The sequence below is a fragment of the Micromonospora sp. WMMD975 genome, assembly GCF_029581215.1.
Classification (GTDB): Bacteria; Actinomycetota; Actinomycetes; order Mycobacteriales; family Micromonosporaceae; genus Micromonospora.
In genome coordinates, this window is sequence record NZ_CP120739.1 from 6290652 (window position 1) to 6346968 (window position 56317).

At 72.8% G+C, this 56317-nt stretch carries 56 protein-coding genes (1 of these 56 running past the window's edge); 32 read left to right on the forward strand and 24 right to left on the reverse strand.

Features of this window, described 5'->3' with window-relative positions:
* Nucleotides 1-476 precede the first annotated feature (476 nt).
* Nucleotides 477-1487 carry a GNAT family N-acetyltransferase gene (locus O7613_RS28305; RefSeq protein WP_282290942.1) on the forward strand — a complete coding sequence of 337 codons (1011 nt, stop codon included), beginning with the start codon at nucleotides 477-479 and terminating at the stop codon, nucleotides 1485-1487.
* On the opposite strand, the gene O7613_RS28310 is transcribed toward O7613_RS28305, so the two are convergent.
* Nucleotides 1459-2109: a futalosine hydrolase gene (locus O7613_RS28310; RefSeq protein WP_281585292.1), complete on the reverse strand. Its 651-nt coding sequence runs from the start codon at nucleotides 2107-2109 to the stop codon at nucleotides 1459-1461. The genes O7613_RS28305 and O7613_RS28310 overlap by 29 nt on opposite strands.
* On the reverse strand, nucleotides 2106-3839 hold the full coding sequence (locus O7613_RS28315) for an MFS transporter (protein ID WP_282290943.1): 1734 nt from the start codon (nucleotides 3837-3839) through the stop codon (nucleotides 2106-2108). Before O7613_RS28315 ends, O7613_RS28310 begins: the two co-directional genes overlap by 4 nt.
* 65 nt (nucleotides 3840-3904) lie before the next feature.
* Here O7613_RS28315 and O7613_RS28320 point away from each other — a divergent pair, with 65 nt between their 5' ends.
* Nucleotides 3905-4762: a DUF3027 domain-containing protein gene (locus O7613_RS28320; protein WP_282290944.1), complete on the forward strand. Its 858-nt coding sequence runs from the start codon at nucleotides 3905-3907 to the stop codon at nucleotides 4760-4762.
* Nucleotides 4763-4766: 4 nt separating this feature from the next.
* Here the strand turns inward: O7613_RS28320 and O7613_RS28325 are convergent, their stop codons facing one another.
* On the reverse strand, nucleotides 4767-4982 hold the full coding sequence (locus O7613_RS28325; RefSeq protein WP_281590538.1) for a DUF2530 domain-containing protein: 216 nt from the start codon (nucleotides 4980-4982) through the stop codon (nucleotides 4767-4769).
* Nucleotides 4983-5119: 137 nt separating this feature from the next.
* Between O7613_RS28325 and O7613_RS28330 the strand changes: the two genes are divergently transcribed.
* The 5 genes from O7613_RS28330 (at nucleotide 5120) to thpR (ending at nucleotide 9687) form a co-directional block, all read left to right on the forward strand.
* Nucleotides 5120-6601 carry an NCS2 family permease gene (locus tag O7613_RS28330; RefSeq protein ID WP_281585289.1) on the forward strand — a complete coding sequence of 494 codons (1482 nt, stop codon included), beginning with the start codon at nucleotides 5120-5122 and terminating at the stop codon, nucleotides 6599-6601.
* A gap of 61 nt (nucleotides 6602-6662) precedes the next feature.
* Nucleotides 6663-7112, forward strand: a complete 450-nt coding sequence (locus tag O7613_RS28335; protein ID WP_281585288.1) for a MarR family transcriptional regulator — start codon at nucleotides 6663-6665, stop codon at nucleotides 7110-7112.
* A 69-nt stretch (nucleotides 7113-7181) separates the two neighbouring features.
* Entirely contained in the window at nucleotides 7182-8468 is a 1287-nt protein-coding gene (locus tag O7613_RS28340; RefSeq protein ID WP_281585287.1) for an MFS transporter, read from the forward strand.
* A gap of 126 nt (nucleotides 8469-8594) precedes the next feature.
* A complete protein-coding gene (locus O7613_RS28345) occupies nucleotides 8595-9104 on the forward strand; it encodes a hypothetical protein (protein WP_281585286.1) in 510 nt (169 codons plus the stop codon).
* Between the two features lie 4 nt (nucleotides 9105-9108).
* Nucleotides 9109-9687 (forward strand): RNA 2',3'-cyclic phosphodiesterase, encoded by a 579-nt coding sequence (gene thpR / locus O7613_RS28350; RefSeq protein ID WP_282290946.1) that lies wholly within the window; start codon nucleotides 9109-9111, stop codon nucleotides 9685-9687.
* 120 nt (nucleotides 9688-9807) lie between these two features.
* Here thpR and O7613_RS28355 read toward each other — a convergent pair whose 3' ends face one another.
* The 4 genes from O7613_RS28355 to O7613_RS28370 all read right to left on the reverse strand — a co-directional run bounded on the left by O7613_RS28355 (nucleotide 9808) and on the right by O7613_RS28370 (nucleotide 14629).
* Complete coding sequence (locus O7613_RS28355) at nucleotides 9808-10794, reverse strand: aldo/keto reductase (protein WP_281585284.1); 987 nt, start codon at nucleotides 10792-10794, stop codon at nucleotides 9808-9810.
* 66 nt (nucleotides 10795-10860) lie between these two features.
* Entirely contained in the window at nucleotides 10861-11946 is a 1086-nt protein-coding gene (sepH, locus tag O7613_RS28360) for a septation protein SepH (RefSeq protein WP_281585283.1), read from the reverse strand.
* Nucleotides 11947-12136: 190 nt separating this feature from the next.
* On the reverse strand, nucleotides 12137-13264 hold the full coding sequence (serC, locus tag O7613_RS28365) for a phosphoserine transaminase (RefSeq protein ID WP_281585282.1): 1128 nt from the start codon (nucleotides 13262-13264) through the stop codon (nucleotides 12137-12139).
* A 258-nt stretch (nucleotides 13265-13522) separates the two neighbouring features.
* Nucleotides 13523-14629, reverse strand: a complete 1107-nt coding sequence (locus O7613_RS28370; protein ID WP_282286379.1) for a citrate synthase 2 — start codon at nucleotides 14627-14629, stop codon at nucleotides 13523-13525.
* 272 nt (nucleotides 14630-14901) lie between these two features.
* On the opposite strand from O7613_RS28370, the gene pdxH reads away from it, so the two are divergent.
* The 7 genes from pdxH (at nucleotide 14902) to O7613_RS28405 (ending at nucleotide 20760) form a co-directional block, all read left to right on the forward strand.
* A complete protein-coding gene (gene pdxH / locus O7613_RS28375) occupies nucleotides 14902-15531 on the forward strand; it encodes a pyridoxamine 5'-phosphate oxidase (protein WP_282294638.1) in 630 nt (209 codons plus the stop codon).
* Nucleotides 15528-16820: an MFS transporter gene (locus O7613_RS28380; RefSeq protein ID WP_282290947.1), complete on the forward strand. Its 1293-nt coding sequence runs from the start codon at nucleotides 15528-15530 to the stop codon at nucleotides 16818-16820. Before pdxH ends, O7613_RS28380 begins: the two co-directional genes overlap by 4 nt.
* A gap of 15 nt (nucleotides 16821-16835) precedes the next feature.
* Nucleotides 16836-17762: an aldose 1-epimerase family protein gene (locus O7613_RS28385; RefSeq protein WP_281585279.1), complete on the forward strand. Its 927-nt coding sequence runs from the start codon at nucleotides 16836-16838 to the stop codon at nucleotides 17760-17762.
* Nucleotides 17763-17764: 2 nt separating this feature from the next.
* Nucleotides 17765-18367, forward strand: coding sequence for a nitroreductase family protein (locus O7613_RS28390; protein WP_281585278.1), 603 nt, complete (start codon nucleotides 17765-17767; stop codon nucleotides 18365-18367).
* 54 nt (nucleotides 18368-18421) lie between these two features.
* On the forward strand, nucleotides 18422-18727 hold the full coding sequence (locus tag O7613_RS28395) for a type II toxin-antitoxin system VapB family antitoxin (RefSeq protein WP_281585277.1): 306 nt from the start codon (nucleotides 18422-18424) through the stop codon (nucleotides 18725-18727).
* A gap of 4 nt (nucleotides 18728-18731) precedes the next feature.
* Entirely contained in the window at nucleotides 18732-19892 is a 1161-nt protein-coding gene (locus O7613_RS28400; protein ID WP_282290948.1) for an acyl-CoA dehydrogenase family protein, read from the forward strand.
* A gap of 100 nt (nucleotides 19893-19992) precedes the next feature.
* Nucleotides 19993-20760 (forward strand): DUF4230 domain-containing protein, encoded by a 768-nt coding sequence (locus O7613_RS28405; protein ID WP_282290949.1) that lies wholly within the window; start codon nucleotides 19993-19995, stop codon nucleotides 20758-20760.
* Between the two features lie 126 nt (nucleotides 20761-20886).
* On the opposite strand, the gene O7613_RS28410 is transcribed toward O7613_RS28405, so the two are convergent.
* Entirely contained in the window at nucleotides 20887-21090 is a 204-nt protein-coding gene (locus O7613_RS28410) for a PspC domain-containing protein (protein WP_281585274.1), read from the reverse strand.
* Nucleotides 21091-21686: 596 nt separating this feature from the next.
* Here O7613_RS28410 and O7613_RS28415 point away from each other — a divergent pair.
* The 6 genes from O7613_RS28415 (at nucleotide 21687) to O7613_RS28440 (ending at nucleotide 30406) form a co-directional block, all read left to right on the forward strand.
* Entirely contained in the window at nucleotides 21687-23054 is a 1368-nt protein-coding gene (locus tag O7613_RS28415; RefSeq protein ID WP_282290950.1) for an L-serine ammonia-lyase, read from the forward strand.
* A gap of 65 nt (nucleotides 23055-23119) precedes the next feature.
* Nucleotides 23120-23947 (forward strand): ABC transporter permease, encoded by an 828-nt coding sequence (locus tag O7613_RS28420; RefSeq protein WP_281585272.1) that lies wholly within the window; start codon nucleotides 23120-23122, stop codon nucleotides 23945-23947.
* Nucleotides 23948-24691, forward strand: coding sequence for an ABC transporter ATP-binding protein (locus O7613_RS28425; RefSeq protein WP_281585271.1), 744 nt, complete (start codon nucleotides 23948-23950; stop codon nucleotides 24689-24691). It begins immediately after the preceding gene.
* A 44-nt stretch (nucleotides 24692-24735) separates the two neighbouring features.
* Nucleotides 24736-26745 (forward strand): DUF5941 domain-containing protein, encoded by a 2010-nt coding sequence (locus tag O7613_RS28430; RefSeq protein ID WP_282294639.1) that lies wholly within the window; start codon nucleotides 24736-24738, stop codon nucleotides 26743-26745.
* A gap of 16 nt (nucleotides 26746-26761) precedes the next feature.
* A complete protein-coding gene (locus O7613_RS28435; protein ID WP_282290952.1) occupies nucleotides 26762-28933 on the forward strand; it encodes a bifunctional glycosyltransferase family 2 protein/CDP-glycerol:glycerophosphate glycerophosphotransferase in 2172 nt (723 codons plus the stop codon).
* 156 nt (nucleotides 28934-29089) lie between these two features.
* The gene (locus tag O7613_RS28440; RefSeq protein ID WP_281585269.1) at nucleotides 29090-30406 is read left to right on the forward strand and encodes an ABC transporter ATP-binding protein; all 1317 of its coding nucleotides are present in this window, start codon (nucleotides 29090-29092) and stop codon (nucleotides 30404-30406) included.
* 47 nt (nucleotides 30407-30453) lie between these two features.
* Here O7613_RS28440 and O7613_RS28445 read toward each other — a convergent pair whose 3' ends face one another.
* On the reverse strand, nucleotides 30454-30807 hold the full coding sequence (locus tag O7613_RS28445; protein ID WP_282290954.1) for a hypothetical protein: 354 nt from the start codon (nucleotides 30805-30807) through the stop codon (nucleotides 30454-30456).
* Nucleotides 30808-30953: 146 nt separating this feature from the next.
* On the opposite strand from O7613_RS28445, the gene O7613_RS28450 reads away from it, so the two are divergent.
* Both O7613_RS28450 and O7613_RS28455 read left to right on the forward strand, forming a co-directional pair.
* Nucleotides 30954-31754 carry a helix-turn-helix transcriptional regulator gene (locus tag O7613_RS28450; protein WP_281585267.1) on the forward strand — a complete coding sequence of 267 codons (801 nt, stop codon included), beginning with the start codon at nucleotides 30954-30956 and terminating at the stop codon, nucleotides 31752-31754.
* The gene (locus O7613_RS28455) at nucleotides 31745-31933 is read left to right on the forward strand and encodes a DUF397 domain-containing protein (RefSeq protein ID WP_281585266.1); all 189 of its coding nucleotides are present in this window, start codon (nucleotides 31745-31747) and stop codon (nucleotides 31931-31933) included. Before O7613_RS28450 ends, O7613_RS28455 begins: the two co-directional genes overlap by 10 nt.
* A gap of 241 nt (nucleotides 31934-32174) precedes the next feature.
* Here O7613_RS28455 and O7613_RS28460 read toward each other — a convergent pair whose 3' ends face one another.
* Nucleotides 32175-33290 carry an FAD-dependent monooxygenase gene (locus O7613_RS28460; RefSeq protein ID WP_282294640.1) on the reverse strand — a complete coding sequence of 372 codons (1116 nt, stop codon included), beginning with the start codon at nucleotides 33288-33290 and terminating at the stop codon, nucleotides 32175-32177.
* A 102-nt stretch (nucleotides 33291-33392) separates the two neighbouring features.
* Here O7613_RS28460 and O7613_RS28465 point away from each other — a divergent pair, with 102 nt between their 5' ends.
* Nucleotides 33393-34073, forward strand: a complete 681-nt coding sequence (locus O7613_RS28465; protein ID WP_282290955.1) for a TetR/AcrR family transcriptional regulator C-terminal domain-containing protein — start codon at nucleotides 33393-33395, stop codon at nucleotides 34071-34073.
* Between the two features lie 3 nt (nucleotides 34074-34076).
* Here the strand turns inward: O7613_RS28465 and O7613_RS28470 are convergent, their stop codons facing one another.
* On the reverse strand, nucleotides 34077-35255 hold the full coding sequence (locus tag O7613_RS28470; RefSeq protein WP_281585263.1) for a Fic family protein: 1179 nt from the start codon (nucleotides 35253-35255) through the stop codon (nucleotides 34077-34079).
* A gap of 148 nt (nucleotides 35256-35403) precedes the next feature.
* Between O7613_RS28470 and O7613_RS28475 the strand changes: the two genes are divergently transcribed.
* The 3 genes from O7613_RS28475 to O7613_RS28485 are packed head-to-tail and all read left to right on the forward strand — an operon-like array spanning nucleotide 35404 to nucleotide 39041.
* Entirely contained in the window at nucleotides 35404-35871 is a 468-nt protein-coding gene (locus O7613_RS28475) for a DUF4442 domain-containing protein (RefSeq protein ID WP_282290956.1), read from the forward strand.
* A 48-nt stretch (nucleotides 35872-35919) separates the two neighbouring features.
* Entirely contained in the window at nucleotides 35920-36672 is a 753-nt protein-coding gene (locus O7613_RS28480) for a beta-phosphoglucomutase family hydrolase (protein WP_282290957.1), read from the forward strand.
* Entirely contained in the window at nucleotides 36669-39041 is a 2373-nt protein-coding gene (locus tag O7613_RS28485; RefSeq protein WP_282290958.1) for a glycoside hydrolase family 65 protein, read from the forward strand. The genes O7613_RS28480 and O7613_RS28485 overlap by 4 nt, the downstream gene beginning before the upstream one ends.
* Nucleotides 39042-39141: 100 nt before the next feature.
* Here O7613_RS28485 and O7613_RS28490 read toward each other — a convergent pair whose 3' ends face one another.
* The 3 genes from O7613_RS28490 to O7613_RS28500 all read right to left on the reverse strand — a co-directional run bounded on the left by O7613_RS28490 (nucleotide 39142) and on the right by O7613_RS28500 (nucleotide 40092).
* The gene (locus O7613_RS28490) at nucleotides 39142-39321 is read right to left on the reverse strand and encodes a hypothetical protein (RefSeq protein ID WP_281590532.1); all 180 of its coding nucleotides are present in this window, start codon (nucleotides 39319-39321) and stop codon (nucleotides 39142-39144) included.
* Nucleotides 39322-39382: 61 nt separating this feature from the next.
* A complete protein-coding gene (gene trxA / locus O7613_RS28495; RefSeq protein WP_282290961.1) occupies nucleotides 39383-39730 on the reverse strand; it encodes a thioredoxin in 348 nt (115 codons plus the stop codon).
* Complete coding sequence (locus O7613_RS28500; RefSeq protein ID WP_281585258.1) at nucleotides 39700-40092, reverse strand: MerR family transcriptional regulator; 393 nt, start codon at nucleotides 40090-40092, stop codon at nucleotides 39700-39702. The genes trxA and O7613_RS28500 overlap by 31 nt, the downstream gene beginning before the upstream one ends.
* Nucleotides 40093-40375: 283 nt before the next feature.
* Here O7613_RS28500 and O7613_RS28505 point away from each other — a divergent pair, with 283 nt between their 5' ends.
* Complete coding sequence (locus O7613_RS28505; protein WP_281590530.1) at nucleotides 40376-41008, forward strand: dienelactone hydrolase family protein; 633 nt, start codon at nucleotides 40376-40378, stop codon at nucleotides 41006-41008.
* 39 nt (nucleotides 41009-41047) lie between these two features.
* Here O7613_RS28505 and O7613_RS28510 read toward each other — a convergent pair whose 3' ends face one another.
* Nucleotides 41048-42205, reverse strand: a complete 1158-nt coding sequence (locus O7613_RS28510) for an AI-2E family transporter (protein WP_282290963.1) — start codon at nucleotides 42203-42205, stop codon at nucleotides 41048-41050.
* Between the two features lie 141 nt (nucleotides 42206-42346).
* Here O7613_RS28510 and O7613_RS28515 point away from each other — a divergent pair, with 141 nt between their 5' ends.
* Nucleotides 42347-42529, forward strand: coding sequence for an antitoxin (locus O7613_RS28515; protein WP_282290965.1), 183 nt, complete (start codon nucleotides 42347-42349; stop codon nucleotides 42527-42529).
* A 60-nt stretch (nucleotides 42530-42589) separates the two neighbouring features.
* Here O7613_RS28515 and O7613_RS28520 read toward each other — a convergent pair whose 3' ends face one another.
* The 7 genes from O7613_RS28520 to eccB form a co-directional block, all read right to left on the reverse strand.
* Entirely contained in the window at nucleotides 42590-43003 is a 414-nt protein-coding gene (locus O7613_RS28520) for a TIGR03618 family F420-dependent PPOX class oxidoreductase (RefSeq protein ID WP_282290966.1), read from the reverse strand.
* 43 nt (nucleotides 43004-43046) lie between these two features.
* On the reverse strand, nucleotides 43047-43391 hold the full coding sequence (locus tag O7613_RS28525) for a YkvA family protein (protein ID WP_282286415.1): 345 nt from the start codon (nucleotides 43389-43391) through the stop codon (nucleotides 43047-43049).
* A gap of 40 nt (nucleotides 43392-43431) precedes the next feature.
* Nucleotides 43432-44256 carry a hypothetical protein gene (locus O7613_RS28530; protein ID WP_281585253.1) on the reverse strand — a complete coding sequence of 275 codons (825 nt, stop codon included), beginning with the start codon at nucleotides 44254-44256 and terminating at the stop codon, nucleotides 43432-43434.
* Nucleotides 44257-44399: 143 nt separating this feature from the next.
* Entirely contained in the window at nucleotides 44400-44777 is a 378-nt protein-coding gene (locus O7613_RS28535) for a hypothetical protein (protein ID WP_282290967.1), read from the reverse strand.
* 182 nt (nucleotides 44778-44959) lie between these two features.
* The gene (locus O7613_RS28540; protein ID WP_282290968.1) at nucleotides 44960-46213 is read right to left on the reverse strand and encodes a WXG100 family type VII secretion target; all 1254 of its coding nucleotides are present in this window, start codon (nucleotides 46211-46213) and stop codon (nucleotides 44960-44962) included.
* Nucleotides 46206-46577 (reverse strand): hypothetical protein, encoded by a 372-nt coding sequence (locus O7613_RS28545; RefSeq protein ID WP_282290969.1) that lies wholly within the window; start codon nucleotides 46575-46577, stop codon nucleotides 46206-46208. The genes O7613_RS28540 and O7613_RS28545 overlap by 8 nt, the downstream gene beginning before the upstream one ends.
* 114 nt (nucleotides 46578-46691) lie before the next feature.
* Nucleotides 46692-48155, reverse strand: a complete 1464-nt coding sequence (gene eccB, locus O7613_RS28550; RefSeq protein ID WP_282290970.1) for a type VII secretion protein EccB — start codon at nucleotides 48153-48155, stop codon at nucleotides 46692-46694.
* Between the two features lie 160 nt (nucleotides 48156-48315).
* Here eccB and O7613_RS28555 point away from each other — a divergent pair, with 160 nt between their 5' ends.
* A complete protein-coding gene (locus O7613_RS28555) occupies nucleotides 48316-49482 on the forward strand; it encodes a type VII secretion protein EccE (RefSeq protein ID WP_282290971.1) in 1167 nt (388 codons plus the stop codon).
* On the opposite strand, the gene eccD is transcribed toward O7613_RS28555, so the two are convergent.
* Nucleotides 49466-50863 (reverse strand): type VII secretion integral membrane protein EccD, encoded by a 1398-nt coding sequence (eccD, locus tag O7613_RS28560; RefSeq protein WP_282290972.1) that lies wholly within the window; start codon nucleotides 50861-50863, stop codon nucleotides 49466-49468. The genes O7613_RS28555 and eccD overlap by 17 nt on opposite strands.
* 157 nt (nucleotides 50864-51020) lie before the next feature.
* Between eccD and eccCa the strand changes: the two genes are divergently transcribed.
* The 3 genes from eccCa (at nucleotide 51021) to O7613_RS28575 (ending at nucleotide 55806) form a co-directional block, all read left to right on the forward strand.
* The gene (eccCa, locus tag O7613_RS28565; protein WP_282290973.1) at nucleotides 51021-54983 is read left to right on the forward strand and encodes a type VII secretion protein EccCa; all 3963 of its coding nucleotides are present in this window, start codon (nucleotides 51021-51023) and stop codon (nucleotides 54981-54983) included.
* Between the two features lie 204 nt (nucleotides 54984-55187).
* The gene (locus tag O7613_RS28570; protein WP_281585245.1) at nucleotides 55188-55496 is read left to right on the forward strand and encodes a WXG100 family type VII secretion target; all 309 of its coding nucleotides are present in this window, start codon (nucleotides 55188-55190) and stop codon (nucleotides 55494-55496) included.
* 28 nt (nucleotides 55497-55524) lie between these two features.
* On the forward strand, nucleotides 55525-55806 hold the full coding sequence (locus O7613_RS28575; protein WP_091062555.1) for a WXG100 family type VII secretion target: 282 nt from the start codon (nucleotides 55525-55527) through the stop codon (nucleotides 55804-55806).
* A gap of 103 nt (nucleotides 55807-55909) precedes the next feature.
* Here O7613_RS28575 and mycP read toward each other — a convergent pair whose 3' ends face one another.
* Nucleotides 55910-56317 carry the 3' portion of a type VII secretion-associated serine protease mycosin gene (gene mycP, locus O7613_RS28580; RefSeq protein WP_282290974.1) on the reverse strand. It continues 819 nt past the right edge of the window, so 408 of the gene's 1227 nt are visible here — the last part of the coding sequence; its start codon lies off the right edge, out of view; the stop codon is at nucleotides 55910-55912.

Below are 56317 nucleotides of genomic sequence, written 5' to 3' on the forward strand. Positions count from 1 at the left end.
TGCCTAGAAACTTGATGACGTAGATGAATCGGCCCCCGGACGGGCTTCGCCCCGCCGTCGGGGGACTCGACCGAATCCTCGCCAGGGTTGATTCATCCTGTTAGGGGTCGGTTGGGTGGGATCGAGGGTTCGGTCGGGGTCGGTGGTGGGTTGAGGGTTCGGTCGGGGTTGGTTGGGTTGGGTTGGGGGTTCGGTTGGGTGGGGTTGAGGTTCGGTCGGGGTCGGTTGGTGGGTTGAGGGTTCGGCCGGGGTCGGATGGGGCCGGGGTCAATCCGGCCGCGTCGAGCTTCCCTGCCAGGCGGGGGATTCGGCCCTGGCTCGGCGCGCCCGCCCGCCTGCGGCCGATCCACTCACGTCATCAAGTTTCTAGGCGCTGGCGCACCCCTTCGTCCCCAGGGGCTCTGCTTTTCCACAGGGTCGTCCACAGGCGGACGAGTGGGGTGGAGGAACAGCCGGCGACGGTCGAGCATGGCGTGGTGACCGACGTCGAGCGTCCCACCGGGCCGGCCACCCGACCGGCCACCGGAGCGGCCATCAAGCTGGGGGCGACGCTGCGGGCGTTACGCCGGGCGGCCGATCTCAGCCAGCGCGAGCTGGCGGCGAGGTCGGGGGTGCCGCAGGCCACCCTGGCGCGCATCGAGTCCGGAAATCCGAGCCCATCGGTCGGCCGGTCGGCTGGTGGGTCCTCTGGCCGGTCGGCAGGCCCGAGTTTCCGGACCATCGAGCGGCTGGTCATCGGTGCGGGCGGGCAGATCATCGTCGTGCCGCCACCACCGGACGGCGCGCCGGAGCCAGTCACGTCCGGCGCGCCGGAACCAGCCACGGGGCCCGGCGCGCCGGAACCAGCCACGGGGCCCGGCGCGCCGGGCGGAGGGCTGGCGGCGCCGCAGGAGGAACTGCGGGACGCGGCGGGGCGGCACTGCCCGGCGCACCTGGACGCCCGGGAGGTGCGTGAGCCGAAGGACTGGCCGGGGGCCTGGTGGGCGCACTGGCCGAGCCTGTCCGCCGGCTACTGGACCGCCCTGCCGGCGGTGACGTACCGCCTCGACCGGGAGCTGCGTGATCGCGACCGGATTCGCGAAAGGGTGCGGCAAGGCTTCCGGGTCCGTCGGCACCTCGCCCCGGAGCTGCCGACCACCTCTTGGCGGTTCGTCGCCGAGTTGCCCGACGGTGAGCTGGTGGGCGAACTGCGCGCACACGAGCGCAGCGACGAGTTGCTGTTCGGGCATCCGGTGCCCGAGCAGGATCAACTCGTGTTGGACGGGATCCTGGTCGTGCCGGCATACCGGCGACTCGGCATCGGCCGACGGTTGGTGAACGCGCTGACCGCCGAGATGGCCCGGTGCGGGGTGCGGTCGGCGCACGGCTTCGCCGAGGGCGGCAGCACGCGCTTCCTGTGGGTCTGCGGCTTCCGGGTCGAGTCGATGCGAGCGGCGGAGATGCGGCTCGACCTGCCGGTCAACGCAGGACTGATGCGGCGGTGGTGAGCGCGGTGAACGCCTCGCGCATACGCCAGGCGCCGCGGTCACGTGGGCCGATCGGGTTCGAGATCGTGCGCAGCTCGGCGAAGGGGACGTCGGCCAGGGCAGCGGCGACGGCCACGCCGTACCCCTCCATGGCCTCGGCCACAGCGTTTGGGTGCCCGTCGGCGAGGGCCGCCGTGCTCGCGGCGGTGCCGGTCACCGTGCTGACCGTCAGCACCGTGCCGACGGTGGCCGTGGGGAGGGCGGCGCGCAGCGCGCCCAGCAGGGCCGGGTCGGCGGGCACGGTGCGGCCGACGCCCAGCAGCTCGGGGGCCATGCCCAGCTCCTCGACCGGGAGGAACCCGCTCGGCGACTCGGCGCCGAGGTCGGCGACGACGCTGCGGTCGGCCAGTACGGTGGCGCCGACCTCCACCCGGCCGACGAAGCCGCCGGCGATGCCGGCGCTGACCACCGCCCGGTACGGCCGGCCGGCGGCCTCGGCCAGCGCCAGCATCCGGGCCGTGGCGGCGCCGGCGACCGCCGGGCCGACGCCGACCGGTCGCACCGTCACGCTCGGGTCGGTGAGGCCGGCGCGGACCGCCTCGGCCTCGGCGGGCACCGCCGTGACCACCAACAGTCCGGTCACGCCACCGGCCCCCGGGGATCGCGCCGGTTCTCGTCCTCCGCCGTGCCCGGTCCGCCGACCGACGAGGAGGGGCGGTAGATGTGGAAGCCGGGCGGCGCCAGCCCGTCGTCGGGGGCCGGCACGTCGGCTCGCTGCGGCGCCGGGGAGGTGGGCACCGGGTCGTCGAACGAGGTGACAGCGGACTCGTGGAACGCGGTACCGGTCGGTTCGTGTAGCGCCGTGCCGGCGGGCTCGGCCGGCGTGGCGGCCGGCGACATTGCCGCCAGCTTGTCGTCGCCCAAGGGGCGGCCGCCGGTCAGTTCGTCGTCACCCAAGGGGCGGCCGCTGGTCAGTTCGTCGTCGCCCAAGGGGCGGCCGACCAGGCGCTCGCCGCGCAGGCGGCCGGCGACCAGCACACCGCGTACGGCCACCAGCGCGGCCACGCCGGCGGCCACCGCCACCCCGATCAGGCCGGTGAACGGCACCAGCCCGAGCCCGCCGCCGGCCACGAAGGCGAGCATCAGCGCGGTCTCCGAGTGCGCGAAGGAACTGGCCCGCAGCCGCTCCGGGATCCGCTCCTGGATCGACGCGTCCACCGCCAGCTTGGCGATCCCACTCATCAGCGCGGCCACCAGGCAGAGCAGCGCCACCATGGGCAGCGAGAACTTGATCGCGGCGAGCAGCGCGACACCGGCCACGATGATCGTGCCGCTGGACTGGATCGCGGTCGGGCGATGGATGCGCAGCCGGGTGCCGAGCGCGGTGGCCAGGAAGGTGCCCACCGCCAGCGCGCCCCCGACCAGGCCCAGCGCGGCCTGGGCGCTCAGCTCGCGGCCGAAGAAATCGGTGGTCAGGTCGCCGGCCTTGATGGCGAACGCGAGAAAGAGCAGCAGGAAGCCGTAGAGCCCGCGCAGCGCCGCAGCTCCGATCAGCGTGGCGATCACCAGGCGACCGGCGGGACGTCCCCGGCCCAGCGGGCGCTCGCCGTCGCTGCGGCGCATCGCCCGCAGCGGGCGCGGCATCCGCTCCGGCGGCTCCGAGTCGGCCTTCGGCGGCAACCGGAGCGCGATCACCATGCCGATCAGGAAGATCACCGAGGCGACCCGGAGCGGCCACTGCGGCCCGAACCAGAACGCGGCCAAGCCGATCGGGGCGACTAGCGCGCCGGCTACCGTGCCGTAGACGCTGGATCGCGCTCCGACCTGGGACAGTCCCAGCCCGTCGGGGAGCAGCCGGGGCACCGCTGCCGACCGGGCCACCCCGTAGGCGCGAGAGAGGGCGAGCACCCCGAACGCCGCCGGGTAGAGCCCGAGGCCGCCCATGTAGTCGGAGATCAACCAGGCCAGGAAGGCCCGGCCGAGCATGGTGATGGCCAGGGCGTACCGGCGGCCGTGGCGGAAGTGGTCGAGCAGCGGGCCGACCACCGGGGCGAGCATGGCGAACGGGACCATGGTCACCAGCAGGTAGAGCGCGACCTTGTTGCGGGCCTCGCCCAGCGGCACGTCGAAGAAGATCGTCCCGGCCAGGCCGATGGCGATCAGCGTGTCCCCGGCGCAGGAGACCGCGTGCAGGTCGAACAGGCGGACCATGCCCACCTCGTTGCCGGCGCTGCGGGCCCGGGCGGTGCCGGCCCGACGGGTCATCCAGCGTCCGCCGTGCAGCGAGCCCCGCAGCAGCAGCCGGGTGGCGCGGATGCCGGTGCCGACGGTCCGCCCGAGGAAGGAGCGGCCGGAGCGGGAGGACTGCGCCATGTGACCCATCCTCGCCCATCCGCTCCCCGCGCGCCGCCTCACCCGGAGAGAACCCGCCGACGGGCATGGGGAACAATGGAAGAGTGACCAGGCCCGTCTCCGCCCGCGCTCCCCGGCTCGACCAGGTCTGCGCCGCCGCCGTCGAGGTGGCCCGCGACGCCATCACCGAGGTGGAGCCGACCGACGTCGGCGATCACCTCCAGGCCGTCGCCGAAGGCGACCGGGTCGTCACCCACTACTTCGACTGCCGGATGGCCGGCTACCGCGGCTGGCGGTGGGCCGTCACGGTGACCCGGGTGGCGCGCAGCAAGCACGTCACGATCTGCGAGACGGTGCTGCTGCCCGGCCCCGACGCGCTGCTCGCCCCGGGCTGGCTGCCCTGGCAGGAGCGGCTCCAGCCGGGTGACCTGGGCCCGGGTGACCTGATCACCACCTCGGCCGACGACGAGCGGCTCGCCCCCGGCTACCTGCTCTCCGACGACCCGGCGGTGGAGGAGACCTCCTGGGAGCTGGGCCTCGGCCGGGCCCGGGTGCTGTCCCGGGAAGGGCGCGCCGAGACCGCCCAACGCTGGTACGACGGGGACCACGGGCCGGACGCCGCCATCTCCACCGCCGCCCCGGCCGCCGCCCGCTGCGGCACCTGCGGCTTCTACCTGCCGCTGGCCGGCTCGCTGCGGCAGGCGTTCGGGGCGTGCGGCAACTTCTTCGCCCCCGACGACGGCCGGGTGGTCAGCGCCGACCACGGCTGCGGCGCGCACTCGGAGACGCTCGTCGGGGTGGCCGAGACGCCCGTCGACGAGTTGCCCACCGTCTACGACGACAGCGAGGTCGAGGCGATGCCCGTCGGCCAGGCCCCGGGCCCGGCGGAGGCGGTCGAGCCGGCGAAAGCGGTCGAGCCGGTGGAGCCTGCCGGGCAGCCCTGACCGGTCAGCGCTGAGGATCGGCGGTTGCCCGTCGGCGACGCCTGTTGGCGTCGTGCCGCATCATCGTGGCCAGCCCGGGAAAGCCCCACAGAAAACCGGCGAGGCAGGTCCAGAGCCAGTTCTGGTGCCCGTGTGCGGTGAGCCAGCCGCGGAAGAAGATCAGCAACACCAGACCGGCCACCGCCCAGACGATCAGCCCGGCGACGGCGAACGGCACCATCGGCGGGTCGAGCGGCTCCGGCCGCGGCTGCTCCTCGGGCACCGGCCCAGCGTACGTGATCGTCCTTCCCTGTCCGCCGGGTGATCTGGCACGATGCGCGCGACGAGACCGGTTGATCGACAGGATGAGGACCTCCGATGGCCATTGCCCCGCCGGCGGACCACGGCACGCCGCCCGATCCCGCGCACCCGCGTAACGCCTTCGACCGTTACTTCGAGATCTCCGCCCGCCGGTCGACGACCGGACGGGAGATCCGCGGTGGCTTCGCGACGTTCTTCACGATGGCGTACATCGTGGTCTTGAACCCGCTGATCCTCGGCGGCTCGGAGGACGCCGACGGCCGTACCCTGGCCATCCCGGCGCTCGCCGCGGCGACCGCCCTGGTGGCCGGCCTGATGACCATCCTGATGGGGGTGGTGGCCCGGTTCCCGATCGCGCTGGCCGCCGGGCTGGGTGTGAACGCGCTCGTGGCGTTCGAGATCGCGCCGCAGATGACCTGGGCGGACGCGATGGGTCTGGTGGTCATCGAGGGGGTGCTGATCGGCATCCTGGTGCTCACCGGGCTGCGTACCGCCGTGTTCCGCTCGGTGCCGACGCAGCTCAAGACCGCGATCGGCGTCGGCATCGGTCTGTTCCTGACCATCATCGGCCTGGTCGACGCCGGGTTCGTCCGGCGGGTGCCGGACGCGGCGAACAGCACCGTGCCGGTCGGGCTCGGCATCAACGGCAAGATCGTCAGTTGGCCGATGCTGGTGTTCGTGGTGGGCCTGCTGGTCACCGTGGTGCTCGTGGTGCGCCGGGTCCGCGGGGCGATCCTGATCGGCATCCTGTCCTCCACCGTGCTGGCCATCGTGGTCGAGGCGATCGGCAACATCGGCCCGTCCTTCGTCGACGGCAAGCCGAACCCGAAGGGCTGGGCGCTGAACGTGCCCGAGCTGCCGAAGCAGGTGGTGGACCTGCCCGACCTGTCGTTGCTCGGCAACTTCAACGTGCTCGACTCGTGGACCCGGGTGGGCTGGCTGGTCCCGCTGATGTTCGTCTTCACGCTGCTGATCACGGACTTCTTCGACACCATGGGCACGATGGTCGCGATCGGCCAGGAGGGGGACATGCTCGACGAGCAGGGCACCCCGCCCCGGGCCAAGGAAATCCTGCTCGTCGACTCGATCGCCGCCGCCGCCGGTGGCGCGGCGTCGGTGTCGAGCAACACCTCGTACATCGAAAGTGCCGCAGGTGTCGGTGAGGGTGCCCGGACCGGGGTGGCCAACCTGGTCACCGGCGTGCTGTTCCTGCTGGCCATGTTCCTGGCGCCGCTGTCGGCGATCGTGCCGTTCGAGGCCGCGTCGACGGCGCTGGTGGTGGTCGGCTTCCTGATGATGACGGCGGTCCGGACCATCGACTGGACCGACTACGAGATCGCGATCCCGGCGTTCCTCACCATCGTGCTGATGCCGTTCACCTACTCGATCTCGAACGGCATCGGGGCCGGCGTGATCAGCTACGTGCTGGTGAAGCTGGCGAAGGGGAAGGCCCGGGAGGTCCACCCCCTGCTGTACGGGGTGGCCGCGCTCTTCGTCCTCTACTTCCTGCGCGGGCCGATCGAGTCCGTGCTGCTGTGACGCTGGTGAGCCTGGTCATAACGCGTGTCGTTAGCCAGGCTCATTAGTTAAGCTAACGAGTGTGACGGAGCGGACGGTGACGGCGAAACGCGTGCCACCGGCGCAGCTGGCCCCCCAGCTGCGAGATGCGATCACCCGACTCAACCGGCGGGTCCGGCAGGCCCGGCCGGTCGGCGACCTCACGGTCACCCAGCTGTCGGCGCTCACCAGCCTCAACCTGGCAGGCGCCCTCACGCCACGGGAACTGGCCGACGTCGAACGGGTGCAGCCGCCCACGATGACCAGGATCGTCGCGAAGCTGGAGGAGCGCGGCCTCGTGCAGCGCACCCCCCACCCGACCGACGGACGGCAGGTCATCCTGGCGGCGACCGAGGGGGGACGGGCCGTGCTCGACCAGTTCGAGCGCGCCCGCAACGAGTGGCTGGCCGACCGGCTGGCCGCGCTCACCGAGGAGGAACGCGACACGCTACGGCGGGCCGCCGACATCCTCCAGGGGATCGCTCGCGCCTGACACCGCATCGCGCGGTTCGCTTCGTCCGCTGTGGATGAGGCGTACCCGACGCGAGGAGGCGCACCAAGAGTGCAGGCCAAGCTGAGCACGATGTTCCAGTCCCTACGAGTCCGCAACTATCGACTCTTCGCCACCGGACAGCTGATCAAACTGATCGGCGTCTGGATGATGTTCATCGCCCAGGACTGGCTCGTCCTCGACCTCAGCGACAACTCCGCGACCGCACTCGGCGTGGTCACCGCGTTGCAGTTCACCCCCGTACTCCTGCTCACCCTGCTCTCCGGCCGCCTCGCCGACCGGTACGACAAGCGGATGCTGCTCTTCATCGCCAACGCGTTCTGGACCGTGCTGGCGCTCGGCATGAGCCTGCTCGTCGTCACCGGCCTGGTGCAGCTCTGGCACGTCTTCGCGTTCGCCGCCCTGCTCGGTGTCTCCAACGCGGTGGAGACACCGGTACGGCAGGCGTTCGTCTCCGAACTGGTCGGCGTGCCGCTGCTGCCGAACGCCCTCTCGCTCAACGCCGCCGTGTTCAACTCCGCCCGGATCGTCGGCCCCGCCGTCGCCGGCCTCGCCATCGCCGCCTTCGACGTCGGCCCGGTCTTCATGTTCACCGCGCTCAGCTCGATCGCCCCGCTCGTCAACGTGGTCAAGATGCGCCCCGCCGAACTGCACCGCAAGGCCCTGCCGCCGGCCGGTGAGCGGGACCGGGCCCGGGTGGTGGACGGCCTGCGTTACGTCGCCCGCCGCCCCGACCTGCTGCTGCCCATGATGCTCATGTCGGTGATCGGGATGAGCCTGTTCAACTTCCAGCTCACCCTCGCCGCGCTGGCCAAGACCGTGTTCAAGACCGGGGCCGCCTCGTTCGGCCTGTTCAGCACCGCGCTCGCGGTCGGCGCTCTGGTCGGCGCGCTCGCCGGCACCGGCCGGCGCAGCCGCCCCTCGGTCTGGTTGGTGCTCGGCGCCGCGATCGGCTGCGCCAGCTTCGGCACACTGGTCGGGCTCGCCCCGGCGTACTGGATGGTGGTGGCGCTCCTGATGCCCACCGGGTTCTTCATGGTCTTCTTCGCCCAGGCCGCCAACCAGCGGGTGCAACTCGGCGTCGACGCCTCCTTCCGGGGCCGGGTGATGGCGCTGTGGGTGCTGGTGTTCCTGGGCACCAACCCGGTCGGCGCGCCGATCATCGGGTGGACGGCCGAACGGTTCGGCGCCGGCGCGAGCATCTGGATCGGTGGCCTGATCTCGCTGGCCGCCGCGTTGCTGGCGCTGACCTGGCAACTCCGTCGCTCCGGCGCCCGGCTGCGGCTGCGGGTACTCCCGATGCCCCGCTTCTACGTGGTGTCCGCCGGCGCCGAGTGAAAGGCGGGGGCCCTTGTTAACGCTTTCGGTATAGGAAGGGGCCCCGCTTAACACCCCGCACACCTGTAGCAGCCGGGTTTCGGCAATCGGGTGGCGGGTACGTCCGGCAGGGCCTAGCGTCAATGTGTGGGATTGGGGCAGGCGCTGCTGCTGACACTGGCGATCCTTGCCGTCTGCTGCCTGCCCGCCCTGTTCGCGCTGATCTTCTGCGCCGACGAGATCATCGACCGGGTCGCCTGCGGCTGGGCCGAGTGGCGCGAGCAGCGCCGCGAGCGCCGCACCATCGACCGGCTCGACCGGGCCGTCGAGGCCGAGGCGCTGACCCGTGACATCGACCTCACCGAGTTCGAACGGGAGGGCCGCCGCCCCCTGGAGCAGCTCGCGAACGACCTACGCCGGCTGGGCGGGCACCGGCTCGCCGCCGCCGACCGGTCGGTGGTGTGGCACGGCGCGGTCATCGAGGCGTACGACGAGCGGTTGCGCGCCGCCTGCCACGCCCTGGGCATCACCGAGCACCTCACCGAGCTGAACGGCGTCGACCGGGAGATCGAACGGGTACGCGTCGAAGGGCTGCTGCACGCCGCCGGGTTGACCCTGCCGGCCGCCCGCGCGGCGCACCACCAGCGGCACCGCTGACCGGGTGCGGCTCTTCGCGGCGATCTGGCCACCCCAGGCCGCCATCGACGACCTGACCGGAAGGGTCGCCGAGCTGCGGGTCGCTTTCGCCTCCGCGAGCGGCGTCAACGTCCGGCTCGCCGACCCGGCCCATTTCCACCTCACGCTTGCCTTCGTCGGCGAGGTGCCGGACGACCGGCTGGCCGACGTCGAGAGCACGCTCGGGCTGGCCGCAGCGGCGTTCCGGGACCGCCGGGGCAGCTCACCGCGGCTGCGCCTCGGCGGTGGGGGCAGCTTCGGACAGGGCCGGTCCACCGTGCTCTGGGTGGACGTGCGCGGCGACACCGACGCGCTGGAGGCGCTCGCCCGGCTGGTCCGCGACGGGCTGCGTCGGGCCGAACTGCCGCACGACGACAAGCCGTTCCGCGCGCACCTGACCATCGCCCGCCCCGGCGATCGGGTGGACCCCGCCGATGTCCGGGCCGACCGGGATGCGCTGCACGGGTACGCCGGCCCGCCGTGGCCGGCTGCCGAACTGATCCTGGTTCGCAGCCAGCTCGGCTCCCGCGACCGTTACACGCGCCTCGCCGCGTGGCCACTCTGACCGCTGCGCGCCCACCGCCCACCGCCGCCGCGCGCCTGCCGCCGCGCGCTCGCCGCCGGCAGCGGTTAATAGGGGCCCCCGCCTATACCGAATGCGTTAATAGGGGCCCCCTCCTTACACCTACCAGGCCCAGGCTTCGGGGGCGGGGCCGCCGTTGCCGATCGGCGGGAACAGCTCGTCGAGGCGGGTCAGCGTCGGCTCGTCCAGGTGGACGTCGAGCGCGCCGAGGTTGCGGTCGAGCTGGTCCATGGTGCGCGGGCCGACGATCGGGGCGGTCACGCCCGGTCGGGAGAGCAGCCAGGCCAGCGCCACGTCCGCCGGGTCGTGGCCGAGGTCCGCGCAGAGCTTCTCGTACGCCTCGATGGTGTTCCGGTGCTCGGCCAGCGCGTCGGCCGAGCGGCCGGTGGTGCCGCGGGCGGCGCTGCCGTCGGCCATCTTCCGGATGATCCCGGAGAGCAACCCGCCGTGCAGCGGCGACCAGGGGATGATGCCCAGCCCGTAGTGCTGGGCGGCCGGGATGACCTCCAACTCGACGTGCCGGGTGAGCAGGTTGTAGATGGACTGCTCGGAGACGAGGCCGAGGAAGTTGCGTTTGCCGGCCGCGGCCTGCGCCTGCGCCATGTGCCAGCCGGCGAAGTTGGACGAGCCGACGTAGAGCACCTTGCCCTGCGCGACGAGCGTCTCCATCGCCTGCCAGATCTCCTCCCACGGGGTGGTCCGGGAGACGTGGTGCATCTGGTAGAGGTCGATGGTGTCGGTCTGGAGCCGGCGCAGTGAGTCCTCGCAGGCCCGGATGATGTGCCGGGCGCTCAGGCCCTGGTCGTTGGGCCACTCGCCCATCTTGCCGTAGACCTTCGTGGCCAGCACGACCTTGTCGCGCCGCCCGTCGCCCTGGGCGAACCAGCGGCCGACGATCTGTTCGGTGATGCCTTCGCCGAGCTTCCAGCCGTAGACGTTCGCGGTGTCGAAGAAGTTGATCCCGTGTTCGAGCGCCCGGTCCATGATGGCGAAGCTGTCCGGCTCGTCCGTCTGCGGCCCGAAGTTCATGGTGCCGAGGCAGAGTCGGCTCACCGACAGGCCGGTGCGTCCCAGGTTCGTGTACTCCATGGGTCCACCCTGGCACGCGGGCACTTCGAGTGCCTCACTTCGCGCGTCCCAGGGTGGACCTGTGGATCAGGAGGATTCGCGGGCCGCCGGGCCGCTGCCGAAGAGGACGTCGTCCCAGCTCGGCAGCCGCTTACGCGGCTTGCCGCCGGCCTCGCCGGCCTCGCTGCCCGACCCGGATGCCGGCGCGGCGCCGGTGCGCCGGGGCCGCAGCACGGCCAACGAGGGTACGGCGGGGATCTCCTTCGGCGTGTCCGAGTCGTCGTCGAACGCCGAGCCCTGACCGCCGCCGAGCAGCGCGGCGGCGCCCCCGGCGACCGCCCGTTGCCGGGGCGCGTCGGAGCCGGCGAGCGCGGCCGGCGAGCGGCTGTCGAGGCCACGGCCGGAGGAGCCGCCGAGCGGCCGGTCGAGCGAGGCGAGCAGCGCGTCCCGCCCGGCGCGGATCGGGTCCCGCCCCGGTCGGGCCTGCTCGACGCCGGACGGCAGGCCGTGCCCGCCCCGGCTCGGCTCGCCACGCGACGGGCCGGGCAGCGCGTGACCGCCCCGCTCCGGCGCCGGCTCCTGGCCGAGGATCGGCGTGGGACGCTCGGCGCACAGGTATTGCGCCATGTCGTCGTGCGCGATGACGTTCTGCCGGGACTTGTCGAGATCCCACACCGCCTGCGCGGTGGCCTTGCCGGACGGCCAGGTGGCGATGATCCGCCAGGTGCCGTCGTCGCGGCGGTAGGCGTCCCAGGAGATCTTCTCGGTGTCGATGCCGTGCTGGGCCAGCCGGCCGTTCACCACCTCGGCCAGCGGGGTCGGCTTCTCGGCGCCCTTGAGCCGGGTGCGGCGGGCGTGCTGGGCGAGCATGGCCCGCTCCTGGAGCACCGGGCCGGCGTAGCGCAGCACCCGGTCGACGGGGACGCCGGCGATGCGGGCGACGTCCTCCGCGGACTCGCCGGAGCGGATCCGGGCCTGGATGTCCCGCGGGGACAGCGACGGCGTGGGGTCGGTGGACGCGGGCACCACGGCGAGCGGGGCGCCGCCCGGCTCGGAGTGCAGGGCCGTGGCGACGCGCTCGTCGATGGGCAGGGCCAGCAGGCGGCCCACCTCGTCGGTGAGCACCAGGGCCTGGCCGTCCTCGGAAAGGGCGACGAAGCGTACTGGGCGCATGGGCTTGCCTCCGTCCCGCTTCGCTGGCCGTCACGCCACGAGCCGGCCACCCGGGCGTCCTCGCACCACCGTACGCTCATCTTCCCAGCGGTGGCGATAACGACACCCCGGCATGTCGCGACTGAGCTGCGGCGATGATCACGGTGGGTGGCCGCCGGAGCCCCGGCGACCACCCAGCGTCACGACGTGATCAGAGTCGCTCCACCACGTAGTCGATGGACGCGGTGAGCGCCTCGACGTCGGCCGGCTCGACCGCCGGGAAGAGCGCGACCCGCAGCTGGTTGCGGCCGAGCTTGCGGTACGGCTCGGTGTCGACGATGCCGTTGGCACGCAGCACCTTGGCGATCGCGGTCGCGTCCACCCCGTCGGCGAAGTCGACGGTGGCGACCACGTTGGAGCGCAGCGCCGGGTCGGACACGAACGGGGTGGCGAACGCGGAGCGCTCGGCCCAGCCGTACACGATGCCGGCGCTCTCGGCGGTGCGCTTGGCCGCCCAGGCCAGCCCGCCTTGACCGTTCATCCAGTCGGTCTGCTCGGCGGCCAGGAAGATGGTGGCCAGCGCCGGGGTGTTGTACGTCTGCTCCAGCCGCGAGTTGTCGATCGCGGTGACCAGGTCGAGGAAGGCCGGGATGTAGCGGCCCGACGACTTGATCTCGGTGGCCCGGTCGAGCGCGGCCGGCGACATCAGCGCCAGCCAGAGACCGCCGTCGGAGCCGAAGCACTTCTGCGGGGCGAAGTAGTAGACGTCGGTCTCGGAGACGTCGACGTCCAGGCCGCCGGCCCCGGAGGTGGCGTCGACGAGCAGCAGTGAGCCCTCGTCCGCGCCGGGCACCCGGCCGATCGGCACCGCCACGCCGGTGGAGGTCTCGTTGTGCGGGGTGGCGTAGACGTCCACGCCGGCTTCGGCGGTGAGCGTGGGGGCGCTGCCCGCCTCGGACTTGCGTACGGTCGGCTCGCCCAGGAACGGCGCGTCCTTGACCGACTTGGCGAACTTCGCGCCGAACTCGCCGAAGCTGGCGAACTGGGCCCGGTCGCGGACCAGGCCGAACGTGGCGACCTCCCAGAACGCGGTGGTGCCGCCGTTGCCGATGATCACCTCGTAGCCCTCGGGCAGGGAGAAGAACTCGGCCAGGCCGCGGCGCAGCCGGGCGACCTGGTCGCGGACCGTCTTCTGCCGGTGCGACGTGCCCAGGTAGCTGGTGGCGACGTCGGCGAGCGCGGAGACCGCCGCCGGGCGGACCTTGGACGGCCCGCAGCCGAATCGTCCGTCGGCGGGCCTGAGGTCGTCGGGAATCCGGATGGTCGGTGCGTCAGCCACGGTTGTCTCGATCCTTCCGCATGGGCGAGGGCGGGCCTTCCTGCGGGCGCGGAGCGCCGACCGGCTCGTGCGCCGGGCGCACGGGACGGCCGGGATCCGAACCCGGCCGGCAGCGCTGCCGGCCCCCATCCTCGCACCCGACCGGCCGCGACCGGCCGTTCGTCCCACCCCCAGCCCTGAGGCGTACGACACAGGGCGGGTGTTAAGAAGGGGCCCCGCCTATGCAGAATGCGTTAAGCGGGGGCCCCTCCTTCTATCTCAGACGTTGTGCGGGATGGCGTCCCAACCCTCGACCTGCTGCGGCTTGCGGGTGCCCGGGCCGACGTAGGTGGCGGACGGGCGGACCAGCCGCTGAAGCTTCTTCTGCTCCAGGATGTGCGCGGACCAGCCGCCCATCCGGGCGCAGGTGAACATCGAGGTGAACATGTGCGCCGGGACCTCGGCGAAGTCCAGCACCACGGCCGACCAGAACTCGACGTTCGTGGCGAGGACGCGGTCGGGGCGGCGGGCCTGAAGCTCGGCCAGGGCGGCCTTCTCCAGCGCCTCGGCGACCTCGAAGCGCGGCGCGCCCAGCTCCTTGGCGGTGCGCCGGAGCACGCGGGCGCGCGGGTCCTCGGCCCGGTAGACCCGGTGCCCGAAGCCCATCAGCCGCTCGCCGCGGTCGAGCACGCCCCGGACGTAGCCCTCGGCGTCGCCGCCGCGCTCGACCGCCTCCAGCATGCTGAGCACCCGGGACGGCGCGCCGCCGTGCAGCGGGCCGGAGAGGGCGCCGATGCCGGAGGAGATGCAGGCCGCGGCGTCCGCCCCGGTGGAGGCGACGATCCGGGCGGTGAAGGTGGAGGCGTTCAGGCCGTGCTCGGCGGCCGAGATGAAGTAGGCGTCGACGGCCTTGACGTGCCGCGGGTCGGGCTCACCCCGCCAGCGCTTCATGAACCGCTCGACGATGGTCTCCGCCTTGTCGATCTCCTTCTGCGGCACCGCCGGCAGGCCCAGCCCGCGCGCCGACTGGGCGACGAAGGAGAGCGCGGTGACCGACACCCGGGCCAGGTCCTCGCGGGCCTGGACGTCGGAGATGTCGAGGAGCTGGCTGAGCCCCCAGTACGGGGCCAGCATGGCGACCGCGGACTGCACGTCGACGCGGATGTCGCCGGAGTGCACCGGCACCGGGAACGGCTCGGCCGGCGGCAGGCCCGGCCCGAACCGGCCGTCCACCAGCAGCGCCCAGACGTTGCCGAAGGAGACCTGGCCGATCAGATCCTCGATGTCCACGCCCCGGTAGCGCAGCGATCCGCCCGCGCGGTCGGGTTCGGCGATCTGGGTCTCGAAGGCTACGACGCCCTCCAGGCCCGGTTTGAAATCGGACATGTCGTCTCCAGGCTTCCGGTGCGGTGCGCCCGGCGGGCTGATCCAGCCCCGCAGCTCAGGCGACCTTCAGGGATGTGGTTCGTGACATCTTGCCCGGTGGGTAACCAGGTCCGCGACCCACAGCCACTGTGCGCCACGCGACATCCCCGCCGGTGGACACCCGTTCGGGTGGGGGAAGACTGTTCGTCGGGGCCTGGCCAGCGTCGGGGGACGCCGGTGCGCCCGGGAGAGGGACGGCGAGAGTGACAGGCGACACATCCGCCCCGGCCGGCATGCGTAACGAGTACGCCGCCGACCTGGGCCTGACCAAGGCGGACCTGGCCGCGGACTGGACCACGCAGTTCGCCCGCTGGTTCGCCGACGCGGTGGCGCACCCGCTGCCCGAGCCGAACGCGATGGTGCTCGGCACCGCCGACGACCGCGGCCGACCCAGTGGCCGCACCGTGCTGCTGAAGGGGTACGACCCGGAGGGCTTCGTCTTCTTCACCAACCACCACTCGCGCAAGGGCGCCGAGTTGACCGCCAATCCCTGGGCCAGCCTGGTCTTTCCGTGGTTTCCGATGCAGCGGCAGGTGACCGTCACCGGCCGGGTGGAGCGGGTCGACCGGGCCGAGACCGAGACGTACTTCGCCAGCCGGCCGCGCGGCTCGCAGCTCGGCGCGTGGGCCAGCACCCAGTCCGAGGTGGTGCCGGACCGGGCCGCGCTGGACGCCGCGTACCGGGCGGCGACGGAGCGGTTCACCGGCGTCGAGCCGGTCCCCGCACCGCCGCACTGGGGTGGGTTCCGGGTCCGCCCGGAGACGGTGGAGTTCTGGCAGGGACGGGCCGGCCGGCTGCACGACCGGCTGCGGTTCCGGCGTACCAGCGGGGACGTCTGGGTCGTCGAGCGGCTCGCGCCGTGACGGAAATCACCAAAGCCCGGGCGCGTGGACCGCGTCGCTGGGCGATCGACCTGCGTCCGCTGGGCGTGCCGGCGTACCGGCGGGTGTGGCTCGGCAACGCGGTGGCGATGTTCGGTTTCCAGTTCACCGCGGTCGCGGTGCCGGTGGAGATGTTCGACCTCACCGGCGGCTCGTTCTGGGTCGGGCTGCTCGGCGTCGCCGGTTTCGTACCGCTGCTGGTCTTCGGGCTCTGGGGCGGCGCGGTCGCGGACGCCCGGGACCGGCGGCGGGTGCTGCTCGCCGCCGGCACCCTGCTCTGGGCCGCGACGCTCGGGCTGCTGGTGCAGTCCCTGGCCGGGGCGCGCAGCCCGGTGCTGCTCCTGCTGCTCGTGGGCGTGCAGGCGGTGGCGTTCGCGATCACCTCGCCGGCCCGCAGCGCGATCCTGCCCCGGCTGGTGCCGGCCGAGCTGGTCCCGGCGGCCACCACGCTGAACTACACCACGTTCACCGCCGCGGCCGTCTTCGGCCCGCTGGCCGCCGGGCTGATCTTCGCCGGCTGGCGCGTCGACGCGGCGCTGCCCATCGCGTACGGGTTGGACGCGCTGCTGTTCACCGTCTCGCTCTGGGCCACGCTGCGGCTGCCGGCGATGCCGCCCGAGCCGGAGCCGGGCGGCGGCGTCCGCCGGGCGGGGCTGGGCAGCATCGTCGACGGCTTCCGCTACCTGGCCACCACGCCGGTGCTGCTGCTCTCCTTCGCCATCGACCTGATCGCGATGATCCTGGCCATGCCGCGGGCGCTCTTCCCGGAGCTGGCCCAGGACCGCTTCGGCGGCGGCGCGGCGGTCGGCTGGCTCTACAGCTCCATCGCCATCGGCGCGATGCTCGGCGGTCTCACCTCCGGCTGGATCGGCCGGGTCCGCCGGCAGGGGCTGGCGCTCGCCGGGGCGGTGGTCGGCTGGGGCGTGGCGATCGCGTTCGCCGGGCTGGCCGGCCGGCTCTGGCTGGCGGTGCTGCTGCTCGGCGTGGCCGGCGCCGCCGACCTGGTGAGCGCGACCCTGCGGCAGTCGATGCTGCTGGTGTACGCGCCGGACCGGATGCGCGGCCGGCTCCAGGGCGTGAACACGGTGGTGGTGGCCGGCGGCCCGCGCCTGGGTGACCTGCGGGCCGGCGCGACGGCCGCCGGGTTCGGCACCGGCTTCGCCATGGTCGGTGGCGGGATCGCCGCGGCCGTGCTGGCGACGCTGCTGGTGGTGGCGTTCCCGGCGCTGCTGCGCTATCGCGCCACCACCCCCGCCGAGGAACGCCGCTGACGGTAGGGTCGCCGAATGGGGATCGACGCGCAGGCACCGTCCGGGGCACAGTGGACCATTTCCGCCGACGGCCACGAGGCCGTCGTGGTGGCGGTCGGCGGTGGGCTGCGGGCCTACCGCCACGACGGGGTGGACTACCTCGACGGGTACGCCGAGGACGAGTTGAGCCCCGGCTCGGCCGGGCACGTGCTGGCCCCCTGGCCGAACCGCATCCGCGACGGCGCGTACACGTTCGGGGGCCGCTCTTTCCAGCTCGACCTGACCGAGCCGGAACGGCACAACGCCCTGCACGGCCTGGTCGACTGGGCCCGGTGGGAGCTGATCGAGCAGTCGCCCGCGAGTGTGACGATCGGCTACGACCTGCCGCCCACCCCCGGCTACCCGTGGGCGCTGCGGCTGCGCAGCCGGTGGAGCGTCGGCCCGGACGGCCTGCACGCCGCGCACGAGGTGACGAACCTGGCCGCCGAGGCGGCGCCGTTCGGCTTCTCCGTGCACCCCTACTTCCAGTTGCCCAAGGTCGCCGTGGACGACCTGCTGCTGAGCGTGCCGGGGCGCAGGCGGGTGCTGGTGGACGGCCGGCTGCTGCCGGTGGCGGCGACCGAGGTCGCCGGGACGGAATACGACTTCACCACGCCCCGCTCGATCGGCGGCCTGGTGCTCGACCTGGCTTTCGGTGACGTGCGGCGGGACGCCGACGGCGGCTCGGCGGTGACGCTCGGCGCGCCGGACGGCACGACCGGGCTGCGGATCTGGGCGGACCGCGAGTTCGGCTGGTGGCAGGTGTTCACCGGGGACACGCTCGGCGGTGAGCGGCACCGCCGCTCCGTCGCGGTGGAGCCGATGACCTGCCCGCCGGACGCGTTCCGGTCCGGCAAGGACCTGATCACGCTCGATCCGGGGCAGACCTGGCGGGGTGCCTGGGGCGTCCGGCCGGCGGTCTGAGCGTGGAGTTCGCCGAGGTCGTCCGGCGTCGCCGGATGGTACGCAACTACGACCCCGACCGGCCGGTGCCACCGGAGACCGTGGACCGGCTGCTGGCGCACGCGGTCCGGGCCCCGTCGGCCGGTTTCGCCCAGGGCTGGGGCTTCCTCGTGTTGGAGGAGCCGGCGGACCGGGACCGGTTCTGGGCGGCGGCCACCCCGGACGGCGGCGGCCGGGAACGCTGGCTGGCCGGCATGCGCCGGGCGCCGCTGATCGTGGTGCCGCACGCCAACCGCGACGCCTACCTCGACCGGTACGCCGAGCCGGACAAGGGCTGGGCGGACCGCGCCGAGGAGCGCTGGCCGGTGCCCTACTGGTACGTGGACACCGGCTTCGCCGCGCTGCTGATGCTGCTGACCGCCGTGGACGAGGGGCTCGGCGCCTGCTTCTTCGGCATCCCGCCGCAGCGGATCGAGGCGTACCGGGACGCCTTCGGGGTACCGCCGGAACTGCACCCGATCGGTGCCGTCACCATCGGTTATCGAGCTGTCGACCATCGGTCACCGTCGCTTCGCCGGGGGCGGCGTCCGGTGGATGATGTGGTGCGGCGGGGGCGGTGGAGCTGAGCGGCTAGGCTGGCACCCACATCGTCAGCCGGGCCTGGGGGAGGAGAGCGCGCCGTGATCTTCAGGGCGGTCCGGGACGGTCGTCCCTACCCGGAGCACAACTTCACGTTGAAGCAGTGGGCGGAGATCCCACCGCGTCCACTGCGGCTGGACCAGCTCATCACCACCAAGCGCGAGTTGGCGCTGGACAAGCTGCTCGCGGAGGACTCCACCTTCTACGGCGACCTCTTCCCGCACGTGGTGCAGTGGAGCGGCGGCCTCTACCTGGAGGACGGCCTGCACCGGGCGTTGCGTGCGGCGTTGCAGCAGCGCAACCAGATCCACGCCCGGGTGCTCGTGCTCGGCGAGCAGGGCGAGTGACGGCGTGACCGCTCTCGACCTGCTCGACGTCGACGCGTCACTGAGCGAGGAGGAGCGGCAGATCCGCGCCGTCGTGCGCCAGCTCGTGACCGACCGGGTACGCCCGCACGTCGCCGGCTGGTATGAGGACGGCGACGTGCCGGCCCGCGAGCTGGCCCGCGAGTTCGGCAAGCTCGGCCTGCTCGGCATGCACCTGACCGGGTACGGCTGCGCCGGCGCGTCCGCCGTCGCGTACGGGCTGGCCTGCCTGGAGTTGGAGGCCGGCGACTCCGGTGTCCGCTCGCTGGTGTCGGTGCAGGGCTCGCTCGCCATGTACGCGATCTGGCGCTTCGGCAGCGAGGAGCAGAAGCAACGCTGGCTGCCGGCCATGGCGACCGGCGACGCGATCGGCTGCTTCGGCCTGACCGAGCCGGACCACGGCTCCGACCCGGCGTCGATGGCCACCCGGGCGCGCCGGGACGGCGACGACTGGATCCTCACCGGCGGCAAGATGTGGATCACCAACGCGCCGATCGCCGATGTCGCCGTGATCTGGGCCCGCACCGACTCCGGCGTGCGCGGTTTTCTCGTACCCATGGACACGCCGGGTGTGACGGCGCGCGAGATCCGGCGCAAGATGTCCCTCCGTGCCTCGCTCACCGGCGAGATCGCGCTCGACGACGTGCGGCTGCCGGCGGACGCGCAACTGCCCGACGCGGCCGGGCTGAAAGCGCCGCTGAGCTGCCTGACCGAGGCCCGGCACGGCATCGTCTGGGGCGCGCTCGGCGCGGCCCGCGACTGCCTGGAAACCGCCTTGTCGTACGCGACCACCCGCACCCAGTTCGGTCGGCCGCTCGCCGGCTTCCAGCTCACCCAGGCCAAGCTCGCCGACATGGCGGTGGAGTGGAACAAGGGGCTGCTGCTGGCGCTGCACCTGGGCCGGCTCGCCGACGCCGGGGCGCTGCGGCCCGAGCAGGTGAGCGTGGGCAAGCTGAACAACGTGCGGGAGGCGCTCGACATCGCCCGGCAGTGCCGCACCATTCTCGGCGCGAACGGCGTCTCGGGGGACTACCCGGTGATGCGGCACGCCAACAATCTGGAGAGCGTGCTCACCTACGAGGGCACCTCGGAAATCCATCAGCTCGTCATCGGGCAGCGGCTGACCGGCCTCTCCGCCTTCTCCTGACCTGCGGTTCTCCCCGATCGCGGCACTCGACGCGCGAGTGTCGCACGCTACCCGTACCGTCATTGTCAGTCGATGTGTCGGACGAGGACGGTGAGTGGCGATGGCCCGCAATGGTGACATCAACCAGCCCACCAGGGAGTTTCCGGAATACCCCACCAGCGAGTCCCTGCACGACCGGGCGGAGCCGCCGGTCGGGCCGGAGCCGGGCGCCCCGCCGCCCCCGGCCGGCAGCCCCGCGCGCGGCCTGCTCTGGGTGCTCGGCGTGGCCGCGCTGGCGGTGGTGGTGCTGCTCGGCGTGCAGGCGACAAACCTGCTGCCCGACTTCCGCAACCCGTTCGCTAAGGAGCAGACCGACCGCAGCCAGCCGCCGCTGCTCAAGTCGATCCGCGACCTGAGCCGCTACGTCGCCGCGGAAGGCAACTTCCAGGTGGTGGTCGACGTGCAGAAGGACCGGCGCAACGTGCCCGACTTCCTGCTCAACGAGCGCACGCTCTTCGTCGGGGCGGGCCGGGTCGAGGCGTACGTCGACTTCGCGAAGATCGGCGACGGGGCCGTGGTGGCCTCGGAGGACGGCAAGTCCGTCGAGATCAAGCTCCCCGCGCCGCAGCTCGGCGAGACCGACCTGGACATGGACAAGAGCTACGTCTTCGAGGAGCAGCGCGGCTTGATCAACCGGCTCAACGACCTGGTGGCGGGCGACCCCAACCGGCAGCAGCAGATCTACAAGCTGGCCGAGGACCGCATCACCTCGGCCGCCCGGGACAGCGGCATGGCCGCCCGGGCCGAGGAGAACACCCGCAAGATGCTGGAGGGGCTGCTGCGCTCCCTCGGGTACGAGAAGGTCACCGTCACCTATACGGCCCCCTGACCTCGGTTTCGCGCTGCCCTGACTTGTTGTTCCCTGCCCCGCCCCGGCCTTGTTCAGCCGGGGCGGGCGTGTGTCGGGTCAGCGGGTGATTCAGTGGTCGGGTCAGCGGCTGGTTCAGCGAGTGGTTCAGCGGGTGGCGAGGTAGCGGTCCTCGTTCGGCATCAGCACCCACAGGATCAGGTAGATGATCACCTGGGTGCCGGGCAGCAGCAGCGACAGCAGGAACAGCAGCCGGACCATCCCGGCCGACATGCCGAACCGCTGCGCCAGGCCGGCGCAGACGCCGGCGATCATGCGCCCCTCGCGGGGCCGGACCAGTTTGCGACTCATCGTCGTCTCCCACTTCTGCGGCGATCCGCCGCGCTGATTCCACGGTAGGAAGGGGTGCGCGCCGCGCCCTCGGCCCCGAGGAGGATTCGGCGACCCGGGCACCCGTAGGTGCTTACCCCGGAGCGCCCCTTCCGACGCGCCAACCCTGCCCGTGCCGGAAGGTGTGGTGGGGAGGTCCCTGGGGTTTGGGTGCGGTTGTGGTTGCCAGAGCGACAACGAACGCACCCAAAGGCCGTAGGTGGAACAGCTTGGGCGGGGCGGTCCGGTGAGTCGTTCGGGTCGTGGGAAGGGGCTCCCGAGACGCGGGAACACGCACTTGATCGACTCCATTTCGCCGAAGTGGCGGGGTCGAGCGGGTGAGGATACCGCCACCTCGCCGAAGTGGAGTCGATCAAGACGCCGGCGCGGGGCCGGTCGCCGCCTGAAAAGGGGGGGCCGGAGTATGGGGTGGGGGTGGGCAACTGGGTGGGTGAGTAGGCTTGCGGGTCGGGCGCCCCCACCCTGGGCGTCGGTCGTCGACCCTCGGACAGCGGGGGCGCGGCACACGCACCGGATCGGAACCGCACAACGGGGACGACGGCGAGGAAAGTGCAGCCATGATCAGTGTTTTCGATCTTTTCAGTGTCGGTATCGGGCCGTCCAGCTCGCACACCGTCGGGCCGATGCGGGCCGCCCGTACGTTCGTGGGTGGCCTGAAGGCCGACGGGCAGCTCGCCGACGTCGCCCGGGTGCAGGCGGAGCTGTTCGGGTCGCTCGGCGCTACCGGCCACGGCCACGGCAGTGACCGGGCGGTGCTGCTCGGGCTGGAGGGTGAGTCGCCGGAGGCGGTCGACACCGACGAGGTCGGGTCGCGGGTGGCGCGGATCCGGGCCGAGCGGCGGCTCAGCCTGCTGGGCTGCCAGGAGATCGACTTCGACCCGGACCGGGATCTGGTGCTGCACCGCCGGCGCTCGCTGCCGTACCACCCGAACGGGATGACGTTCGCGGCCTTCGACGCGGACGGGAACGAGGTACGGGCGCGCAGCTACTACTCGGTCGGTGGCGGGTTCGTGGTGGACGAGGCGGCGGCCGGGGCGGACCGGATCAGGCCGGACAACACGCCGGTACGGCATCCGTTCCGGACCGGGGCGGAACTCCTCGACGTCACCGCGGAGACCGGCCTGTCGATAAGTGCGGTGATGCTCGCCAACGAGCTGTCCTGGCGCGGCGAGGCGGACGTGCGCGCGGGGCTGCTGGACATCTGGCGGGTGATGCGGGAGTGCGTGGAGAACGGCTGCACCCGCGACGGCGTACTCCCCGGGGGTTTGAAGGTCCGTCGTCGCGCCGCCGAGCTGCGGCGCGGCCTGGAGACGGAGAGCGCCGGCGATCCGCTGCGGGCGATGGACTGGGTGACGTTGTTCGCGCTCGCGGTCAACGAGGAGAACGCGGCCGGCGGTCGGGTGGTCACCGCGCCGACGAACGGCGCCGCCGGGATCATCCCGGCCGTGTTGCACTACTACACCCGGTTCGTGCCGGGGGCCTCCGAGGACGGGGTGGTCCGGTTCCTGCTGGCGGCCGGCGCGATCGGCGTGCTGTTCAAGGAGAACGCGTCGATCTCCGGTGCGGAGGTCGGTTGCCAGGGCGAGGTCGGTTCGGCGTGCTCGATGGCGGCGGCCGGGCTGGCCGAGGCGATGGGCGGCACGCCGGAGCAGGTGGAGAACGCCGCCGAGATCGGCATGGAGCACAACCTGGGGCTCACCTGCGACCCGGTCGGCGGGCTGGTGCAGATCCCGTGCATCGAGCGGAACGCGGTGGCGAGCATCAAGGCGATCACGGCGGCGCGGCTGGCGTTGCGCGGTGACGGGGTGCACCACGTGTCGCTGGACAAGGTGATCAAGACGATGCGGGAGACCGGCGCGGACATGAAGGTCAAGTACAAGGAGACGGCGCGGGGCGGGCTCGCGGTCAACGTGATCGAGTGCTGACCTCGTTGGGGTGATCCGCCGCTGACCGCCGCCGCGCCGGCAGGAGAAGGCGCGAGGATGGTGCGGTGACGTCAGGCGTCGCGGCGCTCTGGTCCGCCCGCACCTCGCTGCGCATCCTGGTCCGGCGGGATCTCGCGGTGAAGTACCAGCAGTCGGTGCTGGGTTACCTCTGGTCGCTCATCGAACCGCTCGGCATGGGCCTGATCTACTGGTTCGTCTTCGGCGTGCTCTATTCCGGGGCGACCCGGCGGCACCTGGGGGAGGCGGCCGGCTCGTACCCGCTGTTCCTGATCACCGGGATCTTCGCCTGGATGTGGGCCAGCTCGGCGTTGACCGAGGCGGCGAACGCGCTCACCGGACAGGCCCGGCTGATCACCACGATGAACCTGCCCCGGCCGATCTTCCCGATCGGCCGGGTCGCCGGCCGTTTCGCCGAGTACCTGGCCGGCCTGCCGATCCTGGTCGCCATCGCGGCGCTCTACGCGGCCCAGGGGAAGATCCACCCGGGCTGGAGCCTGCTCGCGTTGCCGCTGGCGGTGAGCGTGCAGTTCGTGCTGCTCGTCGGACTGGCCCTGCTGCTGTCGGCGGGCAACGTGCTGATGCGCGACATCGAGCGGACCATGCGGCTGGTCATCCGGCTGCTGTTCTACGCCACTCCGATCATCTATCCGTTCAACCTGGTCCGTGACTCCGGCATGCCGGGCTGGCTCAAGCTCGGGTACGAGCTGAACCCGCTGGTCGGGATCTTCCAACTGCATCACGCGGTCTGGTATCCGGACGAGTTCCCGGACGCCCGGCTGCTCACCGTGACCGTGGCGGGCAGCGTGCTGGTGTTCGTGCTCGGCTGGTGGGCGTTCCGCCGGCTGGAACCGGCCGTGCTGAAGGAACTCTGAGTGGCGGCGATCATCGAGGCGGACGGGCTCGGCATCCGGTTCGTGCGCAACCGCCGCCGCCAGCTCCGGCTGCGGGAACTGCTCATCCACCGGGGGGCCCGCGACCCGGACGCCGGCCGGTTCTGGCCGCTGCGGGACCTGTCGTTCCGGGTCGAGCCGGGCGAGACGGTCGGTGTGGTGGGGCGCAACGGCACCGGCAAGAGCACGCTGCTGCGGTTGATCGCCGGCGTGCTGATCCCGGACGAGGGCGCGATCCGGGTGCACGGCCGGGTCGCGCCGCTGCTGGAACTGTCCGCCGGGTTCTCCGGCGACCTGACCGGGCGGGAGAACCTCTACCTCGTGGGCGGGCTGCACGGGCTCTCCTCCGCGTACCTGCGCCGGCACTTCGACGAGATCGTCGCGTTCGCCGGTGAGCAGGTGGAACGCGCCATCGACACGTCGGTGCGGCACTACTCGTCGGGGATGAAGGTGCGGCTGGGCTTCGCGGTGATCACGCACCTGCCGCACCCGGTGCTGTTGGTCGACGAGGTGACCGCGGTCGGGGACGCGGAGTTCCGCGCCAAGTGCTATGCGACCATCGAGCGACTTCTCGCGGAAGGGCGCACGCTGGTGCTGGTGTCACACAACGACAAGGACCTCACCCGGTTCTGCAGTCGGGGGCTCTACCTCGACGCCGGACGGTTGACCGTCGACGGGACGATCGACGAGGCGTTGCGCGCCTACGCCGACGCGGCGCAGCGGTGACGCTCGCGATCGTGCTCGCCGCCGAGCCGGCGTCGGGCGGAGCCATTGGACCGGCGGCGGGCGGGGCCACCGTAGGCGAAGAGCCGCTGGTCGCGCAGTGGCGGCGGGCCGGCGCGGACGACGTGCGGGTGGCCGCCGACCTGACCGAGCTGGTCGACCTGGTGGCCGCCGCGACCGGCCCGGTGCTTGTCAGCGGTGTCGACCTGGTGGCGCACACGGCCGTACTCAGGCATCTCGCGACCAGCCCGGTCGGGCCGACGGTGGCGCTCGTGCTCACCGATCCGCCGGCCGACGGCCGGGCGACGGTGCGGGAGGAGCGCGGCCAGGTGGTCGCGGTCGGCGACGCGGACGCGACCGGCGTGTTCGGTGGCGCGCTGCGGGTCGGCGTGGCCGACCTGCCGGCGCTCGCCGACGCCGCCCGCGCAGCGGCTGCGCCGTTCGGCGGCGTCGCGGCGGCCGGGCCGTCGACCGGGCCCTTCGGCGGCGTCGAGGCGGCCGGACCTTCGACCGGGCCGATGGGCGGCGCCGAGGCGGCGGGGCCGGCGACCGTGGTCGGCGGGCCGCTCGCCGCGGTGGACCGGCTCGTGGCCGAACTCGCGGCCCGGGGCACGCTGATCTTCGCCCACCGGGTACGCCTGCTCGTGGCGCACCGGGTCGGCGACGCGGCCGAACGGGCGGACGCCGAGGCGGCGGTGGCGGCGGTCGACGAGGACCGGGCCGAGCTGAGGTTGTCGGTGAAGGAACGCGACGACTTCTTCACCACGTTCTTCGTCAGCACCTGGTCGCCGTACGTCACGAAGGCGGCGGCCCGGATCGGGATCGGGCCGACCGGGGTCACGATGGTCTCGGTGGCGTTCGCGGTGGCGGCGGCGGTGCTGTTCGGCGCGGGCGGGCGGCCCGCGCTGGTGGCCGGCGCGGTCCTGCTCTACCTGGGTTTCGTGCTCGACTGTGTGGACGGGCAGTTGGCCCGCTACACCCGGCACTTCAGCGCCTGGGGCGGCTGGCTGGACACGATGGCCGACCGGTTCAAGGAGTACGTGGTCTACGCCGGGCTCGGCTTCGGGGCCACGCACGCCGGGTTCCGCTACGGCTGGGCGTTGGCGCTTGCCGCGATGACGTTGCAGACCGTGCGGCACATGACCGACACCTGGTACGGCGCGCTGCACGACGAGGCGGCCCGCCGGCCGAAGAAGGTGGTCAGCGGGGACGCGGGCGGGATCGGCGGGAAGCTGAACGCCGCGTCGACCCGGGTGCAGGCGGACACCGGCTCGGTGTCGTACTGGCTGAAGCGGACCGTGGTGTTCCCGATCGGTGAGCGGTGGGCGTTGATCGCGGTGGCGACCGCGCTGTTCGGGCCGCTCGTGGCGCTCTGCGCGGTGCTGGTCTGGGGCGCGCTGGCGTTCGCGTACACTGGGGGGTTGCGGACCTTGCGGGCGCGGTGGATGCGGGTGCCGGTGCTGACCACTGTCGACGCGGGTCTGCACCGTGACGACGGCCCGCTGGCCCGGGTGCTGCCGGTGGCACGCCGGCCGCTGGTGTCGGCGGTGCTGGGCGCGCTGGCCTCGGCGGCGTTGCTGGTCTGGGCGTGGTGGGCGACCCGGCGGGACGGCACGCCGCCGGCCTGGCCGGTGGCCGTCGCCTTGGTGGTGCTGCTGGTCGCGGCGCTCGGCGCGCGGGCGCGGCACGACGGCGCCCTTGACTGGCTGGTGCCGGCCGCGTTGCGGGCCGCCGAGTATCTGTTCGCCATCGCGGTGGGGGTGGTCGGGCGGGCGCCGGTCTGGTTGATCTTCGGGTACGTGCTGGTGCTCACGCTGCACCACTACGACCTGACGGCGCGATTGGAGAAGCGGCAGGCGGCCCCGCCGTTGCACACCGCCACGCTGGGCTGGGAGGGGCGTTCACTGCTGCTGACCGTAGCGGCAATTACCGGTTTTGTGAGCTTCGCTCTGGCTACACTTACTGCGTACCTTTTCGTGGTTTTTGTTGCGAGTGTGGTCCTCGCCTGGGTGGTCCTGCCGACCCGCGCCCGTGGGGGTGCGCGCTCGCCGGGCTGACGGAGGGCGGGCCGGCATGACCTTGATCAGCTTCGTCGTGCCGGCCTACCGGGTGCAGGGCTACCTGCGGGAATGCCTGGACTCGATCCTCGGCCAATCGTTCGGCGACATCGAGGTCATCGGGGTGGACGACGCCTCACCCGACGACAGCGGCGAGATCCTGGCCGAGTACGCGGACCGCGACCCCCGGGTCCAAGCGGTCCGGCTCACCGAGAACATCGGGCTCGGTCCGGCCCGCAACGTCGGGCTGGACCGAGCCGCCGGTGACTACGTGTGGTTCGTCGACGGGGACGACTGGCTGGTGCCCGGCTGCCTGCCGCACGTCGCCGACCGGCTCCGCGACACCCGCCCGGACGTGCTGATCGTGGATCACGTCCGGGCGCACTGGAACAACGTCGGCACCCGCAGCGCCATGCGCGACGTGTTCCCTGACCCGCCCGGCGCGGCGACGTTCACGCTGCCGGAGCGGCCGGAGACGCTGCGGCTGCTGCACACCGCCTGGAACCGGCTGGTCCGCCGGGAGTTCCTGGTCGAGCGCGGGCTCCGCTTCGCCCCCGGATGGTACGAGGACGTGTCGTTCAGCTATCCGGCGCTGATGGCCGCCGAGCGGATCGGGGTGCTGGACCGGATCTGTCTCCACTACCGGCAGCGGCGGACCGGCGCGATCACCCGCACCCGGGGCGACCGGCACTTCGAGGTCTTCGCCCAGTGGCACCGGGTGTTCGCGCTGATCGACACATGGGGGATGGACGAGCTGCGGCCGGCGATCTTCGAGCGGATGATCTGGCACTACCTGACCGTGCTCGGCAACGGCGCGCGGATCGCACCCGAGCTGCGGGCGCCGTTCTTCGCCCAGATGCACGCCGACTACCTCCAGTTCCGGCCGCCGGCGGGCTATCCGGTCCCACCCGGGGTGGAGGGGCTGAAGCACCGGCTGGTGGCGGCCGGCCGGTGGCGGACGTTCAGCGCGTTGCGCGGGGCGCACCAGACCGGGGAGACCGCCCGGCGGACGGCGGGCCGGGTCCGGCGGCGGTTGGTGCCGGTGGTGCGGCGGGCGCGGGACGGCGCGTTGCTCGAGTACTACCGGGCCGAGCTGCACCGGCCGATCGATCCGACGCTGGCGGTCTACGCGGCGTACTGGTACCGGGGTTACTCGTGCAACCCGGCCGCCGTCTACGAGGCGGCCCGCCGGCTCGCCCCGCAGGTGCGCGGCGTCTGGATCGTCCGGCGGGACCGGGTGGCCGCGCTGCCGGCGGGCGTGGAGTACGTCGTCGCCGGTACCCGCGAGTGTTACCGGGTGCTGGCCCGGGCCCGCTGGCTGGTCAACAACGTCAACTTCCCGGACTTCGTCCGCAAGCGCCCCGGCTCGGTGCACGTGCAGACCCACCACGGCACGCCGGTGAAGGTGATGGGGCTGGACCAGCAGCGCTACCCGGTGGGCGCGACGGGCATGAACTTCGCCGGCCTGCTGCGCCGGGTGGACCGCTGGGACTACAGCGTCACCTCGAACAGCTTCTCCACCCAGATGTGGGAGCGGGCGTACCCGGCCGACTACACCACGCTTGAGGTCGGCTACCCGCGTAACGACCGGCTGGCCCGCGCCACCGTCGAGGAGTGCCGCCGGGTCCGTGCCGCGCTGGGCCTCGGGGCGGAGGAGTACGTGGTGCTCTACGCGCCCACCCACCGGGAGCACCTGCCCGGCTGGCGGCCACCGTTCGACCCGGACCGGCTGCTCGACGTGCTCGGGCCGACCGGGCGGCTGTTGATGCGTAGCCACTACTTCCACGACCGGGAGCGGCTGCCGCACGGGCCGGCGGCGGGCCGGGTGCTCGACGTCAGCGCCCACGATCGGGTCGAGGACCTGTATCTGGCCGCGGACGTGCTCGTCACCGACTATTCCTCGGCGATGTTCGACTACGCCGTGTTGGATCGGCCGATCGTGGTGTACGCCCCGGACTGGGACGCGTACCGGGTGGCCCGGGGCGTCTACTTCGACCTGCTGGCCGAGCCGCCGGGCGCGGTCGCGACGGACTTCCCCGGGCTGCTGGACCTCTTTCGATCCGGCGCGGTGCGGGCCGGAACCGCCGAGCGGGCGCGTGCGGCGTTCCGGGCCCGGTTCTGCGCGCTCGACGACGGGCAGGCCGCCGAGCGGGTGGTACGCCGGGTGTTTCTCGACGAACCGGCATGAAAGTGGTTACTCGCAGGTCACTTAACGGTGGAGCTTGACGATTACCCCGTAATAGGACTGTCACGAACCGAACATGGCACGTTTACCCGATGTGCGAACCCGATGATCCTGGCCACAGTCAGTTCCGGGTTCGGGCGAACAACTGGGGAGGTGACGGTGAGCACCGTCGCGCTCAAAGATGTCACCAAGGTGTTCCAAGACGGGACGATCGCGGTAGACACCATAAATCTGGACGTCAACGATGGTGAGTTCATGGTCCTGCTCGGCCCCTCGGGCTGCGGCAAGTCCACCGTGCTGCGGATGGTGGCCGGGCTTGAGGATCCGACCTCGGGCGCGGTCCTGCTCGACGGCGAGCTCGCCAATGATCTACCACCGCGGGACCGGAAGATCGCCATGGTCTTCCAGGATTTCGCGCTCTATCCGCACATGACAGTCGGCGACAACATCGGATTTCCGCTGCGCCTGAGCGGCGTCGAGCCGGGATCACGCGGCGAGCGGATCCAGGACGTGGCGGGCGCGCTTGGCATCGGCGACGTGCTCGCGCGCAAGCCGAGCCAGCTCTCCGGCGGCCAGCGGCAGCGGGTGGCCATGGGCCGGGCCATTGTGCGCCGGCCCGGCCTGTTCCTGATGGACGAGCCGCTGTCGAACCTCGACAGCGGCCTCCGCGCCGAGCTGCGGGCGGAGATCTCCGGGCTCACCCGGGAGCTGGGCGTCACCACCATCTACGTCACCCACGACCAGGCCGAGGCGCTCACCATGGCCGACCGGGTCGCCATCATGCGCAAGGGCGTGCTCCAGGACGTGGGCACCCCGACCCAGGTGTACGGGCGACCGGCGACGCTCTACGTCGCCGCGTTCCTCGGCAGCCCCCGGATGAACCTGCTGGAGGCGTCGGTCTATGTCCACCTCGACCGGTACATCGCGCTGAATCTCGGTGAGCAGTCGCTCTACCTGCCCTGGGACGACATCCGCAGCCGCGCCGTGGCGCATTACCACGGCGAGCGGATCGTGGTCGGCCTGCGCGCCGAGGCGCTGACCCCGGTGGCCCCCGACACGGCCGGCGACGTGCTGCACGGCCGGATCCGCTACCTGGAGCACCACGGCCACGAGTCACTTGCCTTCCTCGACATCGGCGCCACCGCGATCGTGGTCGACGAGATGGGCACTCCGGTCGAGCGGACCGCGCCCGGCCAGCGCAGCCTGCGCCGGTTCGGCCAGGTGATGCAGCGGCTCACCGGACGGGCGGCGGAGTCCGTCGCGCCGGAGCCCGCCCCGAACGGCGGGGGCGGCGGCAACCGCACGAGCGTGCTGCCCGACCCGGGCCGGCACCACCGCCGCCCGGCGGAGCTGGCGGTGCGGCTCGCGCCCTACCCGCAGGTGTCGTCCGGGCACCCGCTGGCGGTGCAGGTGCGGATGGACGCGCTGCACTTCTTCGACGAGCGCGGCGACCGCATCGACGTCGGCTGGAGGTGAAAGGCGGGGGCCCCGCTTAACGCATTTGGTATAGGCGGGGGCCCCGCTTAACACCCACCCGGCGGCGGGACCGGTGCGACGGGCGGGCGGCGGTGTGGGCCCCAGGCGACGAAGCGGGCGAACATGTCGGCGGGGGAGGGCGCGTCCGCCGGGTTGAGCCGGTAGAGGTCGCGCGTCGCCTCGTAGAACAGCCCGCACAGATAGATCGACAGGCCGATCTGGTTGTCCTCGTACTCGCTCCGGAGCAACAGGCGGGCGGTCGCGCACGGCCACGGCTGGCCGCACGCCCGGCAACACCACATCGGGCGCAGCGGCGTGTGCGGCGTGGCATGCCCGGGGTACGCGCAAGGGCGGTCCCCCGCCGGCCCGTCCGGCGGCTGTCCGAGCTGGTGACTGATCACGGGGCGCTCCTCGCGTTCGCGGGTTCCGGACGAATCCGGCTTCGCTGCGTGACAGTCTCGTCACCGCGCCGCTAGGGTCGGAAGGCGTTCCACCCCCACATCGCCGGCTGTCCGACCGGCCGTCCTTCGTGTGCAGAGGTGTGCAGATGAGCCGTGCGTCATTGTGGGAACTCTTCGCCGGTGAGCTGCGCCGGCTCCGCACCGAGGCCGGGCTGACCCAGGAGGCGCTCGCCGAGCGGGTGAGCTATTCGGCATCGCTGGTGGCGGCCGTCGAGCAGTGCCGTCGCGCGCCGCGCACCGAGTTCACCGAGCGCTGCGACGAGGTGCTCAACGGCGGCGGCCTGCTGGTCCGCATCCGGGCCGCGCTGGTGCGGGAGTCGTTGCTTCCGTGGTTCCGCGAGTGGGTGGGCATCGAGCAGGAGGCGACCGCGCTGCGCAGCTACGAAGCGCTTGTGGTCCCGGGCCTGTTGCAGACCGAGGAGTACGCCCGCGCGCTCTACGAGGGTGCCGCGCAGTTCGTCGGCGAGGCGCTGGAGCAGCAGGTGGCCGCACGGATGGCCCGGCAGGCGGTGCTGGATGGGCCGGCGCCGCCGCAACTCGTAGTGGTGCTCGACCATTCGGTACTGAGCCGTCCGGTGGGTGGGCCGAAGGTGATGCGCGAGCAGTTGGCGCACCTGGTCGAGATGGGTCGCCGGCCGCGGGTGCACCTGCACCTGGTGCCGGAGACGGTCGGGTCCTACCCGGGGCTCAACGGCGCGTTCGTGCTCGCCACCCCGGCGGACGGCGACGACGTGGGCTACCTCGACAACCAGTTGCACGGCTCCATCGTGGAGCGCGCGGCGGACGTAAAATCGCTGCGGCAGACCTGGGAATCCGTCCGCGCGGAGGCGATGCCGCACGGTGCGACCCTGGCGGCGATCTCGGAGGCGGCGAAACGATGGAGCTGACCGGCGCGACCTGGCGTAAGAGCACCCGCAGCAGCGGCAACGGCGGCAACTGCGTGGAGGTGGCGGACAACCTGCCCGGCGTGGTCGGGGTCCGCGACAGCAAGGACCGGCGGGGGCCGGCGCTGACGTTCACACCGGCGAGTTGGGCGGCGTTCGTCGCCCAGACCAAGCGCGCCTGACCTCTGACGCCGCGCCCGCGGCATGATCGACTCCAGCTCGGCGAGGTGGCGGCATACCGCGCCCCGGGATACCGCCACCTCGGCGAGGTGGCGACGCGCCTTGACCGGGATTTACCGCCACTTCGCCACCTCGGCGAGGTGCCTCGCCCGGGATACCGCCACTTCGGCGAGGTGGCGGGTGCGTCGCCCGGGATGCCGCCACTTCGGCGAGGTGGCGACATGCCTCGGTTGGAGATGATGCTCAAGCGCCGGCGGCCGGCTCGGTCTCCCGGGGCGTGAAGAAGCGGACGATCTCGGCGGCTGCGGTGGAGGACAGCATCATCGCCTGCACCCGCGCCGACATCTCCGCGATCGGTCGGATCCGGGCGAACATCGCTTCCTCGTACACCGGAATGGCCGTCGTGGGATCGGCGGCGAAGGCCGCGGCCAGCTCGGCGGCGTCGAGCATCGCCTGGTTGGCGCCCTCACCGACCGGCGGCATGAGGTGCGCGGCGTCGCCGACGAGGGTGATGCCCGGTCGATGGCCCCAGCGCGCGTCGGCGGGCATCGCCTCGATCCGGCGCGGGATCGGGGTGCCGTCGCCGGCTTCGATGAGGGCGGTGAGGTGGGGGTTCCAGCCGTCGAACAGGTCGAGCAGGGCCCGCTTGCTGCGGTAGACGTCGAGATCGCGATCGTCCGCCGGCAGGGAGATCCCGACCCGGACGCTGCCGTCGCCGAGGCGCTGCGCGGACAGGATCTGGCGCACGCCGATGCACCAGAAGTTGCCGGGCCCGATCATCTCGGCGAGCTGGGGATAACGCCTGTCGATGTCGCTGATGTTGAGTTCCACATGGGCGGAGACGGCGGACAGGGTGACGTCGGTCAGCAGCGGCCGGACCACCGAACGCGCGCCGTCCGCGCCGACGAGGACGTCGCAATCGGCGCGGTCGCCACCGTCGAACGTCAGCTCGAAACCCCCGCCGGGCCGTGGCGTCGCCGTGACGAGCCGGCGGCCCCACGCCACCGCGTCCCCGGGGAGCGAGTCGAGCAGCAGGTCACGCAACACGGTCCGGTCGATCTCGGGACGCCCGTCGAACGTGTCGGGTGGTGGCTCGTGGTGCAGGAGGACGCGGCCGTCCGGGTCGAGGATGCGGTGCTCCTCGCCCTGCGGGCGGGCCGCGGACCGGAAGCGGGCTTCGAGACCGGCGGCGGCCAGCGCGTGCTGCCCGGACTCCGGGTGCAGGTCGAGCGACCCGCCCTGCGTCCGCGCGGCGCGGTGCGGCTCGCGCTCGTAGACCACCGCGCCGATGCCGTGCCGGCGCAGGATGCGGGCCAGCGTCAGGCCGCCCAGGCCGCCACCGGCGATCGCGATTCGCATCGTCAACTCCCTTAGCGTACACTGTATTTTATGGATACGCCGTACGGTAACGTACCTCTGCCGGTCTGGGAAAGGCCCGAACCGCGGCCCCGGGCGGCCCCGGTGGCGCTGAGCCGGGCTCGGATCGCCACCACGGCGATCCGGCTCGCCGACGCGGACGGTCTCGACGGGCTGTCGTTGCGCAAACTCGCCAAGGAGTTGGGCGTGGGCCCGATGCGCCTCTACGACTACGTGGTCAACCGGTCCGAACTGCTCGACCTGATGGTCGACTCGGTCTACGCCCGCATCGCGGCGTCCGCCGGGATCGCGGAGGGTGCCCGGGGTCCCGGGGCCGAAGGCTGGCGCGACGCCGTCGTGACCATCGCCCGAGCGACGCGCGAGGCCGCCCTCGACCACGAGTGGCTCGTCGACCTGCTCGGCGCGCGGCCACACCTGGGGCCACACGCACTCGCCGTCGGCGAGGCCACCGTCGCCGCGCTCAGCCGGGCCCCCGGTGTACGCGACATCGGCGCTCTTCAGCGGGCCTCGGGCGCCCTCGGCGCGTTCCTCGTCGGCGCGCTCCGCCGGGAGATCACCGAGCGCCGCACCGCGCGGGCCACCGGCACCGACGTGTCGGCGTGGCAGTCCGCGCTCGGTCCCTACCTGAGGCGGATGCTCGACACCGGCCGCTATCCCACCATGGCCCGGCTCGTCGTCGACGGCGCCCATCTCGACGCCGAGGAGACCTTCCACCACAACCTGAGCACGATCCTGAACGGCGTCGCCGAGATCACGGGCCGGTGAAGACTATGGTTTGTCACTGGGCTCGGCTGCCGTGGCAGCCCCAGTCGCGAGACGGACCGGCATGTCCGGGTAGGGGTCGCTCACTGGAGCCCGGGCGGCGCGGACCCTCTCCCGCACCTCGGCCAGCGTCGATCCGGCAACGTAGTGTCGTCCTCGCCGCTCCCCGCGTGCTTCGAGCAGGCCCTGATCGGCAAGGTTGGTCAGGTCCCGGGTTGCCGTCCTCTCCTCCACATCGGAGAGCTTGACGTACCCGGAGCGGCGGACACGGTATCCCAGCACCGCCTCGTAGAGCAGATCGGTCACACGCTCGGGAAGCTTTCTTTCGGCGACGATCGAGTCAAGTTCCGACCAGATCTCAGACGCCTCCCGGAATCGGCGGGCAACGGTCTGGGCCTGCATGTGATGGGCGCGCAGATTGAACGACACCCAGAGGTGCGCCTGCCCTTCCGGGTTCCAGTGCCCCTGGCCGGTGATCGCCAACACCCGGTAGTAGTCCTCGGTGTTGCTCCCCAACCACTCCTCGATGCTGGAGAACGCGGGCTCCACGATGGCTCGTCGCGAGAGCACCAGGGTCTGGAGCGCGCGAGCCATTCGTCCGTTACCGTCCCGGAACGGGTGGATCATCACCAGGTTCAGGTGTGCCATGGATGCCTTGACGAGCGGAGAGGTGGTGGCGTCCGACCGCAGGTCTTCGGCCAGTTCCTCCATCAGGTGAGGGACGTCGTCCGCGTCCGCGCCTTCGTACACACGTCGGTCGGTCCGCTCGTCGTGCACGTAGATCGGCCCTTTGCGGTATTGGCCGGGGCTCTTGGCCAGGTCGTGCGAAAGCATCATGTAATGCATGCTCCGGATCGTCGACGTCTCGAAGCGGAAGTACGGGTCACCGGCGGTCTGCAGCACGTAGCCCAAGGCTTGTCGATATCCGCGGATTTCGGCGAAGGTGCGATCGTCAGCGCTCAGCGGCTCCTCGCCGTCGAGCGCGGCGGCGGCATCGTCCTCGGCCACCACGTAACCCTCGATGCTGTTGGAGCCGAGGATGGCCCGGGCCAGCATGGTGCGTCGTAGCCCGCCGGTCCAACGGCGGGGGCTGCGCAAGACATCCGCGAGAGTGTGGCGCATGTCGTGGATCTCGCCCAGGACATTACGGTCATGGTCGCTGAGTTCGGGCGTTCTGTAGATCATCTCATGTCCTATTGTCTCTTAATAAGAGACAATGGTACGTCCAGCGGAGATCATTGTCTCTTATTAAGAGACAATGAGCCATCCCGCCGTAGCCCCGCATCGGCGCGGCGGGCTTGCCGGGGAAGTTACTGGCGAGTAGCGTTCGGGTATGTCCATCGACTCGCGGCAGGTGGCGGCGGCCCTCCTCGAAGCCGTGCCGTTCGCCCGTACCCTCGGGATCGAGATCGTCGAGGTCGCGCCCGAGGCCGACGGCGGAGTCCGGGCCGTGGTCCGGCTCCCCGACGATCCGGCGCACCACAACCACGTGGGCGGCCCCCACGCCGGCGCCACGTTCACGCTCGGTGAGACCGCGTCCGGCGCGGTGGTGATGGCCGCCTTCGGGCAGGTGCTCGACCGGGCCGTACCCCTGGCCGTGACCGCGACCATCCGCTACCGCAAGGTGGCGATGGGGTCGGTGCTGGCCACGGCGCGGCTCGGGCGTCCGCCGGCCGACGTGCTCGCCGAGCTGGACGCCGGGCGGCGGCCCGAGTTCCCGGTCGAGGTGGAACTCGGCACCGAGGACAGCACCGTCACCTCGTCGCTCACCGTTACGTGGACGCTGCGCCCGCACCGCTGACGCCCCGAACCGTGTTTGCCCGGTGAGCCGCCTGGATAGATTCAAACAATGCTGGGCCTACCCGCGCACGTGACCGCGTGTCTCTTCGATCTGGATGGTGTACTGACGCAGACCGCCAAGGTGCACAACGCCGCCTGGGCCGAGACGTTCGACGCCTTCCTGCGGCGTCGGTCGGACGAGACCGGCGAGCCGTTCCGCCCGTTCGACCCCGGGCCGGACTACAACCGGTACGTGGACGGTAGACCGCGCGCCGACGGGGTGCGCTCATTCCTGGAATCGCGCGGCATCACGCTGCCCGAGGGCACCCCCGACGACCCGCCGGACGCGGACACCGTCAACGGCGTCGGCAACCGCAAGAACGTCGTCCTGCTCCAACGGATCGAACACGACGGCGTCGAGGTCTACGACGGCTCGGTGCGCTACCTGGAGGCCGCCACCTCGGCCGGGCTGCGCCGCGCGGTCGTCTCGGCAAGCGCCAACTGCGCGGCCGTGGTGCACGCCGCCGGGCTGGACCGCTGGCTCGAAGCCCGCGTCGACGGGGTTGTCGCCCGCCAACAGAAGCTCCAGGGCAAGCCGCACCCGGACACGTTCGTCGAAGGCGCGCGGCTGCTCGGCGTCGAACCGGCGCGGGCCGCCGTCTTCGAGGACGCGCTCGCCGGCGTGGCCGCCGGGCGGGCCGGCGGCTTCGGGTACGTGATCGGCGTCGACCGGGTCGGCCAGGCCGACGAGCTGCGCGCGCACGGCGCCGACGTGGTGGTCACCGACCTCGCCGACCTGCTCACCACGGAGCCGGCCGCATGATTCGGGAACGCTCCTACCCGGTCGAGCCCTGGCACATCCGCGAGGTGCGGCTCGACATGGACGTGCTGGCCCAGTCCGAGTCGGTCTTCGCGCTCTCCAACGGCCACATCGGGCTGCGCGGCAACCTCGACGAGGGTGAGCCGCACGGCCTGCCCGGCACCTACCTGAACTCGTTCTTCGAGCTGCGCCCGCTGCCGTACGCGGAGGCCGGCTTCGGCTTCCCCGAATCCGGGCAGACCATCGTCAACGTCACGAACGGCAAGCTGATCCGGCTGCTCGTCGACGACGAGCCGCTCGACGTCCGCTACGGCGAGCTGCTCGCCCACGAGCGGGTGCTCGACATGCGCGCCGGCACGCTCCAGCGGGAGCTGCACTGGCGTTCCCCCGCCGGCCGCGAGGTCAAGGTCCGCAGCACCCGGCTGGTGTCGTTCACCCACCGCTCCGTCGCAATGATCAACTATGAGGTGGAGGCCGTCGACGGGCCGCTGCGGCTGATCCTCCAGTCCGAGCTGGTGGCGAACGAGTCGCTGCCGCCGCAGAGCCGCGACCCGCGCGTGGCCGCCGTGCTGGAGTCACCGTTGCAGGCGGAGGAGGAGCTGACCACCGACGACGGCGGCCTGCTCATCCACCGCACCAAGGTCAGCGGCCTGCGGGTCGGCGCCGGCATGGGCCACGACGTGCACGGCCCGCATCACACCACGATCGAATCCGAGGGGTACGAGGACTGGGTCCGCACCACCATCGGCTGCGTGCTCAAACCCGGCGAGAAACTGCGGGTGGTCAAGTACCTGACGTACGGCTGGTCCAGCCGGCGGTCCCTGCCGGCGCTGCGCGACCAGGTCGGCGCCGCCCTGTCCTCCGCCCGGCTCGACGGCTGGGACGGGCTGCGACGCGCGCAGCGGGAATACCTCGACGAGTTCTGGGACGCCGCCGACGTGCGGGTCGAGGGCGACCCGGAGGTCCAGCAGGCGGTCCGGTTCGGCCTCTTCCACGTGCTCCAGGCCGGTGCCCGCGCGGAACGGCGGCCGATCTCGGCCAAGGGCCTCACCGGTCCCGGGTACGACGGCCACGCGTTCTGGGACACCGAGATGTTCGTGCTGCCGGTGCTGACGTACACGCAGCCGAGCGCGGTGAAGGACGCCTTGACGTGGCGCTACGACACCATGGCCCAGGCGCAGGAACGGGCCCGCACGTTGAACCTGCGGGGTGCCGCGTTCCCGTGGCGCACCATCGAAGGGCCGGAGTCGTCGGCGTACTGGCCGGCCGGGACCGCCGCGTTCCACATCGCCGCCGACATCGCCGACGCGCTGCGCCGCTACGTGCTCGTCACAGGTGACGAGGCGCTGGAGCGCGACATCGGGCTGGAGTTGCTCGTCGAGACCGCCCGGCTGTGGCGCTCGCTCGGCCACCACGACCGCGCCGGCCGGTTCCACATCGACGGCGTGACCGGCCCGGACGAGTACACCGCGGTCAAGAACGACAACGTCTACACCAACCTGATGGCGCAGCGGAACCTGCTCACCGCCGCCGACTGCGCGATGCGCTACCGGGACCAGGCCCTCGACCTCGGCGTCACCGAGGAGGAGGCCGCCGCCTGGCGGGACGCCGCCCAGGACATGCACGTCCCGTACGACTCCGAGATCGACGTGCACGAGCAGGTGGAGGGCTTCACCCGGTTGCAGGAGTGGGACTTCGAGCACACGCCGCCGGAGAAGTACCCGCTGCTGCTGCACTACCCCTACTTCGACCTGTACCGCAAGCAGGTGGTCAAGCAGTCCGACCTGGTGCTTGCCATGCACTGGCGGGGCGACGCGTTCAGCGCCGCCGAGAAGCTGCGGAACTTCACCTACTACGAGCGGCGCACCGTCCGCGACTCGTCGCTGAGCGCCTGCACCCAGGCGGTCCTCGCCGCCGAGGTGGGCTTCCCCGAGCTGGCCCACCGCTATCTGCGCGAGGCCGCGCTGATGGACCTGCACGACCTGAACGAGAACACCCGCGACGGCGTGCACATGGCGTCGCTGGCCGGCGCCTGGATCGCGCTCGTCGCCGGCTTCGGCGGGTTGCGCGACCACGACGGGACGCTCTCCTTCGCGCCCCGGCTCTCCAGCCGACTCAGCCGCCTGGAGTTCTCGTTGCAGTGGCGGTCGCTGCGGCTGCGCGTCGACGTCCGGCCGCACCAGACGACGTACTCGCTGCGCAACGGCGGGCCGGACACGGCGCTGGAACTGCTGCACCACGGCGAGAAGCTGCGGGTCACAAACGGCCAGCCGGTCACCGTGCCGGTGCCGCAGAAAAACGAGTCGGGGCCGCAGCCGGAGCAGCCGCCGGGCCGCGCGCCACTGATGCACCTGCCGGAACACGCCGGCTGACCGGTCCGCGCCGGCTGGGCCGTGCCCGGGTGGCCGGCCACGGTCAGGGGCCGGCTGGCCGAGCGGCCCCGCGTCGACGGGGCCGCTCGGTGTGCGTACCTCAGAACTGGCGTCCGTTGGACGGACGCCCGCCGGCGTCCCGCGGCGCCATCGCCCGCGGATCGTCGGGGGTACGCGCCGACGCGGCGCGGTCGGCCCACTCCGGCGAGCCTTCCAGCTCCTGTTCGCGGCGTTCCTGGTCGCTGGGTTCCCGCTCCCGGGACCGGTCCTTTTTCGCCATCATGAGCCTCGCGATCGGTCGGGTTCCGTGGTCACCCCGCGCGTTCCCGCCCGGCGCCGGCTCAACCGTCCGGGTGGCGGGCGAAGCTCTGCCGCAGGTGGTTCTTGGGCCGCGAACCGACTGTCGAGCCGACGACCTGGCCGTCGCGGAAGACGAGCATGGTCGGCGCGGACATCACCTGGTAGGCCCGGGCGGTGGTGGGATTCTCGTCGGTGTTCAGCGCGACGAATCGCAGCGCGTCGCCGAACTCCTCGGCCAGCTCGGCCAGGTGTTTCGAGACCACCCGGCACGGCGGGCACCACTCGGCCCAGAAGTCGACCACGACCGGGCGGTCGGCGGCCAGCACGGTTTCCGCGAACGTGGCGTCGGTGACCGCGGTCAGTCGGCCGGCCTGCGTGTCCTGAGGCATGTTTCCTCCCGATGGGTGATCGCGCGGGCGAGTTGGTCGTGCAACCGGCGGCGGACCGAGCCGAGCCGGTCGAGGTAGTCGTCCACCTCGGCCAGCTTGCGCCGCAGCACCGCCACCGAGTCGGGGCAGACGTCGCCGGAGTCGTGCCCGGCGCGGAGACAGGCGACGAACGGGCGGATGTCGTCCAGCCCGAAGCCGATCGCCAGCAGGGAGCGGATCTCGTGCACGACGCGCAGCTCCGCGTCGTCGTAGATCCGGTAGCCGTTCGCGGACCGGCGCGGCCGGACCAGCCCGTGGGTCTCGTAGTAGCGCAGCGTCCGGGTGCTCGTCCCGGCCCGCTCCGCCAACTCCCCGATCCGCATCAGCGCCCTCCGCCCGTCTGTCCCACGCCAGACGCTAAACCTTGCCGCCGACGTCAACGCAACAAGCGCAGACCCACCCACCCCCACCCTCCCCCCGCGCCCGCCCCGGCCCGGCCCGCCCCGGCCCGGCCCGGCCCGCCCCGGCCCGGCCCGCCCCGGCCCGGCCCGGCCCGGCGATCATGAAGTTGGCGGCATGGGGGAGCGCTCTCTTACCCGCTAACTTCATGATCGCGGGGGAGGGGGGGTAAGGGGAGGTGGAGCGGGGGTGAGGGGTGTGCGGGAGATTTCGGTGGGCGGGCTCGTCGGGGACGTGTCCGTCCCCTCGGGAGCCGGCGGGGTCGTGTTGTTCGCCCACGGGAGCGGCAGTTCGCGGCACAGCCCGCGCAACGTGGCGGTGGCACAGGCACTCAACGCGCGCGGGCTGGGCACGGTGCTCGTCGACCTGCTGACGATCGACGAGGAGGCGCAGGACGAGGTGACCGCCCACCTGCGCTTCGACATCGGGATGCTCGCCGAGCGGCTGGCCGGCATCGTCGACTGGATGGGCGCCGACCCGGAGCTGGGCCGCCTGCCGATCGGGCTCTTCGGCGCGAGCACCGGCGCAGCCGCCGCCCTGGTCGCCGCCGCGGCCCGGCCGGACCGGGTGGGCGCGGTGGTCTCCCGGGGCGGACGGCCCGACCTGGCCGGCAGCTCACTGAGCGCGGTACGGGCGCCGACGCTGCTGCTCGTCGGCGGGTTGGACGAGGAGGTGATCGTGCTCAACGAGCAGGCGCGGGACGAACTGGGCAAGGTGGCGGAACTGCGCATCGTGCCCGGCGCGACCCACCTCTTCGAGGAGCCCGGCACGTTGGAGCAGGTGGCCGACCAGGCCGGCACCTGGTTCGCCACCCACCTGCGCCAACCTCATCCGGCCTGAGCGCCGGCCGCCCAGCGGAGGCGGAGTCAGCGGGCGGAGTCAGCGGGCGATCTCGGCGGTGCGGGCGGCCTCGCCGGATCGGCAGCGCTGCACGGTGTCCAGCACCCGCCAGAGCACCGCGGCGATCGGCACCGAGACGAACGCGCCGGCGACCCCGGCGACGAGCGTGCCGGCGGTGACCACCACCAGGATGACCGCCGGGTGCAGCTGGACCTGCCGGCGCATCACGAGCGGCTCCAGCAGATTGCCCTCGATCTGCTGCACGGCGATCACCGCGGCCAGCGTGAGCAGGGCCGTGGTGGGCCCGTTGGCGGCCAGCGCGACGAGCACCGCGACCGCGCCGGCGACGGTGGCGCCGATGATCGGCACGAACCCGCCGAGGAACGTGATCAGGGCCAGCGGCAGGGCCAGCGGGACGCGCAACACGACCAGGGCCAGGCCGATGCCGATGGCGTCGATCGCCGCGATGATCATCGTGCCCCGGCTGTACGCGCCGAGCGTCCGCCAGCCGGCCCGCCCCGCCGCGGCGGTCACCTCCCGCCGTGGCCCGGTCAGCCGCCGCAGCACCCAGTGCCACATCGACCGGCCGTCCTTGAGCAGGAAGAAGAGCAGCACCAGACCGAGCAGGATCGCGCCGGCCACCTCGGCGGCCTTGCGCGCACCGGCCACCGGGTCGGGGGCGCTGCCGCTCAGGCCCTGACGGATCTGCTCGATGAGCCGGTCGAGCTGCTGGTCACTGACCGGCAGGGTGGAGGTGACGAACTCGCGGCTCCGTTGCAGGCCCTCGTCGAGCTGCTGGCTCAGCTCACCGAACTGGCTCGCGGTGAGGTTCCAGACCAGGACACCGGCGCCGACCAGGACGCCGAGCAGCAACAGGACGGTGAGCAGCGCGGCGAGCGCGGCCGGCACCCGGAGCCGGCGCAGCCGCACCAGCACCGGGTCGAGCAGGGCGGTGAGGAAGAGCGTGCCGGCCAGCGCCACGGCCAGCGGCGCCAGCAGCACCGCGACCTTGCCGAGCAGCCACAGCCCGGCCGACACCACCAACAGGCACGCGCTCCACGTGACCGCCGTCCGGACCGGCCACGGCAGCCCCGCCCAGGCCTGCCGGGGCCCGGCCGGCGCGGGTGCCGGCTGGGCCGGCTCCGTTCGCTCCGGTTCGGGGCGTGCCGGTCCGGGCGTACCAGCGTCGTCGTCCACGTCGCCTCCTCGATCGTGGCCGTTGATACCCGACGAGGGTGAATCCGACACCCGGGGCGTCACCGCCCGCCCGGCATGCGCCCGGTGTTTGCGCCCCCGGCCTCAGGGAAGGCCTTCAACGTACCGAAGGGAGAATCTGAGATGAGCAGCTTCATGGACAAGGCGAAGGACTTCGCCGACAAGCATGACGAGCAGGTCGACAAGGGTCTCGACAAGGCCGGCGACGCGGTGGACCAGCGCACCGGCGGCAAGTACGACAAGCAGATCGACAAGGGCGTCGACATGGCGCAGCAGCACACCGGTCGGGGCGACACCGCGCGCTGACCACTCGACGGGTCCCGGGCCGCCCCGAACCGGGGTGCCAGGGCCGTCGCGGAACCTCTCTCAGTCGGGCAGGCTGCCGAGCAGACGACTCACGGTGATCTCCAGGACCACCCGTTCCGGATTCGAACGCGGGATGCGGTAACGCTCGGCGTACCGCCGCTCGGCCTCGGCCACCGCCTCCGGGTCGCGGCGTACCACCGCCCGACCCTCCACGGTGAGCCACCAGCGGCCGTCGACCTGGCACACGGCGACCGGCGTGCCCGCCGGCCCGGCGGCGGCCACGTGCCGGGCCTTCGCCGAACCGCCCGAGGTGATCACCCGCGCCAGCCCGGCGTCCGGGTCGAAGGTCACCCCCACCGGTACGACGTGCGGGGTGCCGTCCGCGCGCAACGTGGTGAGCGTCGCCAGGTGCCGGTCGGCGAAGAACCGGGCGACCCGCCCGTCGTGCGGGTCCAACCGGTGACCGCCGGACATGCCGTCTCCTCACTCGCCGCGTGGCTGTCGAGCTGATGACCGGTCACCGACGCGGCACGCCACCCGGCGGGGCGGCGGGCAGGGTCGGTGCCGGGGCGTCCCGGGTGACGCGCTGCGCCGCCCGGTGCTTGGCGGCCAGCCGGCCCAGGTAGAACAACGCGCCGGCAAGCACACCCATGTCGTCCAGATAGATCGGGTCGGGCAGCAGGTCCACCGGCAAGATCGTGTAGATCAGCGCGCCGTAGAACGCGACCTTGCCGCCGGCGCCGAGCGCACCCAGCATGCGGCGGGTGCGGACCACCCGGATCGCGAGCAGCACCGCGCCGACAAGCGTCGCCGCCGCGACCACGGCGCCGAGCGCGACGAGAAACCAGGCTTCACGGGACACGGCACCACGCTAACCGAGCCCGGCCAGCACCGCCCGACGATCAGTACGCCGCCACGGCGGCCCGCCCCCGGGCCACCGGCGCCAACTCGCGGGTGATCTCCCCGGTGGGCAGTTCCCGGGTGCTCTCCGGGCCGGTGAAGCCCACGATGGAGAGCGCCGCCTGTGGCTCGACGGCCGGGTGCAGCGCCGCGAACGCCTCCTCGCGCAGGCTCCGAGCCGCCGCCGCGGCCGTCTCGGCGGCCCGCCACGCGGCCTGCTCCCGCTCCGCCGCGGCGTGCTGCCGGGCCTGGAGGTTGTCCCGCACCAGCCGGCGCAGCAGCAGTTCCTGCTCCACCGGGTGCCGGCTCGGATCCCAGCCGCGCCCGCCGAGGATGTCGCTGAGCTGCCGCACGCTGATCTCCTTGCGCCACTGGGCGTCGAGCGCCGCCCGGTGCAGCCAACGCTCCCGGTCCGCGTACTCGGCCGGGGTCCGGGCGGTCCGGGGCAGCGGCAGCGCCGCGGCGGCGGCCAGCCGGCGGACGTCCTCCTCCGCCGCCTGGCAGGCCAGCCACGCCGCCTCGGCCTCGTCCTGCGCGGCCAGCCACTCGGCGCGGCTGCGCTCGGCGGTGACCGTCGCGCGGGACGCGGCCACGGCGACCTCGTCCGCGTACCGGCGGCTTTCCCGGTCCTGCTCGCGGGTCCGCTCGGCCAGGTCGATGCTGCTCGGCCGGGCGGCCTCGCTGATCCGTTCGCCGAGCACCGAGCGGAACCGGGTCGGGCGGACGACGAGCGCGGCGACCACGACCGCGGCCAGGGCGAGCAGGGCCAGCCAGATCACGGCGGCGGCGGGAACGTCCGGCAGGACGGTGGAGAAGACGGTCTGCATCTACGGCACCTCATGGTGGAACGAATGTCGAACAACGACTGGGGCCCGGCGTCGGGCGGCGTGCGCGGCAGGGCGCGGCGGGATGCTGGGGCGGGCGGGCGGCCGGGTGGGGCCGCGCCGGGGCGTACCGGAAAGGTGGCCCGTCAGGCGCGCGGCGGCCCGCGGCGGGCGATGGTCGCCCGGCCCGGGTCGGCGGCGGCCGGAACGTCGACGACGGCGACCGGCGCGGCGACCGCGTCATCGGTCGGGCCGGCGACGGACGGGCCGGTGGCCGGGTGGGTGACGGCCCACGGCGCGGCTTCGGCAACCACCGTGGCCCCGCGTGCGGCCTCGACGGTCGACGCCGGACGGGCGTCGGTCACCGCGATGGCGGCGGGACGTGCCGTCGTGGCGTCGGCGTCGGCGGGTGTGGCGGCGATGCCCTGCAGGCCGGCGATCAACGCCAGCGTGGTCGCGGCCGTGCGGGCGATCCGACGCAGCATCGCCGTCCAGGTGGACGAGGCGAACGCTACGGGCAGCACCACATCAACCTATCGGTCAACAGCCGATCGCGCAGCTCGACGATCTTGTGGGTTGCGTGAGCCACCCCACGGCTCGCTGTGGACGGTCGCTTCTCCGCGCGACGACGAACGGCACGACGCCCGGTTCGGGGCGCCGCGCCGTGGTGTCGTCCCGGGTGTCGTGTCGTGGTGTCGGGCCGGGGTCAGTTGCCGCCGAGCACCGGCGGCGGGGCGGCCCCGCCGTCGCCCCAGACCATCTCGTCCTCGGTGAGCCAGGTCAGCCGGCCATCGGACTCGTCGTCGTCGTGACCGCCCCGCGCGCCAAGCACCCCGTTGCGGCCGGCCATCGCGGGCCGCCCGGTGGCGTTGGTGCGGCCGGTCGACCTGCTCTCCGACTCGACCGTCAGCCCGCGGCCGGAGGTGAGCCGCCCGGTCCCGGCCGCCGACCCGCTGTCCACGCCGGGCGCGCCGCCGAGCCGGCCGGCGGACGCCGCGGTGGGGCCGGTGCCGGCGAGCGAGCCGGTGCTGAGCACGCCGGGGCCGCCGAAGAGCCCGCCGCCCCCGCCGGTCGTCACGGTCGCCGGGTTGCCGCCGACCGTCGGGCCGCCGGTGACGCTTGTCAGCGGGCCGGCGCCGGCAAGCGAGGTGCCGGTCGGGTCGACCGTGCCGCCGGTCGGGACCGAACCCGGCGCGCCCGCGCCGGGGTGGCTGCCCGGGTCGCCGCCGCCCGGTGCGCCGCCGCCCGGCGTGCCGCTGGTCGGGGCCGTGTGGTGCACGCCCGACGTGGTCGCGCTGCCGTTCGCCCCGGGACCGAAGCTGCCCAGGCCCGGGCCCGACGCCGGCGTCTTCACCGACGGGCCGTTGTGCAGCGTCGGATCGTCGCGGTCGTGGTGGCCGGGCAGATCGGTGGGCGGCGGCTCCGGCACGACGATCCGGCCGTACGCGGAGAAGTCGTAGCCCTCGGCCAGCTTCGCCACGACCTGCACCATCCGCTGGTGCGCCTTCTCCTGCTCGGCCTCGTCCTGCTGGTGACCGATGATGCCGCCGATCAGCGCGCCCGGGGCGCCGCCGAGCAGGAAGCCCTTGCCGGCGCCGGAGAGCAGCTTGTCGTTGTCGTCGGTCTTCTCCGGGCTCTCCGCTGTGGTCTGGGCCGTGCGCAGGTCGCCGGCCATCATGTCCAGGGCCTGCCGGATGCCCGTCATGCCCTCGGCCAGGTTGCCCGAGTAGCCACCGACCATGGTCAGCCGGCGCTGGAACTCGTGGGCGGCGTCGCCGGTCCAGGTCTTCGCCAGCGCGTCCAGGTCGGCGCCCAGGTCACGGGCGAGGTCGTCGAGCGTGTCCTTGAGGGAGGTCCATTGGGCGCTCAGCCCGTCGATCTGCTTCGGGTCGCCGGCGTTGACGCCCTGGTAGAGCTCCTCGTGGCTGACATGCTGGTAGCGCTGGGTGTATTCAGACACGGGGATCCTCCTTCGGCTGCTTCATCGCCTCGTTCAGCCCGGAGAGAGCGGCGGCGATGTCGGCCGCGGCGGCGGCGTTACGGGCCTCGGCGGTCTTGTAGTTCGTCATGATCGAGTGCGTCGCCTCGCGGGCGGCCAGGATCGCCCGGCGCAGGCGGTCCACGTGGTCGACGTAGCTCTGGTGGGTCTCCGCGTAGCGCCGCGAGTTGTCCGTCGCGTCGGTGAACGTGCCGAGGGCCGGCGGGCGGCACTGCATCTCGGTGTTGAGCTTGCGCAACACCGACTCCGCCTGGTGCAGACGCCGCTCAAGCCGCAGGTGGAAGTCCTCCAAGGACAGTACGTCCACTGTCGTGCGCCCGGTCATGGCTCAATCCCCGTTGTCGTCGATGGCCCGTCGGCCACGCTCAGGCTAGTCGAACCGCGCCATCGCGGGCGACCCGTGACCAGCCAACTCCACTTCGGACGTACCGCCGGTCGCTCAACCGCCCCGGACCTGGGCGGCCTCGCCCCCGGGCGAGGGCGTCGCCTGCGGGGCCGCCGCCGCGTCGAAGTACGCCAAGGCGTCCGCACGGGCCAGGGTCGGCCCGGTCGGCACCAGCGCCAGCAACGAGGCGGGCACCGCCACCGGGGTCACGTCGCCGTAGCCGAGCGCGCTCTTCGCGTCGCCGCTGTCGGTGCCGAGCGGGTAGCGGATACCCTGCGCGGTGATCAGATAGACCGTGGCGCCGGCCGCCGGCTGGCCGCTCTCCCCGGCCGTGGCCTGCACCAGCACGCCCTTGCCGCCGGGTAGCAGCACGCTCTCGGCGGTGCGCACCGCGTCCCGGTCGCCCTGCCGCGTCGGCACCGCGGTCGACGCGGTCAGCTCCGCCGGCGGCGAGTCGAACACCTCGAGCGTGGTGGCCGGCGGTTGACCGGCCGCACCGGACCGGTAGGTGGCGCAGAGCACGCTGCGCCCGGCCCGGACGTCGTGCAGCGTGGGTATCCGGGCCGGCAACCCCTCGGGCTCCAGCCGTTGGTCGGTGAGGAGCCGGCCGGCCTCGTCCGGCGTGATGTCGGTGATCGCCCCGCCGCCGCCGAGCAGCAGCCGCGCGGTGATCTCACCGACCGCGGCCAGGCCCTGCCGGGTGAGCACGTAGAACTGGCCGGCGGCCTGGTAGACCTGGCCGATCCGGGCCGGCCGGTCGGCCACGGTCAGCCCGCTCGGGCCGCCGTCGGAGTCGATCGTGGGCTTACGCAGCACCGGTCCCACCGGCACCGCGTTGAGCAACTGCTGGCCGACGGTGAGGTTCGTCGCGCCGGCCATCCGCAGCGCGACGAGCGCCTGCTCGTCACCGGCCACGCGCAGCCGGGCACCGCCGGTCAGCAGATAGCGGGCCTCGCTCGTGCGGACCAGCACCGCCCGGTCGGTGAGCGGCGTGCCGCCGGGCAGCGGCCGGTCGACCACCAGCCGGGTGGTCGACCGCTGCGGGTCGGTCGGGTCCGGCACGTCGCAGACCGACCAGGGCAACCCGACAAGCGACTTGCGGTCCGGCAGGTCGTCCGGCGCGCCCACGATGCCCACCATCCGGCCCCGAGGCCGGTCCTTGATCGAGGCCTGCGACATGGTGCGTACCTCCGCCGAGGCGTCATCGACGACGAGCCGGGCCGAGGCGTAGTTGAGCGTCGGGTGCAGCACCTGGTCGTCGCCGAACCAGTAGGTGGCGCCGGTCTCCCGCTCGATCACCACGGTGTTCGTCTCGATCGGCGCGGAGTTGCTGGTGAGTTGCCCGTACGCGCCCACGCCGCCGAGCACCACGGCCGCGGCGATGACGCTGCCGAACACCGCCATGCCGAGCCGGCGCATCGGCAGGTCGTTGGTCTCCGGGTCGCCGGCGAGCAGCGCCGAGACGATCCGGCGGGTGACGAAGCGGTACGCCTGCACCTGATCGCGGCGGGTCCGCATGACTAACCTCCGGCGGGGGTGGGTCCGCGACGATCAGGTCCGAACAGCGCCGCGGGCTTCCCTACGATAAGGGGCCGTCGGGGGTGCGCCGGACCCCGTCCGCCACCGACGACACACCCCGCCGGCGGACGCCCGGCAGGTCCAGAAGGGACGCTCACCGATGACGCAGCTCCAGGCGCCACCCGGTCGTACGGCCACCGCCCCGGCGGCGGACCAGCCGGTCCCGCCGGTGGACAAGCGCCGGCGGGGGCGGCTCGGTCCGGTCGTCGTGGGCCAGCTCGTGGTGGCGGAGTGCGCCGCGCTCGCCGTCTGGTTCGCCACCGCCGGCCCGGCCTGGCTGCTCGCCGCCGTCGTGGTGCTGGCGTTGCTGGCCGTGGTGGCGGCGTTCGCCAGGCGTGGCGGGCGCTGGTGGTACGAGGACCTGATGCTCCGCCGCCGGCTGCGTCGCCGCCGAGGTCGGGCCCGGGGCGCACTGCCCGGCGGTGACCCGAGGCTGGCCGCGCTCGCGCCGGAGCTGACCGTGGTGGAGCTGACCGAGCGCGGCACCCGGCTCGGCATCGGCCAGGACGACCGCGGCTGGTTCGCCGCGGTGGCGCTGACCGGCCGGCCCGGCGCGCCCGCCGGATCGATCGACGCGACCGTCGTGGACCGGGCGCTCGCGGTGCTCGCCGACTTCGCCGGGCCGGTCACCCAGACCCAGGTGGTCTCGCACACGCTCGTCTGGTACCCGGCGCCCGGCGCGCCGCCCGCGGCGCACCGCACGGTGTGGGTGGCGCTGCGCCTGTCCGTGGGCGACGCCCGCACCGAGACGGTGACCCGCGGCGGTGGCCTGCGCGGCGTGCACCGGACGGTGGCCGCCGGGGTCGGCCGGCTGGGCAAGGCGCTCAACGCCGCCGGCCTCGGCCACCGTGTGCTCGGCCGGGACGAGCTGCACGGCGCGGTGGTCTCCGGGGCCGGGCTGGACCTGGCGCCGGAGTCCCCGGTCGAGACCTGGACCAGCGTGCGCGGCGGCGGCTGGACCCAGCGCTGCCTGGCGCTGCGGGTGCGTCCCCACGGCTCGCTGGGCGCGCTCGTCGACGCGGTCACCTCCACCTCCGCCCCGTCGCACACGGTCGCGGCCGTGGTGCTCCCCGGCGGCCGTCGGGTGCCTCCGCTGCTGCGGGTGGCGGCGATGGACGGGCACGCCGACGCCCTGGTGAAGGTCGTCCGGGAGATGGCCCGGCGGGCCGGCGTGCCGGCCCGCCCGCTGGACGGCCAGCACGGCCCGGGCGTCTACGCCACCGCGCCGGTGGGCACCGCGATGGGCACCGTCACGGTCGAAGGTTGACGATCCAGCCGTACATGCCGCAGACCCAGACGGCCAGCGGCACCAGGGCGATGATCAGCAAAATCTCGACGATGTCCAGGGTGCGGCCCCAGACCGGGGAGATCCGCTTGCCGGCCACGGTGAGCCCGTAGACCAGGCTGATCACCGCCACCACGACCAGGCCGCCCAGGATCAGCCCGAGCCGGACCGGCAGCGAACCCGCGCCGAAGACCGCCGCGGCGACCAGCCCGAGGCCGAGGGTGCCGGCGAGCAGCACCGGGGTGCGCTGGCCCCGGCCGAGGAACGGGCGGGCCCGCAGCAGCGACAGCAGGGCCAGCACCAGGCAGAGCAGGACCGCCGGGAGCCGACCGTCGGCGGCGAGCACCACCTCACCGCCGAGCACCAGCAGGGCGACGGTCCACAGCAGACCGGTCAGGTAGGCGTCGGCGCGTTCGCTGTTGCGCAGCACCGCCGGTCCGTCCACCGACTCGGTGTCGGTCTTCAGGTCCTCCGGGCCGGTCGGGATCGACGGCACCGGCAGCCGGGCCAGCCGGTAGGCGAGCATCGGCAGCGCCGGCAACGCGCCGAACGCCACGGTCGCCACCACCGCCGCCCCGGCCGCCGCGTCGATGCCGAAGGCGAGGCTGAGCACCGCGCCGCAGCCGACCGCCGCGCCCACGCCGACAGCGCCGAGAAAGAGCGGCAACCGGTCCCCGACCGCGAGCGCGGCGACCGCGCCGAAGAGCACCACGGCGGTGCCGGCGAGCAGCAGGTGCGGGCTGGCCAGGTCGCCGAGCGGGCGGTCGCCGGCGAGCACCAGCAGGCCGCCGACCCCCGCGTAGCCGACCCCGACCAGGGCCAGCACCGCCCCGGTGCGGCTGTCGCCGGCCGCCCGGGACAGCACCGCGGCGCCGGCCAGCAGCGCGACCGCGACCACCAGGGCGGCCACCGCGCCGGGCAGCTGCGGCGGACCGGTGAACAGCGCCGCGACCGCGCCGCCGGCCAGCGCCGAGGAGGCGAGGAGCACCGCGTACGCCCGGGTGGTGCCCACCTGCCAGGCGCCGGCCCGTTGCGTGGTGGAGGTCGCGACCGCGTCCACCACGTCGTCGAAGACGATCTCGGGGGCGGTGTCGGCGCGGGGGTTGAAGTAGAGCACCTCGCCGTCGCGGACGCCGAGCTGCGCGGCGGTGCGCCCGCCGTCGAGCGGCTGCCCGCCGAGCCGGGACAGGCTCCAGCCGCCGTGCCGCACGCCCTCGTCGGCGAGATCCTCGCCGGCGTAGCGCAGCAGCGTGGGCAGCAGGTCGGCCAGTGGCACGTCGGACGGCAACGCCAGATCCATCCTGGTACGCGGCGCCACGATGGTGATCCGGCTCAGCCCACCGGTCGCCGTCTTCGTCGCCACAGTGGCCTCCTCGTGCTCGCCTGCGATCCACCCGGCCGTCGACGCCGTGCCTACGGGTCCACGACGCCCCCGGGAGATTACCTACGATGGCGGGCGCACAGGTCGCCCACCCGACGCGCGCACCGGCGGTGGCAGACCTTCTGGGGAGGGGAGAGCCGTGAGTACGGTGGTGTTCCGCCGACTTCCGCGTCAACCGGGGCCGGCGCTGCCGCGCGGCGAGGTGCTGCTGGAGTCCCCACCCGAGTTGCCGGAGCCGCAGGCCAAGGGCATGGGCCAGGTGCTGATGATCCTGCCGATGCTCTGCGGCGTCGGCGCGATGGCCTTCCTCTACGCCGGCCGGGGCGGCGGCATGATGACGTACGTGGCGGGCGGGCTGTTCGGCGTGTCCATGTTGGGCATGGCGCTCGGCACGCTCGGCAACGGCGGCAACGACAAGGCCGAGCTGAACGCCCAGCGGCGCGACTACATGCGCTACCTGGCGCAGATGCGCAAGCGCACCCGGCGGGCGGCCGAGCAGCAGCGCGCCGCGATGACCTGGCGGCACCCGGAGCCGGACGCGCTCTGGTCGATCGCCGCCTCGCGCCGGCTGTGGGAGCGGCGGGTCACCGAGGACGACTTCGGCGAGGTGCGGATCGCGCTGGGCCCGCAGCGGCTGGCGGTGGAGATCGTGCCGCCGGAGACCAAACCGGTGGAGGACCTGGAGCCGATGAGCGCGATCGCGCTGCGCCGCTTCGTCCGGGCCCACACCAGCGTGCCCGATCTGCCCACCGCGCTGTCGCTGCGCGCGTTCAGCCGGATCGCGCTGCGCGGCGACCGGGAGCCGGTGCTCGACCTGACCCGGGCCGCGCTGGGCCAGCTGGTCACCTTCCACGCCCCGGAGGACCTGCTGGTGGTCGTGGTGGCCGCGCCGGACCGGCAGCCGGCCTGGGACTGGGTCAAGTGGCTGCCGCACGCCCAGCACCCGGGGCGGACGGACGCGGCGGGCGCGCGCCGGATGGTCTTCGCCAGCCTCCGCGAGGCGGAGTCGGCGCTCGCCAACGAGCTGGGCGGTCGACCGCGGTTCACGCCCGAGGCGAAGCCGCTCACCACCGCCGGTCACGTGGTGGTCGTGCTCGACGGCGGCGAGGTCTCGGCGACCTGCGCGCTGACCGGGCCGGGTCTGCTCGGCACGACCGTGTTCGACCTGTCCGGCGCGGTGCCGCGCGACGCCGGGCGCTGGCTGCTCTGCCTGGACACCGGCGACGGCACCGGGCTCGACCTGGTGCGCGGCGCCACCACGTCCCGGCTCGGCCGACCGGACCGGCTGACCCTGACCGCGGCGGAGGGGTTGGCCCGGCAGGTCGCGCCGTTCCGGCTCTCCCAGCAGCAGGGCGCCAGCACCGACGAGCCGCTGGCCCGCAGCATGGAGCTGCCCGACCTGCTCGGCGTCGGTGACGCGGCCACCGTGGACACCCGGCAGACCTGGCGTCCGCGCAGCCACCGGGACCGGCTGCGCATCCCGCTCGGCCTGGGGCCGGACGGCAACGTGGTCGAGCTGGACTTCAAGGAGTCCGCGCACGAGGGCATGGGACCGCACGGCCTGGTCATCGGCGCGACCGGCTCCGGCAAGAGCGAACTGCTGCGTACGGTGGTCGGCGCGCTGGCCGTGACGCACTCCTCGGAGGAGCTCAACTTCGTCCTGGTCGACTTCAAGGGCGGCGCGACCTTCGCCTCGCTCGACGCGCTGCCGCACACCAGCGCGGTGATCACCAACCTGTCGGACGAGCTGCCGCTCGTCGACCGCATGCGGGACGCGCTGGCCGGTGAGATGAACCGCCGGCAGGAGGTGCTGCGGGCAGCCGGCAACTACGTCTCCCGTTACGACTACGAGAAGGCGCGGGCGGCCGGTGATCCGCTGGAGCCGATGCCGAGCCTGCTCATCATCTGCGACGAGTTCTCCGAGCTGCTGGCCGCCAAGCCGGACTTCATCGACCTGTTCGTGATGATCGGTCGGCTCGGCCGGTCGCTCGGCGTGCACCTGCTCCTCGCCTCGCAGCGCCTGGAGGAGGGGAAGCTGCGGGGCCTGGACACCCACCTGTCCTACCGGATCGGCCTGCGGACCTTCTCCGCGGTGGAGAGCCGGATCGTGCTCGGCGTGCCGGACGCGTACGAGCTGCCGAGCGCGCCGGGACACGGCTACCTGAAGACCGACACGGCCACCATGCTGCGGTTCCGTGCCGCCTACGTCTCCGGCCCCTACCGGGCGCCGGGGCAGGTGCAGCGTTCCACCCGGGCGCAGGTGCAGCGCCGGATCGTCCCGTACGGCGTCGACTACGTGCCGGCGCCGGCGGCGCCGGCCGCGGAGAGCGCGCCGGAGCCGGAGCAGGGCGGCGACGGCAAGGCGGTGGCCACGCTCGACGTGCTGATCGGCCAGCTCAAGGGTCGGGGCCGACCGGCGCACCAGGTGTGGCTGCCGCCGCTGGCCGAGCCGTCCGGGCTGGCCGAGCTGTTGCCGAAACTGAGCGTGCACCCGACGTTCGGCCTGACCACGGCCGACTGGCCGGGCCGGGGCCGGCTGGCGGTGCCGGTGGGCGTCGTGGACCGGCCGTACGAGCAGCGCCGGGACCCGATGATGGTCGACCTCGCCGGGGCGGGCGGCAACGTGGTGATCGTGGGCGCGTCGCTGAGCGGCAAGAGCACGATGCTGCGGTCGATGCTTGCCGCGCTGGCACTCACCCACACGCCGCGCGAGGTGCAGTTCTTCTGTCTCGACTTCGGCGGCGGCGCGTTGCGCAGCCTGGACGGGTTGCCGCACACCTCCGGGGTCGCCGGCCGGCGGGACGTCGAGGCGGTCCGGCGGACCGTGGCCGAGGTGGTCGCGGTGATCGACGAGCGGGAGAACCGGTTCACCCAGCACGGCATCGACTCGGTGGCCAGCTATCGGCGTCGGCGGGCGGCCGGGGAGTTCGCCGACGACCCGTTCGGTGACGTCTTCCTGGTGGTGGACGGGTGGAACACGCTGCGCCAGGAGTACGAGGAGCTGGAGCAGACCATCACCAACCTGGCCAACCGGGGCCTGGGTTTCGGCGTGCACGTGGTGCTCACGGCGGTGCGCTGGGCGGAGATCCGGATCAACATGCGAGACCTGCTCGGCACCAAGTTGGAGCTGCGGCTCGGTGACCCGTCCGAGTCGGAGATCGACAGGCGGGCCGCGCAGAACGTGCCAGTGGGCGCGCCGGGCCGGGGCCTGACCCGCGACAAGCTGCACTTCCTGACCGCGGTGTCGCGGATCGACGGCAAGCGGGACATCGAGGACCTGACCGAGGCGTCGGTCGCGCTGGCCGGGCACGTGGCGGCGAACTGGCCGGGTGCGCCGGCGCCGAAGGTCCGGCTGCTGCCGCGCCGGCTCACGGCCGGCGAGCTGGCCACGGTGGTGGACCGGGCCGCCCCGGGCATCCCGATCGGGGTGAACGAGGCGGCGTTGGCGCCGGTCTACCTGGACCTGGCGGGCGAGCCGCACCTGACCGTCTTCGGCGACGCCGAGTGCGGCAAGACCAACCTGATGCGGCTGATCGCCCGGGGGATCGCCGAGCGGTACACCCCGGCGCAGGCGCGGCTGGTCATCGCCGACTACCGGCGCGGGCTGCTGGGCGCGGTCGAGGGCGATCACCTGCTCGACTACGCGCCGTCCAACCAGGTGTTCAGCCAGGGGCTCGGCTCGATCCGCAGCGCGTTGCAGAACCGGCTGCCCGGCCCGGACGTGACCACCGCGCAGCTGCGTGACCGGAGCTGGTGGAAGGGGCCGGAGCTCTACATCCTGGTGGACGACTACGACCTGGTCGCGTCCGGCGGCAGCAATCCGCTCAGCGCGCTGCACGAGCTGCTGCCGCAGGCGCGGGACATCGGCCTGCACCTGATCATCACCCGCCGGGTGGGCGGGGTGGCCCGGGCGCTCTACGAGCCGGTGCTGCAACGCCTGCGGGAGCTCGACTCGCCGGGTCTGCTGATGTCCGGCAGCCGCGAGGAGGGTGCGGTCTTCGGCAATCTGCGGCCCAGCCCGCAGCCGCCGGGCCGGGGCACGCTTGTGCGTCGCCGCGACGGCCAGCAGCTGATCCAGACCGCGTGGACGGAGCCGGCCTGACCGTACCGTCCAACTCGTACGGTCCACGCCGGATCGCCTTGTCGGTGCTGGCCTGTCGGTTTTCGACGATGAGACGGCAGGGCTGCGCGGGTTGGACGTCGTCCGCTACGGTTCGGATGATGTGTCCGTCGGTGGGGTGTGTTGGCCTTGCCGCGGGGGAGGGCGCGGCGGAACCGCCGCCACAGATGACGGAAGGGTGTGAGCATGGCGTTCGAGGTCAGTGCAGCCTCTCTGCACACCGCCGCGAGTGACGTGCGGTCCACGCGCAGCGATGTCGACGGTGAGCTCAAGAAGCTGTGGAACGTGGTCGACGACCTGGCCATGGCCTGGAAGGGCCAGGCGTCCACGGGTTTCCAGAGCCTGATGAACCGCTGGACCGAGGACACGAGCAAGCTGCTCACGGCGATGGACAACATCGCGGACCTGCTCGACAAGTCCGGCACGACCCACCAGGTCAACGACGAAGAGCAGCAGCAGATGCTGGACAAGTTCCACGCTGCGCTCAACCCGTGATCCGCGAAGACAGGCAGAGGAGGAATCGATGAGCATCAAGGTTGACTACGCTGTCCTCGAAAGCAGCAACCAGCAGATGCAGGCCATCTCGCGGACCATCGACGAGAAGCTGGACACGCTGCGGGCCATGCTGACCAAGCTCGAGTGGGAGGGCCAGGACCGGGTCGCCTACCAGCAGCACCAGGCCCAGTGGGACGCCGCCGTGCGGGACATCAACAAGGTCCTCAACGAGATCGGCGGCGCGGTGGGCATCGCCCGCGAAAACTACATGACCACGGAGATGAGCAACTCCAAGGTCTGGGGCAACTGACCCTCGACCGGTCCGTCGCGGCTCCGCTCCGGCTCGTGTCGGGCGGAGCCGCTGTGCTTCCGTGCGGCGCCGGCCGGCGGGCGGCGCCGGGGAACCGCCCCGGTCAGGCGTTCCGTGGCAGGTCGCGCCGGCCGGGCCGCCAGCCGCGCCGCCGGCCGCGTACCAGGATCGGCTTCAGCGTCAGCAGGACGCCTGCGAGCAGCGCGCCGACGACCGCGACCCAGATCGCCACGGTGCGTTGCCAGGCCAGCGGGTCGACGTGCGGCGCGGGTGGCGGCATCGCGCCCAGCGGCGCGTCGTTCCGGGTGCCCAGCAGGCTCGTCACCGCCCGGTAGGGGTTTACCATCCCGTAGCCGACCTGGGCGTTGTGCCCGTCGGGCGGGTTGTCGGCGGTGCGGGTGAGCCGGTAGGCCACCTCCTCCGGACTGATGTCCGGGTGCGCGGCGCGCACCAGCGCGGCGGCGCCGGAGACGTACGCGGTGGCGAAGCTCGTCCCGCCCTGCGGTTCGGC

Bases quoted from the DNA above. Each gene is read 5' to 3' on its own strand.
- eccB (WP_282290970.1), bottom strand. From the start codon at position 48,155: ATGCGGACCCGCCGCGATCAGGTGCAGGCGTACCGCTTCGTCACCCGC.
- O7613_RS28570 (WP_281585245.1), top strand. From the start codon at position 55,188: ATGGCGTTCGAGGTCAGTGCAGCCTCTCTGCACACCGCCGCGAGTGAC.
- O7613_RS28450 (WP_281585267.1), top strand. From the start codon at position 30,954: ATGAGCCGTGCGTCATTGTGGGAACTCTTCGCCGGTGAGCTGCGCCGG.
- O7613_RS28455 (WP_281585266.1), top strand. From the start codon at position 31,745: ATGGAGCTGACCGGCGCGACCTGGCGTAAGAGCACCCGCAGCAGCGGC.
- O7613_RS28555 (WP_282290971.1), top strand. From the start codon at position 48,316: ATGACGCAGCTCCAGGCGCCACCCGGTCGTACGGCCACCGCCCCGGCG.
- trxA (WP_282290961.1), bottom strand. From the start codon at position 39,730: ATGCCTCAGGACACGCAGGCCGGCCGACTGACCGCGGTCACCGACGCC.
- O7613_RS28315 (WP_282290943.1), bottom strand. From the start codon at position 3,839: ATGGCGCAGTCCTCCCGCTCCGGCCGCTCCTTCCTCGGGCGGACCGTC.
- O7613_RS28480 (WP_282290957.1), top strand. From the start codon at position 35,920: ATGCTGGGCCTACCCGCGCACGTGACCGCGTGTCTCTTCGATCTGGAT.
- O7613_RS28355 (WP_281585284.1), bottom strand. From the start codon at position 10,794: ATGGAGTACACGAACCTGGGACGCACCGGCCTGTCGGTGAGCCGACTC.
- O7613_RS28545 (WP_282290969.1), bottom strand. From the start codon at position 46,577: ATGACCGGGCGCACGACAGTGGACGTACTGTCCTTGGAGGACTTCCAC.
- O7613_RS28470 (WP_281585263.1), bottom strand. From the start codon at position 35,255: ATGATCTACAGAACGCCCGAACTCAGCGACCATGACCGTAATGTCCTG.
- O7613_RS28475 (WP_282290956.1), top strand. From the start codon at position 35,404: ATGTCCATCGACTCGCGGCAGGTGGCGGCGGCCCTCCTCGAAGCCGTG.
- O7613_RS28520 (WP_282290966.1), bottom strand. From the start codon at position 43,003: ATGTCCGGCGGTCACCGGTTGGACCCGCACGACGGGCGGGTCGCCCGG.
- O7613_RS28515 (WP_282290965.1), top strand. From the start codon at position 42,347: ATGAGCAGCTTCATGGACAAGGCGAAGGACTTCGCCGACAAGCATGAC.
- O7613_RS28325 (WP_281590538.1), bottom strand. From the start codon at position 4,982: ATGGTGCCGTTCGCCGTCGCCGGGCTGATCGTCTGGGCGGTGGCCGGT.
- O7613_RS28500 (WP_281585258.1), bottom strand. From the start codon at position 40,092: ATGCGGATCGGGGAGTTGGCGGAGCGGGCCGGGACGAGCACCCGGACG.
- O7613_RS28435 (WP_282290952.1), top strand. From the start codon at position 26,762: ATGACCTTGATCAGCTTCGTCGTGCCGGCCTACCGGGTGCAGGGCTAC.
- O7613_RS28485 (WP_282290958.1), top strand. From the start codon at position 36,669: ATGATTCGGGAACGCTCCTACCCGGTCGAGCCCTGGCACATCCGCGAG.
- O7613_RS28370 (WP_282286379.1), bottom strand. From the start codon at position 14,629: ATGTCCGATTTCAAACCGGGCCTGGAGGGCGTCGTAGCCTTCGAGACC.
- O7613_RS28385 (WP_281585279.1), top strand. From the start codon at position 16,836: ATGGGGATCGACGCGCAGGCACCGTCCGGGGCACAGTGGACCATTTCC.
- O7613_RS28410 (WP_281585274.1), bottom strand. From the start codon at position 21,090: ATGAGTCGCAAACTGGTCCGGCCCCGCGAGGGGCGCATGATCGCCGGC.
- O7613_RS28530 (WP_281585253.1), bottom strand. From the start codon at position 44,256: ATGCAGACCGTCTTCTCCACCGTCCTGCCGGACGTTCCCGCCGCCGCC.
- O7613_RS28415 (WP_282290950.1), top strand. From the start codon at position 21,687: ATGATCAGTGTTTTCGATCTTTTCAGTGTCGGTATCGGGCCGTCCAGC.
- O7613_RS28330 (WP_281585289.1), top strand. From the start codon at position 5,120: ATGGCCATTGCCCCGCCGGCGGACCACGGCACGCCGCCCGATCCCGCG.
- O7613_RS28320 (WP_282290944.1), top strand. From the start codon at position 3,905: ATGGGGAACAATGGAAGAGTGACCAGGCCCGTCTCCGCCCGCGCTCCC.
- O7613_RS28460 (WP_282294640.1), bottom strand. From the start codon at position 33,290: ATGCGAATCGCGATCGCCGGTGGCGGCCTGGGCGGCCTGACGCTGGCC.
- pdxH (WP_282294638.1), top strand. From the start codon at position 14,902: ATGCGTAACGAGTACGCCGCCGACCTGGGCCTGACCAAGGCGGACCTG.
- sepH (WP_281585283.1), bottom strand. From the start codon at position 11,946: ATGCGCCCAGTACGCTTCGTCGCCCTTTCCGAGGACGGCCAGGCCCTG.
- O7613_RS28490 (WP_281590532.1), bottom strand. From the start codon at position 39,321: ATGGCGAAAAAGGACCGGTCCCGGGAGCGGGAACCCAGCGACCAGGAA.
- O7613_RS28405 (WP_282290949.1), top strand. From the start codon at position 19,993: ATGGCCCGCAATGGTGACATCAACCAGCCCACCAGGGAGTTTCCGGAA.
- O7613_RS28575 (WP_091062555.1), top strand. From the start codon at position 55,525: ATGAGCATCAAGGTTGACTACGCTGTCCTCGAAAGCAGCAACCAGCAG.